The 57,671-nt window shown below is 37.7% G+C and carries 62 protein-coding genes (2 of these 62 only partly in view); 10 read left to right on the forward strand and 52 right to left on the reverse strand.

Going from position 1 to position 57,671, the window contains the following annotated elements:
• The 5 genes from KUV80_RS09420 to KUV80_RS09440 all read right to left on the reverse strand — a co-directional run.
• Window positions 1–413 carry the beginning of an immune inhibitor A domain-containing protein gene (locus KUV80_RS09420; RefSeq protein ID WP_222462465.1) on the reverse strand. 1,999 nt of this gene lie to the left of the window's left edge, so only the first 413 of its 2,412 coding nucleotides appear in the window; it begins with the start codon at window positions 411–413; its stop codon lies beyond the left edge, outside the window.
• 201 nt (window positions 414–614) lie between these two features.
• A complete protein-coding gene (locus tag KUV80_RS09425) occupies window positions 615–983 on the reverse strand; it encodes a phage holin family protein (RefSeq protein WP_222462466.1) in 369 nt (122 codons plus the stop codon).
• Window positions 984–1,175, reverse strand: a complete 192-nt coding sequence (locus tag KUV80_RS09430; protein ID WP_222462467.1) for a PspC domain-containing protein — start codon at window positions 1,173–1,175, stop codon at window positions 984–986.
• 15 nt (window positions 1,176–1,190) lie between these two features.
• Entirely contained in the window at window positions 1,191–2,261 is a 1,071-nt protein-coding gene (locus tag KUV80_RS09435) for a DUF4097 family beta strand repeat-containing protein (protein WP_222462468.1), read from the reverse strand.
• Window positions 2,262–2,351: 90 nt separating this feature from the next.
• Window positions 2,352–2,654: a hypothetical protein gene (locus KUV80_RS09440; RefSeq protein ID WP_222462469.1), complete on the reverse strand. Its 303-nt coding sequence runs from the start codon at window positions 2,652–2,654 to the stop codon at window positions 2,352–2,354.
• A gap of 484 nt (window positions 2,655–3,138) precedes the next feature.
• Here KUV80_RS09440 and KUV80_RS09445 point away from each other — a divergent pair, with 484 nt between their 5' ends.
• Window positions 3,139–3,342 carry a hypothetical protein gene (locus KUV80_RS09445; protein ID WP_222462470.1) on the forward strand — a complete coding sequence of 68 codons (204 nt, stop codon included), beginning with the start codon at window positions 3,139–3,141 and terminating at the stop codon, window positions 3,340–3,342.
• Window positions 3,343–3,454: 112 nt separating this feature from the next.
• On the opposite strand, the gene uvrA is transcribed toward KUV80_RS09445, so the two are convergent.
• Both uvrA and uvrB read right to left on the reverse strand, forming a co-directional pair.
• The gene (gene uvrA / locus KUV80_RS09450; RefSeq protein ID WP_222462471.1) at window positions 3,455–6,328 is read right to left on the reverse strand and encodes an excinuclease ABC subunit UvrA; all 2,874 of its coding nucleotides are present in this window, start codon (window positions 6,326–6,328) and stop codon (window positions 3,455–3,457) included.
• Between the two features lie 6 nt (window positions 6,329–6,334).
• A complete protein-coding gene (gene uvrB, locus KUV80_RS09455) occupies window positions 6,335–8,326 on the reverse strand; it encodes an excinuclease ABC subunit UvrB (protein ID WP_222462472.1) in 1,992 nt (663 codons plus the stop codon).
• A gap of 242 nt (window positions 8,327–8,568) precedes the next feature.
• Between uvrB and KUV80_RS09460 the strand changes: the two genes are divergently transcribed.
• Complete coding sequence (locus KUV80_RS09460; protein WP_222462473.1) at window positions 8,569–9,438, forward strand: sulfite exporter TauE/SafE family protein; 870 nt, start codon at window positions 8,569–8,571, stop codon at window positions 9,436–9,438.
• Window positions 9,439–9,462: 24 nt separating this feature from the next.
• On the opposite strand, the gene KUV80_RS09465 is transcribed toward KUV80_RS09460, so the two are convergent.
• The gene (locus KUV80_RS09465; protein ID WP_222462474.1) at window positions 9,463–9,693 is read right to left on the reverse strand and encodes a DUF2198 family protein; all 231 of its coding nucleotides are present in this window, start codon (window positions 9,691–9,693) and stop codon (window positions 9,463–9,465) included.
• 244 nt (window positions 9,694–9,937) lie between these two features.
• On the opposite strand from KUV80_RS09465, the gene KUV80_RS09470 reads away from it, so the two are divergent.
• The gene (locus tag KUV80_RS09470) at window positions 9,938–10,126 is read left to right on the forward strand and encodes a hypothetical protein (RefSeq protein WP_222462475.1); all 189 of its coding nucleotides are present in this window, start codon (window positions 9,938–9,940) and stop codon (window positions 10,124–10,126) included.
• Window positions 10,127–10,148: 22 nt separating this feature from the next.
• A complete protein-coding gene (locus KUV80_RS09475) occupies window positions 10,149–10,943 on the forward strand; it encodes a serine/threonine protein kinase (protein ID WP_222462476.1) in 795 nt (264 codons plus the stop codon).
• 65 nt (window positions 10,944–11,008) lie between these two features.
• Here the strand turns inward: KUV80_RS09475 and KUV80_RS09480 are convergent, their stop codons facing one another.
• The 3 genes from KUV80_RS09480 to KUV80_RS09490 all read right to left on the reverse strand — a co-directional run bounded on the left by KUV80_RS09480 (window position 11,009) and on the right by KUV80_RS09490 (window position 14,601).
• Window positions 11,009–12,403 (reverse strand): DUF2254 domain-containing protein, encoded by a 1,395-nt coding sequence (locus KUV80_RS09480; RefSeq protein WP_246625144.1) that lies wholly within the window; start codon window positions 12,401–12,403, stop codon window positions 11,009–11,011.
• A 175-nt stretch (window positions 12,404–12,578) separates the two neighbouring features.
• Entirely contained in the window at window positions 12,579–12,905 is a 327-nt protein-coding gene (locus KUV80_RS09485) for an MGMT family protein (protein ID WP_425308567.1), read from the reverse strand.
• A gap of 76 nt (window positions 12,906–12,981) precedes the next feature.
• Window positions 12,982–14,601, reverse strand: coding sequence for an ABC-F family ATP-binding cassette domain-containing protein (locus tag KUV80_RS09490; RefSeq protein ID WP_222462478.1), 1,620 nt, complete (start codon window positions 14,599–14,601; stop codon window positions 12,982–12,984).
• Window positions 14,602–14,888: 287 nt separating this feature from the next.
• Here KUV80_RS09490 and KUV80_RS09495 point away from each other — a divergent pair, with 287 nt between their 5' ends.
• Window positions 14,889–16,001 (forward strand): NADH:flavin oxidoreductase, encoded by a 1,113-nt coding sequence (locus KUV80_RS09495; protein WP_222462479.1) that lies wholly within the window; start codon window positions 14,889–14,891, stop codon window positions 15,999–16,001.
• Window positions 16,002–16,052: 51 nt separating this feature from the next.
• On the opposite strand, the gene KUV80_RS09500 is transcribed toward KUV80_RS09495, so the two are convergent.
• The 5 genes from KUV80_RS09500 to moaA form a co-directional block, all read right to left on the reverse strand.
• Window positions 16,053–16,817 carry a PAS domain S-box protein gene (locus tag KUV80_RS09500; protein ID WP_222462480.1) on the reverse strand — a complete coding sequence of 255 codons (765 nt, stop codon included), beginning with the start codon at window positions 16,815–16,817 and terminating at the stop codon, window positions 16,053–16,055.
• Window positions 16,818–16,961: 144 nt separating this feature from the next.
• The gene (locus KUV80_RS09505) at window positions 16,962–17,396 is read right to left on the reverse strand and encodes a Dps family protein (protein ID WP_222462481.1); all 435 of its coding nucleotides are present in this window, start codon (window positions 17,394–17,396) and stop codon (window positions 16,962–16,964) included.
• 12 nt (window positions 17,397–17,408) lie between these two features.
• Window positions 17,409–17,858: a TlpA family protein disulfide reductase gene (locus tag KUV80_RS09510; protein WP_222462482.1), complete on the reverse strand. Its 450-nt coding sequence runs from the start codon at window positions 17,856–17,858 to the stop codon at window positions 17,409–17,411.
• Window positions 17,859–18,000: 142 nt separating this feature from the next.
• On the reverse strand, window positions 18,001–18,675 hold the full coding sequence (locus KUV80_RS09515) for a TVP38/TMEM64 family protein (RefSeq protein ID WP_222462483.1): 675 nt from the start codon (window positions 18,673–18,675) through the stop codon (window positions 18,001–18,003).
• 320 nt (window positions 18,676–18,995) lie between these two features.
• Entirely contained in the window at window positions 18,996–20,018 is a 1,023-nt protein-coding gene (gene moaA, locus KUV80_RS09520) for a GTP 3',8-cyclase MoaA (RefSeq protein WP_222462484.1), read from the reverse strand.
• 394 nt (window positions 20,019–20,412) lie between these two features.
• Between moaA and KUV80_RS09525 the strand changes: the two genes are divergently transcribed.
• Complete coding sequence (locus tag KUV80_RS09525; RefSeq protein WP_066292711.1) at window positions 20,413–20,613, forward strand: cold-shock protein; 201 nt, start codon at window positions 20,413–20,415, stop codon at window positions 20,611–20,613.
• A gap of 183 nt (window positions 20,614–20,796) precedes the next feature.
• The gene (locus tag KUV80_RS09530) at window positions 20,797–21,684 is read left to right on the forward strand and encodes an STAS domain-containing protein (protein WP_222462485.1); all 888 of its coding nucleotides are present in this window, start codon (window positions 20,797–20,799) and stop codon (window positions 21,682–21,684) included.
• Window positions 21,685–21,704: 20 nt separating this feature from the next.
• Here the strand turns inward: KUV80_RS09530 and KUV80_RS09535 are convergent, their stop codons facing one another.
• The 4 genes from KUV80_RS09535 to KUV80_RS09550 form a co-directional block, all read right to left on the reverse strand.
• A complete protein-coding gene (locus KUV80_RS09535; protein ID WP_222462486.1) occupies window positions 21,705–22,340 on the reverse strand; it encodes a methanogen output domain 1-containing protein in 636 nt (211 codons plus the stop codon).
• A gap of 424 nt (window positions 22,341–22,764) precedes the next feature.
• Entirely contained in the window at window positions 22,765–23,589 is an 825-nt protein-coding gene (locus tag KUV80_RS09540; protein WP_222462487.1) for a DUF2935 domain-containing protein, read from the reverse strand.
• A 137-nt stretch (window positions 23,590–23,726) separates the two neighbouring features.
• A complete protein-coding gene (locus KUV80_RS09545; RefSeq protein WP_222462488.1) occupies window positions 23,727–24,503 on the reverse strand; it encodes an arylamine N-acetyltransferase family protein in 777 nt (258 codons plus the stop codon).
• 161 nt (window positions 24,504–24,664) lie between these two features.
• Entirely contained in the window at window positions 24,665–25,216 is a 552-nt protein-coding gene (locus KUV80_RS09550) for a GNAT family N-acetyltransferase (RefSeq protein ID WP_222462489.1), read from the reverse strand.
• A 318-nt stretch (window positions 25,217–25,534) separates the two neighbouring features.
• Here KUV80_RS09550 and KUV80_RS09555 point away from each other — a divergent pair, with 318 nt between their 5' ends.
• A complete protein-coding gene (locus tag KUV80_RS09555; RefSeq protein ID WP_222462490.1) occupies window positions 25,535–27,382 on the forward strand; it encodes an esterase/lipase family protein in 1,848 nt (615 codons plus the stop codon).
• Between the two features lie 38 nt (window positions 27,383–27,420).
• On the opposite strand, the gene KUV80_RS09560 is transcribed toward KUV80_RS09555, so the two are convergent.
• From KUV80_RS09560 to KUV80_RS09620, 14 genes are all read right to left on the reverse strand, one after another.
• Window positions 27,421–27,897, reverse strand: a complete 477-nt coding sequence (locus KUV80_RS09560) for a GNAT family N-acetyltransferase (protein ID WP_222462491.1) — start codon at window positions 27,895–27,897, stop codon at window positions 27,421–27,423.
• A 75-nt stretch (window positions 27,898–27,972) separates the two neighbouring features.
• Window positions 27,973–28,467, reverse strand: coding sequence for an HIT family protein (locus tag KUV80_RS09565; RefSeq protein WP_222462492.1), 495 nt, complete (start codon window positions 28,465–28,467; stop codon window positions 27,973–27,975).
• 77 nt (window positions 28,468–28,544) lie between these two features.
• Window positions 28,545–29,144, reverse strand: coding sequence for a GNAT family N-acetyltransferase (locus KUV80_RS09570; RefSeq protein ID WP_222462493.1), 600 nt, complete (start codon window positions 29,142–29,144; stop codon window positions 28,545–28,547).
• 284 nt (window positions 29,145–29,428) lie between these two features.
• Window positions 29,429–30,082, reverse strand: a complete 654-nt coding sequence (locus tag KUV80_RS09575; RefSeq protein WP_338083496.1) for a DsbA family oxidoreductase — start codon at window positions 30,080–30,082, stop codon at window positions 29,429–29,431.
• 210 nt (window positions 30,083–30,292) lie between these two features.
• On the reverse strand, window positions 30,293–31,795 hold the full coding sequence (locus tag KUV80_RS09580; protein ID WP_222462495.1) for a malate:quinone oxidoreductase: 1,503 nt from the start codon (window positions 31,793–31,795) through the stop codon (window positions 30,293–30,295).
• A 335-nt stretch (window positions 31,796–32,130) separates the two neighbouring features.
• Window positions 32,131–32,688, reverse strand: coding sequence for an AAA family ATPase (locus KUV80_RS09585; protein ID WP_246625145.1), 558 nt, complete (start codon window positions 32,686–32,688; stop codon window positions 32,131–32,133).
• An 82-nt stretch (window positions 32,689–32,770) separates the two neighbouring features.
• Window positions 32,771–33,793 (reverse strand): serine hydrolase domain-containing protein, encoded by a 1,023-nt coding sequence (locus tag KUV80_RS09590; protein WP_222462496.1) that lies wholly within the window; start codon window positions 33,791–33,793, stop codon window positions 32,771–32,773.
• A 126-nt stretch (window positions 33,794–33,919) separates the two neighbouring features.
• A complete protein-coding gene (locus KUV80_RS09595; protein ID WP_222462497.1) occupies window positions 33,920–34,324 on the reverse strand; it encodes an NUDIX hydrolase in 405 nt (134 codons plus the stop codon).
• A 90-nt stretch (window positions 34,325–34,414) separates the two neighbouring features.
• Complete coding sequence (locus tag KUV80_RS09600; protein WP_222462498.1) at window positions 34,415–34,879, reverse strand: NUDIX hydrolase; 465 nt, start codon at window positions 34,877–34,879, stop codon at window positions 34,415–34,417.
• A 277-nt stretch (window positions 34,880–35,156) separates the two neighbouring features.
• Window positions 35,157–35,945, reverse strand: a complete 789-nt coding sequence (locus KUV80_RS09605) for a GNAT family N-acetyltransferase (protein WP_222462499.1) — start codon at window positions 35,943–35,945, stop codon at window positions 35,157–35,159.
• 269 nt (window positions 35,946–36,214) lie between these two features.
• Window positions 36,215–36,760 carry a GNAT family N-acetyltransferase gene (locus KUV80_RS09610; protein ID WP_222462500.1) on the reverse strand — a complete coding sequence of 182 codons (546 nt, stop codon included), beginning with the start codon at window positions 36,758–36,760 and terminating at the stop codon, window positions 36,215–36,217.
• A gap of 247 nt (window positions 36,761–37,007) precedes the next feature.
• Window positions 37,008–37,142 (reverse strand): hypothetical protein, encoded by a 135-nt coding sequence (locus tag KUV80_RS18755; RefSeq protein WP_276516635.1) that lies wholly within the window; start codon window positions 37,140–37,142, stop codon window positions 37,008–37,010.
• Window positions 37,139–38,221, reverse strand: a complete 1,083-nt coding sequence (locus KUV80_RS09615) for a tetratricopeptide repeat protein (RefSeq protein WP_222462501.1) — start codon at window positions 38,219–38,221, stop codon at window positions 37,139–37,141. Before KUV80_RS09615 ends, KUV80_RS18755 begins: the two co-directional genes overlap by 4 nt.
• Window positions 38,222–38,524: 303 nt before the next feature.
• A complete protein-coding gene (locus KUV80_RS09620) occupies window positions 38,525–38,824 on the reverse strand; it encodes a hypothetical protein (protein ID WP_222462502.1) in 300 nt (99 codons plus the stop codon).
• 424 nt (window positions 38,825–39,248) lie between these two features.
• On the opposite strand from KUV80_RS09620, the gene KUV80_RS18900 reads away from it, so the two are divergent.
• Both KUV80_RS18900 and KUV80_RS09630 read left to right on the forward strand, forming a co-directional pair.
• On the forward strand, window positions 39,249–39,494 hold the full coding sequence (locus KUV80_RS18900; RefSeq protein WP_222462503.1) for a hypothetical protein: 246 nt from the start codon (window positions 39,249–39,251) through the stop codon (window positions 39,492–39,494).
• A gap of 281 nt (window positions 39,495–39,775) precedes the next feature.
• Complete coding sequence (locus tag KUV80_RS09630; protein WP_222462504.1) at window positions 39,776–39,919, forward strand: hypothetical protein; 144 nt, start codon at window positions 39,776–39,778, stop codon at window positions 39,917–39,919.
• A gap of 242 nt (window positions 39,920–40,161) precedes the next feature.
• On the opposite strand, the gene KUV80_RS09635 is transcribed toward KUV80_RS09630, so the two are convergent.
• From KUV80_RS09635 to KUV80_RS09720, 18 genes are all read right to left on the reverse strand, one after another.
• On the reverse strand, window positions 40,162–41,208 hold the full coding sequence (locus tag KUV80_RS09635; RefSeq protein ID WP_222462505.1) for a phosphotransferase: 1,047 nt from the start codon (window positions 41,206–41,208) through the stop codon (window positions 40,162–40,164).
• Between the two features lie 209 nt (window positions 41,209–41,417).
• The gene (locus KUV80_RS09640) at window positions 41,418–42,014 is read right to left on the reverse strand and encodes a hypothetical protein (RefSeq protein WP_222462506.1); all 597 of its coding nucleotides are present in this window, start codon (window positions 42,012–42,014) and stop codon (window positions 41,418–41,420) included.
• Between the two features lie 145 nt (window positions 42,015–42,159).
• Window positions 42,160–43,236 (reverse strand): quinone oxidoreductase family protein, encoded by a 1,077-nt coding sequence (locus KUV80_RS09645; protein WP_338083482.1) that lies wholly within the window; start codon window positions 43,234–43,236, stop codon window positions 42,160–42,162.
• A gap of 104 nt (window positions 43,237–43,340) precedes the next feature.
• Entirely contained in the window at window positions 43,341–43,961 is a 621-nt protein-coding gene (locus KUV80_RS09650; RefSeq protein WP_222462507.1) for a nucleotidyltransferase domain-containing protein, read from the reverse strand.
• 102 nt (window positions 43,962–44,063) lie between these two features.
• A complete protein-coding gene (locus KUV80_RS09655; RefSeq protein ID WP_222462508.1) occupies window positions 44,064–44,348 on the reverse strand; it encodes a hypothetical protein in 285 nt (94 codons plus the stop codon).
• 161 nt (window positions 44,349–44,509) lie between these two features.
• Window positions 44,510–44,656, reverse strand: a complete 147-nt coding sequence (locus tag KUV80_RS09660; protein WP_222462509.1) for a hypothetical protein — start codon at window positions 44,654–44,656, stop codon at window positions 44,510–44,512.
• Window positions 44,657–44,795: 139 nt separating this feature from the next.
• Entirely contained in the window at window positions 44,796–45,071 is a 276-nt protein-coding gene (locus tag KUV80_RS09665) for a hypothetical protein (protein ID WP_222462510.1), read from the reverse strand.
• 544 nt (window positions 45,072–45,615) lie between these two features.
• Complete coding sequence (locus KUV80_RS09670; RefSeq protein WP_222462511.1) at window positions 45,616–45,801, reverse strand: hypothetical protein; 186 nt, start codon at window positions 45,799–45,801, stop codon at window positions 45,616–45,618.
• An 87-nt stretch (window positions 45,802–45,888) separates the two neighbouring features.
• Window positions 45,889–46,770: a 4-hydroxy-tetrahydrodipicolinate synthase gene (dapA, locus tag KUV80_RS09675; protein WP_222462512.1), complete on the reverse strand. Its 882-nt coding sequence runs from the start codon at window positions 46,768–46,770 to the stop codon at window positions 45,889–45,891.
• Between the two features lie 120 nt (window positions 46,771–46,890).
• Window positions 46,891–47,418 (reverse strand): AAA family ATPase, encoded by a 528-nt coding sequence (locus KUV80_RS09680; RefSeq protein WP_222462513.1) that lies wholly within the window; start codon window positions 47,416–47,418, stop codon window positions 46,891–46,893.
• 241 nt (window positions 47,419–47,659) lie between these two features.
• The gene (locus tag KUV80_RS09685; protein ID WP_222463127.1) at window positions 47,660–48,562 is read right to left on the reverse strand and encodes an AEC family transporter; all 903 of its coding nucleotides are present in this window, start codon (window positions 48,560–48,562) and stop codon (window positions 47,660–47,662) included.
• A 67-nt stretch (window positions 48,563–48,629) separates the two neighbouring features.
• On the reverse strand, window positions 48,630–50,063 hold the full coding sequence (locus KUV80_RS09690) for an aldehyde dehydrogenase family protein (RefSeq protein WP_222462514.1): 1,434 nt from the start codon (window positions 50,061–50,063) through the stop codon (window positions 48,630–48,632).
• A gap of 15 nt (window positions 50,064–50,078) precedes the next feature.
• Complete coding sequence (locus tag KUV80_RS09695) at window positions 50,079–50,969, reverse strand: class II fructose-bisphosphate aldolase (protein WP_222462515.1); 891 nt, start codon at window positions 50,967–50,969, stop codon at window positions 50,079–50,081.
• 22 nt (window positions 50,970–50,991) lie between these two features.
• Window positions 50,992–51,708 carry a GntR family transcriptional regulator gene (locus KUV80_RS09700; RefSeq protein WP_222462516.1) on the reverse strand — a complete coding sequence of 239 codons (717 nt, stop codon included), beginning with the start codon at window positions 51,706–51,708 and terminating at the stop codon, window positions 50,992–50,994.
• Window positions 51,671–52,867 (reverse strand): diphosphate--fructose-6-phosphate 1-phosphotransferase, encoded by a 1,197-nt coding sequence (locus KUV80_RS09705; protein WP_222462517.1) that lies wholly within the window; start codon window positions 52,865–52,867, stop codon window positions 51,671–51,673. Before KUV80_RS09705 ends, KUV80_RS09700 begins: the two co-directional genes overlap by 38 nt.
• 18 nt (window positions 52,868–52,885) lie before the next feature.
• Window positions 52,886–54,226 (reverse strand): sulfoquinovose isomerase, encoded by a 1,341-nt coding sequence (sftI, locus tag KUV80_RS09710; RefSeq protein WP_222462518.1) that lies wholly within the window; start codon window positions 54,224–54,226, stop codon window positions 52,886–52,888.
• A gap of 367 nt (window positions 54,227–54,593) precedes the next feature.
• Window positions 54,594–56,627: an alpha-glucosidase gene (locus KUV80_RS09715; protein ID WP_222462519.1), complete on the reverse strand. Its 2,034-nt coding sequence runs from the start codon at window positions 56,625–56,627 to the stop codon at window positions 54,594–54,596.
• Window positions 56,628–56,643: 16 nt separating this feature from the next.
• Window positions 56,644–57,671, reverse strand: partial view of a solute:sodium symporter family transporter gene (locus tag KUV80_RS09720; RefSeq protein WP_222462520.1) — the 3' portion only. The gene runs 751 nt beyond the window's last position; 1,028 of the gene's 1,779 nt are visible here — the last part of the coding sequence; the start codon falls outside the window, past its right edge; the stop codon is at window positions 56,644–56,646.

Genomic DNA, 57,671 nt, shown 5'->3' on the forward strand with positions numbered 1-57,671 from the left:
TAATGCCCCTTCTTTTTTCCGTTCCCGTTTAATAGGCCGTTGTTAAATCCTTTAAACTCACGCTGTTTTTGTGCCTGTGAAGCTTTTACCTTTGGTTCAAGTGGATCATTGCCCTTAGCTTCCGTATCTTTTCCTTTTAGTTCAAGATAGTGATGAAAAGCTTCTTCCTTTTCTTTTGCAGAAGCTTTCTCAGAAATGACACCACGTTTAATCAATGATTCTATTACTCTATCTTCATTCACAATGGCAAGATCTAGTCCAGAATGTGAATGATTGTGCTTTACCTTTCTTACCTCTTCTAATGCTGTTTGTGCCTTAACATCTATTGTCCCTGCAATCAAGGATGATGATGCTAGTCCAATTGACAAACTAGTTGCTAGCAGGGTCTTTCCCCAAGTCTTCCTTTTCCCCAAAACTACCCCTCCTGATTGAATAGTATTAATATTCTGATTTTGTTGCCACTAAAATGTACCATATTGCCCAAAATATGAAATTAGACTTTTGTACTAATAAGTAGTATTCATAATAGTTCTTTGTGTTTATTTTTAATAGCAAAATATTGCTTTTTCCCTAAAAAAAACACCTCTTTTACAAAGAGATGTGTTAAAAATTGATTATCTTTTTTTCCTTTTCTTTAACGGTTCCAAAATAAAAGTAGTAAGGAACATATGGAGTAATGATATGATGACAGCTGCCAGAAGCGCCATTCCAAATCCGTCAATGTTGAATGACTCTCCCATTAGTTCTGCTGTTAACGATAACAACGCAGCATTTATTACGATGAGGAACAGCCCCAATGAGATAATCGTCACCGGCAATGTCAACAACACAAGAATTGGTTTTAAAAAAACATTAAAAAGGGACAATAACACACTCGCTAAAAGGGCAGCACTTATATTCTCGATATGAAATCCTTCAAAGTAACCTGCAACTACCATTAGCGCAATTGTATTAATGATGAAAGAAGCGATCCAGCTTTTCATTTAGACGTCGCTGTCCTCAGGCATGACCGCCAATGCAATAAAATAGACAAGTCCTACCGGGATAACCGCGGTAAAAATAGCAAGCGCCACCGTTCCAAGGCGAACGACAGTTGGATCCACGTTGATATACTCCGCAATCCCTCCACAAACACCTGATATTTTAGGATCATTTGATCGTTTAAGTTTTTTCATGAATGTAAGTCACCCCTATTTTGCTTTTAACACCGTTACAGAACCTGTTTTTGCTTCTGCTTCGAGCTTAAAAGATGGCCAACTCGTGTCTTTATTTGCGATAAAAGAGAGAAATTTACGCGTAACTTCTTTCTTCTCTTCTCTTACTTCAAGAGCCTCAAAATCACAAACAAATCCGCCAACAATGGTTTTCAGCTGGGCATCAAGCTCTAGTGTCTCAGGAAATTCTGTTTCTATTTTCCCCGTTACCGTCTTAAATGATGCATACCCTTCAACAGGTGCTGCAAACCTGCAATAGATCGAACCATTGATCGTTTCAGAACGTACTTGTACTGCATCAACCGTCATGCGTACTGGCCCGTTCATCGTTTCTGCTTCAACGTCTCTATATTGACAGTCTTTTAGCGTCAACGAACCATTGGCGGCAGTGGCTTTTATAGTTTGCCCTGAACAATGATTAACGGCGATCGCACCAACGGTCGTTTTAACCGTTAACGTTTTTGCTTCACAATCACTTAATTTTACCGGTCCATTAAAGGTTGTAACTTTAATCTCTTCAAAAGAATTCTTAGGAATGGATATGACTGCATTTACTTTTTGATGCTTATTTCTCGAGTAGAAACGCATTTTCGTCGCATCACAATCATAGAACGTTTCATTTCTAAACTTCGTTTTCGCAGATGATCCTTCAGGCACTTTATAGACATGGGCATCACATTCGACCTGTACGTCCTTCCGATCCCAAGGCACGATTGTAACAGATCCGTTGTATACTTCAATATCCATCTCTTGAAACATCACATGACTGTCTTGAAAAACATAATGAACAGGTTCAGATGGCCCGAAGTTCAAGTCAAAATCAACCGTCTTAATCCGCTTAACAACACGGTCAAAGAATTTAGCTACTTTATAGCTGGAAGTTGGCAGTTTGACCGCTGTTGCCCCATTGACCGCTTTCTTTTTCAGGCTGAGTGACCCGATCTGCATTTTTTTCTTGTCGTTTAAAGCATATAGCAATTTTTCTGCTTCTTCTGCAGAAATCTTTCCTTCATTCAGCATGTTTAATATCATTTTCCGTTCTTCCATGCAATTGACGCCTCCTTTGGGATTCCGTCACCGGCGCCGGCTGATTCTAAGGTGTCTGAGACTTTCCGGTATTACTTGTACAAAAAAGTTTTATGAAAGAATGACCTTTATTCCTTTAACCATATTCCAGATGGTCACAATTAATGTCAAAGTACCAAAAATGAGTGCACTAAAGATGATCGCTGCTAAATGATATTGCGTTTCAAAAACAATAATAATTCCGAGCGGTATAGCGATAATAGGAAATAAATGCGATAAAAATGATTTTTTTGCATGTTCCATGACTTCTAAATCATCCACGACTAAATACACGATAATCGGGAAAAGGAACGGTGCGAAAAACAAACTAAAATAACACAAGGCAGATATTAATTTTTTGGTGCTATCTTTCATGAAACGAAACCTCCTGCTCTGAGTAAAAAAAGATGAACCACGATTTAGGCAAGCAAAAGGCATGTGCCTTTTTTACTTCGACCCTTTCAAACAAACTTCCTTTCTCTCTAGACCTATTCGACATAACTTCTAAAATTCCGTATGATAGTGACAAAATCAGCAAAAGGAGCGAAATTCGTTGAAAAATATCAAAACCTTAAAAGTTCTCTTTATATTCTTAACCACTCTCATGGTCGCTACCATGATTTTTGGTGTTATCACAAAGAATAGTATGGAACTTAAGGTGATTGACCGAGTCCTTGCAATCGGATTTGCATCGATTATGGTCGTCACTATCAATTATGTAATATACAAACTTCTTTCTAAGATATGGAAATAAATTCACTCATCTATTTTAAACGATTTTTGCGAATTTGAGGAGAAATTGTTTATATCTCATCCAGAAAAGGAAAGGTTACTACAAAAAGAACAGGAGTGATGTCTCATGACCGATAATAAAAAGAAGCAAAAAGGAAAAATGGACAATCCTGAACAATATAAAACCGACAAAGTCAGCTTGTTCGATAAATTCGAAAGTGAACGAAATGTAGACTCTATTCCAATGGAGGATCTTAAACAAGAAAAGCGAGAAGAAAAGGATAAGAAAGGAACAAAGGATTCTTCTTCCAGTGAGGAAAAATATAAATAATAACGAATTCTAAAGTTTTATACAGTGCTCCTGTTTTACGGAGCACTGTTTTTTGTGTTCATTGAAAAAAAAGAGACCAAATCTTTTTACATGATTTGATCTCTCCCCTATATTATTTAGCTAGCGTTTCTTTCTCTCTAACTTTACCAGTCATCCGCTTTTTGTCACGCTTCAAGATGGGTGCCAAATAACGGCCTGTGTGGGATTCCTCAACTTCAGCAAGTTCCTCAGGAGTACCTGCTCCTACGATCGTACCACCTTTGTCCCCGCCTTCTGGTCCAAGGTCGACTAAATAATCACATTGCTTGATAACATCCAGGTTATGCTCGATAACTAGAACAGAATCGCCGTTGTCAACGAGACGCTGCAGCACAACTAGCAATCGTGAAATATCGTCTACATGTAGTCCAGTTGTTGGCTCATCAAGAATATAAATGGTTTTACCCGTAGAGCGCTTATGAAGCTGTGAAGCGAGTTTCACACGCTGCGCTTCCCCGCCTGAAAGGGTTGTAGCGGATTGTCCAAGTTTAATATAACCAAGACCTACGTCTAAAATTGTCTGGAGCTTTCGTTTGATTTTAGGAATGTTGGCGAAGAATTCTACTGAATCCTCTACGGTCATATCTAAAATGTCGGCAATGTTTTTCCCTTTATATTTCACTTCTAACGTTTCACGGTTATAACGTTTTCCGTGACACACTTCACATGGCACGTACACATCCGGTAAAAAGTGCATTTCGATTTTTATTATTCCATCACCGCGGCATGCTTCGCAGCGGCCTCCTTTTACGTTGAAAGAGAAGCGTCCTTTTTTGTAGCCCCGTACTTTCGCTTCATTCGTTGAAGCAAAAACGTCACGAATATCATCAAAAACACCCGTATAGGTTGCAGGATTGGAACGTGGCGTACGTCCAATCGGCGACTGATCAATATCAATGACTTTGTCGATATGTTCAAGTCCATTAATGGATTTGTGTGCACCAGGCTTATCTTTTGCACGGTGCAGTTTTTGCGCGAGTGCTTTATGCAAAATTTCATTAACGAGTGTACTTTTTCCTGATCCAGAAACACCTGTAACTCCCGTAAACAAGCCAAGAGGAATTTTAGCGGAAACATTTTTTAGGTTATTTTCTGTAGCTCCTTTTACCTCAATAAAACGGCCATCAGGCTTTCGTCTCTTTTTTGGAAGCGGGATGAATTTCTTCCCAGACAAATACTGTCCAGTAAGAGATTCAGGGTCTTCCATAATCTCCTGTGGCGTTCCTTGTGATGTAATCACACCACCGTGAGCACCTGCGCCTGGACCGATATCAATGACATAATCAGCTGCCAACATCGTATCCTCATCATGTTCTACGACAATAAGCGTGTTGCCTAAAGAGCGCATCTCTTCAAGGGTGCGAATGAGTCGATCATTATCACGCTGGTGAAGGCCTATTGAAGGCTCATCTAAAATATAGAGAACACCCATCAACCGAGATCCTACTTGTGTCGCCAAGCGGATACGCTGTGCTTCCCCGCCTGACAAAGTGCCAGCTGCACGGCTTAAGGTGAGGTAGTCCAGTCCTACATTGATTAGGAATCCAGATCGATCAACGATTTCACGTAAAATAAGTTTTGCAATGGCACGTTCCTTATTTGAAAGTTCAAGGTTATCAAAGAATTCTTTTGCTTCCGTAATAGACAGAGAAGTCGTTTCTCCGATATGTTTGCCATTGATTAGTACAGACAATGCTTCTTTTTTCAGACGATGTCCTTTACAAGTCGGGCAAGGCTTTTGCGCCATATACCCTTCCATCTGTTCTCGAATATAGTCAGAGCTTGTCTCACGATAACGACGTTGAATATTTCCTAGTACACCTTCGAATTGTATTTCGTTTTTCCGCACTTGGCCAAAATCATTCTTATAAGTGAAAGTAAGAGACTCTTTGCTGCCGTTCAAGATTTTATCCATCTGATCTTTGGGCAGATTCTCAACCGGTACATCCATATCGATGCCAAAGTGATTACAGATGCTTTCTAAAAGCTGAGGGTAATATTGGGAGCTGATCGGTTCCCAAGGAGCTATTGCATTACCACGTAAAGATAAACTCCAATCAGGAATAACCAGCTCTGGATCTACTTCAAGCTTTACACCTAATCCATCACATGACGAACAAGCCCCAAACGGACTGTTAAACGAAAACAGTCGAGGCTCTAGTTCTCCAATAGAAAAGCCGCAATAGGCACACGCATGGTTTTGAGAGAATAAAAGCTCCTCTTCTCCCATTACATCCACGATTACGCTTCCGCCACCTAGATTTAGTGCAGCTTCAAGCGAGTCTGCCAAACGTGTTGCTATTCCCTCTTTTACAACGATCCGGTCGATTACAATTTCGATAGAATGCTTTTTGTTTTTTTCTAGTTTAATTTCTTCAGAGACTTCACGCATTTCACCATCAACACGTACACGGACATAACCTTGCTTCTTAATATCTTCTAGCGCCTTAACATGTTCACCTTTTCGCCCAGAAACAACGGGAGCTAAAATTTGCAGTTTTGAACGCTCTGGATATTCTAAAATTCGATCTACCATCTGTTCGATCGTCTGAGACGTAATCTCAACATGATGAACAGGACATACCGGACGGCCGATGCGCGCAAATAATAGGCGGAGATAGTCATAGATTTCGGTTACTGTTCCGACTGTTGACCTAGGGTTACGGCTCGTTGTTTTCTGATCGATCGAAATAGCAGGTGAAAGACCTTCGATGGAATCAACATCTGGCTTATCCATCTGTCCTAAGAACTGGCGAGCATAAGCAGAAAGGGATTCTACATAACGGCGCTGGCCTTCTGCATAGATCGTATCGAAAGCAAGTGAAGATTTACCCGAGCCAGATAAGCCGGTTAAAACAACGAGCTTATCTCTCGGAATCGTAATGTCTATATTTTTTAAATTATGGGCTCTTGCACCCTTAACAACTATGTTTTGATTGGTTGCCAACTGCAATCATCCTTCCACTTTTAACTCAAGTATGAGGTCACGAAGCTCTGCAGCACGTTCGAACTGAAGGTTCTTTGCAGCATCCTTCATTTCTTTTTCCATACGCTCAATAAAGGCTTCGCGATCCTTTTTGCTCATCTTTTGCTTAGGAGCATTTGTACTTGTATACGATTCTGTGTCTTCCGCTGCTTGTGTGGCACGTATTACATCACGAACTTCTTTCTTAATCGTCATAGGTGTGATGCCATGCTTTTCATTATGTTCCATCTGCCTAATACGTCTTCGCTGCGTTTCATCGATCGCAATCTGCATGGATTTTGTAATCTTGTCTCCATACATGATGACGTGACCGTTCGAGTTACGTGCGGCGCGTCCGATTGTCTGAATAAGTGATCGTTCAGAACGCAGAAAGCCCTCTTTATCTGCATCTAAAATGGCAACAAGTGAAACTTCCGGAATATCAAGACCTTCTCTTAAAAGGTTGATCCCGATAAGGACATCAAACACACCAAGACGAAGGTCACGGATAATCTGAATCCGCTCTAAAGTCTTGATTTCTGAATGAAGATAACGGACTTTTATGCCGAGTTCCACAAAGTAATCGGTTAGATCTTCAGACATCTTTTTCGTCAGTGTTGTAACTAATACTCTTTCATTCTTGGCAATTCTCTCATTAATCTCACCAAGTAAATCATCAATCTGTCCTTTGATCGGACGTACTTCGAGTGTAGGGTCTAATAGCCCTGTCGGACGAATAATCTGCTCAACAGGCTCAGGGGCATGTTCAAGCTCATAAGGTCCTGGTGTTGCAGAAACATAGATATGCTGAAATTTCGTGTATTTTTCAAATTCTTCAAACGTTAGCGGTCGGTTGTCTTTTGCTGATGGCAGACGGAAGCCGTGATCGACTAGGACACTTTTCCTTGCTTGGTCTCCATTAAACATTCCTCGAATTTGAGGAAGTGTAACGTGTGACTCATCTATGACAATGAGCGAATCGTCCGGAAAATAGTCGAGCAGCGTATAAGGCGTGGATCCTGGCGGTCTTAGCGTTAAGTGCACAGAATAGTTTTCAATCCCTGAACAAAAGCCCATCTCCGCCATCATCTCAAGGTCATAACGTGTACGCTGTTCAAGCCTTTGAGCTTCTAATAGCTTCCCAGCTTCGTTAAGTTCTTTCAATCTTTCTTCGAGTTCGGCTTCAATCCGTTTAATGGCAACTTTCATTTTTTCTTCACGGGTTACGAAGTGGGATGCAGGGAAAATGGCAACGTGATTACGTTCGCCTAAAATCTCACCTGTAAGAGCATCCACTTCAGTAATTCTGTCGATCTCATCACCAAAAAACTCCACACGCAAGCAATGTTCGTCACGAGAAGCTGGGAAGATTTCTACAACATCCCCACGAACTCGAAACGTACCTCGCGTAAAATTAATATCATTTCGGTTGTATTGAATATCGACTAAATCTCGTAAAAGCTGATCGCGATCCTTTTCCATTCCTTCACGAAGGGAAATGACCATATCACGATATTCTTCAGGAGAACCTAGACCATAGATGCAGGACACACTAGCCACAATAATGACATCTTTTCGTTCAAAAAGAGAAGATGTGGCAGAGTGGCGCAGTTTATCAATCTCGTCATTGATGCTTGCATCTTTTTCAATATACGTATCCGAATGAGCAATATAGGCTTCCGGCTGATAATAATCATAATAGGAAACAAAGTACTCAACCGCATTGTTAGGAAAAAACTCTTTCAGCTCGCTGTATAGCTGACCGGCTAGCGTCTTGTTATGGGCAATAACAAGAGTAGGTTTGTTCACTTCCTGAATAACATTTGAAACCGTAAACGTCTTCCCTGTACCTGTCGCACCAAGCAATGTCATGCTTCGTTTACCGGCATTTATATTGTTGATAAGATGCTTAATCGCAGCGGGTTGATCCCCTTGCGGCTGGTAACTAGACTGGATCTGAAATGTATGACTTTCACTCACAAAACCGAACCTCCGTTCCTAATTTCTGGTTAATCAAATTATAGCACAGCCCTTTACCAAAATCCTAATAATTACGAACAAATATTCGCAGAAGTTTCTGGAAAGAAAGGAAAGTGTTATACTTGAATTTAGGTGCTTGTTGGGAAATAAATTGTATGGGGTCTGACCCCATTTCCCGCAAGCGGTATCAACGGTTGCGGGAAAATTGTAGCAGGTGTGTCCCCAAAAGGAGTAATTAAATCATGGATTTTTTCTATATATTGCTTGGCTTGTGCATCGGTGTTTTTTCTGGATTTTTTGGCATTGGAGGAGGCTTTATTTTAACGCCGATTCTTATCTTGATCGGTATACCTCCTCTATCAGCGATTGGGACAAGTTTAATGTATTCGATTGGTACAAGTGTATCTGGAGTAGCCGCACACTTAAGGTATAAGAATATCCTTTGGAAAACAGCAGCTGTTCTCGGTATTGTCGGTGTTTTGGCTACTCAGATTGCCCATCCGTTTGTTGTTTGGCTCGAGAAGTTAGGTTATGACGATACCATTATCCCAGTCTTCTATATTTTGCTTCTTGCATACTTTGCAGTTTCCCTGCTTTATAAGCAAACAAAACAAAATAAAGTCAATAAATCATCTGCCTTCGCTTTTTCTTGGCCAAAAGCCATTTTTATTGGCTTTACTGGAGGGTTCATCTCAACCACATTAGGTGTTGGCGGAGGGTTTGTCATGGTTCCTCTACTGATTTCGATGATGAATTTTCCATCAAGAAAAGCGGTTGGGACAAGCTTGGTCAGTGTTTTCTTGATTGTTACAGCAGGTTTTTTAACGTATGCAACGTCCATTCAGCTCGACTACAAGCTAGGCATCCTTCTCATCCTTGGTGCATTGGTAGGTACACAGCTTGGAGCAAAACTGACGACCATCTATTCTAATGGTCAAATTCAAAAGTACTTAGGCGCTCTTTACATCACCATTTTAAGTTCGGTTGTTCTCAAACTTCTCCAGTTTGATAGAGCAGGTCTTGGTGTTATCAGTCTATATGTGGTCACACTGCTCATCCTTTTCTTAAAGGAAACGATTACCCATTCAAAAAGAAAGACGTCTACCTCTTAAAGGTGACGTCTTTTTGTTATCGTTTTATTTTACTTTTCTTCTTTGTTTATTGTGGATTTTCAATCCAAGAAAAAAACCTACAATTGTAAAAAGACCACCAATGATCTGGAGAGGCAACGGTTGATGAAGACCATCAAAACCAAAAACCAAGATTAATATCGTAATCCCTAGCGGTACATACTTTGAAAATAGAACTCTGTTAAATAACAGCAATAAGAACACAGGCAATAGAGCTGCAAAAACATACTCCAACATGAAACAATTGACCCCTCTCAATAGAACATCCCAAAACACATCTTTTGTAAACGTTCATCTATACCTCTCTAAATTTAACAAAACTCCCTATACAAAAACAAGAAAATTGTTATGGGAAATAAATTGTTGGGGGTCAGTCCCCATTTCCCAACGAAACTTTCTGTTTAAGGAAACGTACAGTAGGATATTGAATACAACATGCGAATAACAATAGCAATGAATCTTTTAAAGGAGATGATTTGGAATGTTAATGAAATTGCTTAAATCTTTATTAGGTTTAAAAAGCCATAATAAATACGGCAGTTCCGGTTACAAATACAAGAAAAGCTATAACAAGTACAGCAGCAGTGATTTTGGAAAGAAGAAGCATTATGGCGGTTATGGTCATAAACATTATAAGAAAAAATCTAAAAGCAGCTTTTTTAGCAGCTAATAATCTCCTCCACTAATTACGGATGATTACTGAATTTTGGAAAACTCTTCAAAGAGCGATTTATGACAGACCATTACCGCTTAACTCCCTTATCCATAAACGCTATCGTATCGAATACGTGCTTGGGATGGGGAGTTATGGAATAACCTATTTGGCACAAGATGAGATTACAAAACATACTGTTGTCGTAAAACAGCTTCGGCCCTCGAAAGCGAAAATCGAAGGCGGGCTGGCTTCCTTTGAAAAAGAAGCCCGAATCCTGCAAGAGTTAGAGCATCCTCAGGTCCCAACATTACTTCAGAAGTTCCATGATGATGATGGACATTTTATTGTGATGGAATGGATCCAGGGCGACACGTTCGAAGATCTTATTTTTCGTGACCATCACCAATACAGTGAAAAAGAAACGATTGCTATCTTACTTAAGCTGTTAACGATAATAGATCATTTTCATCAAAACGGTATCCTTCACCGCGATTTGCGCATTCCAAACATCATTGAACGTCATGGAAAGCTGCATGTCGTAGACTTTGGCCTTGCCTGTTACTTAACTGATTCTGAGGATTCGGAACCACCTGATCATCCGGAAAAAGCTCACATGCGAGCGGTCACCGTTAAAAGTGATATTTTCGCCCTTGGTCACTTTGCACTCTTTCTTCTTTATTCTTCGTATGTGCCTCAATCTAAACAAGAGAGAAGCTGGGAAGAAGAACTAGACCTATCAAAATCTCTACAATCAGTCCTTCGAAAAATGCTTCAATTGGATGAACCTTATCATTCTATTGAGGAGGTACGAACAGCATTAAAACAACTGTAAAAACGGAAAACAGCTTGGAGATTTCTCCAAGCCGTTTTTGTATTCAGTCCATTTCAAATCTGTATTCATTCCATTCCAAAGCTATTCCTCTTTTTCCTATTCTCCCTGAACGCTTCATATTCTTTTTCATGGTTTGTCGTAACCGCAAGATTATACAACGCTTTATAAAATTGCTGGTAGTCTAGTTTAAATAAAAACAGATCCTCAAAACCGTTTGCTGTGTACACGCCAAATTCCCAAACCGCCTTATAATCTCGCTTATTCAGAGATTTTGCCATCAAATCTAAAACCTTCAATATTTCAGTAGAGATAATGACATTTTCTTTTGCATAGTGTCTGATATAACCGAGACCGTTATATAAATAATGATTAAAATCTCTTTCCTGTAAGACCACTCTAAGGTTATTCTCCTTATCCATCAAGTAGCTAGAAAAGTTCGCACCTCGTGAAATAGCAGCAAGGACCTCGCCAAGCTGATAAATCGCATTTGTTGCTGTTTTAGGGTCATAATGTCCTAATGACCTTATCGCGACTTCTACCAGTTTATTAATACTGAATTCAATATCTTGAACTTCCGTCTGACGTCTTCGAATGCTAAAAAAGGAAAGGAATTTTTCCTCCTCGATTTCTTTTTCGCTTTTTTTCCAATACGTGATAATCGGTGTTGATGCAAATACATAGCTTCCAATCGTATATTCTAGCCTGATAACAATGTCGTCTTTTTGAGCTTCCTCAATCATACTTGTAAAGTCCACAAGTTGAATATATCCAGACTTTCTAGCTAGAATCATTGTCCCTTGAGTCTCACATATTTTATGGTCGATGCTGTTTAAATCGTCTACTCGATGCATATCTAATTCATCTTTTAATGCATTTTTCACAATGTATAAGGCTTCTTTTTTCATGTCATATGTCATTTGGTTAACTTGGAGCCAAGCAACAGCATGATTAATAAAAAAGATAAACGTTCCAATCGATAGCGCTGCGATGATGGTAGCTAAGACAGGAATTGCAAAATAATAGGCAGCGATTCGTTTATTCAAAAACAAAAAAGATAATAGCATATAAATAAAACTTGATGTAAAGATTCCAAGGACACGCTGAGTAGCTTTACTGGCAATAAAATTTTTCAACATGCGTGGTGAGAACTGGCCAGAAAACGTCGTAAAAACAACAAGAATCAAGTTGAAGGTGAACGTTGTTAATGTGAGAATTGCAGCAGTAAGTGTACCGACCAGTGCAAGAGTCAGTCCATAATCCACAGCAAAAAAAGGCCGCATGTTTGTTCCTAAATCATATTTCAAGTCTGCCGTTAATGCACCACCCACTAACAAAAAGGATAAAAACACATAGAGTACAGGTGTAAACCACAAATTAGATTGCACCGTATGAGACAATTCTCTTTCTGACATTCTCGTATATTTCTTCATCAAATGATCAAACTGATTCACCTTAAACATTTTCAAATCCTCTCAAAAAAGCAAAATGAGTGTAGGGGTTTTCCCAACCATACATCTTAAGACATCTTTCCTATTTTGCCCTAAATCAAAAAAGTAAAACTTATTATCTAACAGGTCCTTATCAAAAAACGATTCTTCCCATGTAAGAATCGTCACCAATTTGTTTGTATAAGACTCACAATTTGTTTATCTCTAAATGCGGATCAAATCGATAGGCATCAAGATTGATCCTGCCTTTTCCTGAAACCTTTACACCTTCACCCTCCAACAAAGCTTTTTGCGTAAAGAATAACTCTTCGTCTTGAACACCAATCTCGCCTTTTACATTAATAACCCGATACCAAGGCAGTTTGTGCTTTTTACTCATCGAATGAAGAATGCGAACCACTTGTCTCGCTCCTCGTGGACTTCCCGCTGCTTTTGCGATCTGCCCATACGACATCACCTTCCCGCTAGGAATGTCTTTAATGATGGCTACTACGTTTTCTGTAAAACGCTCCAATACATTCACCCCCTGCATAATCCTTATAAAAAAGGAGTGCCGCATCTGTTAAGATTCAGCACTCCTTCCTTTTTTATTATTGATACATCATTTGGCGCTGCTTTTTCATTTCGTCATTTGCTAAAAATTCGTCATATGGCATTTGCTTATCAAGAATGCCCTTAGGCGTAATTTCAATAATGCGGTTTGCAATTGTTTGAACGAACTGATGGTCATGTGATGTGAACAGCAATGAACCTTTATATGCGATTAAACCGTTGTTTAACGCGGTGATCGATTCAAGATCCAAGTGGTTCGTCGGATCATCCATCAATAGTACGTTTGATCCACTCAGCATCATCTTCGAAAGCATACAGCGTACTTTTTCTCCACCAGATAATACAGATGGCTTTTTCATTACTTCTTCGCCAGAGAACAGCATTCGTCCAAGGAACCCGCGAAGGAAGCTTTCCGTTTGATCTTCTGGTGAGTATTGGCGCAGCCACTCAACAAGAGTAGGTTCGTTGCCATTAAAATACTTCGAGTTATCACGCGGGAAGTAGGCATGTGAAGTTGTTACGCCCCACTTGTATGTGCCACTGTCCGCTTCCATCTCACCCATCAAAATCTTGAACAACGTCGTGATTGCAATTTCTTCTTTACCAACAAAAGCGATCTTATCGTCTTTATTCACGATAAAGCTCACGTTATCAAGCACTTTTACGCCGTCTATCGTTTTCGTTAATCCATCAACGCGAAGAAGGTCGTTTCCGATCTCACGGTTGATGCCAAATTGAACGTACGGGTATTTACGTGATGAAGGTCTGATGTCATCCAAAGAAATTTTATCTAAAAGCTTTTTACGAGAAGTCGCTTGTTTCGATTTAGAGGCATTTGCACTAAAACGAGCAACGAACGCCTGAAGTTCTTTAATCTTCTCTTCTTTTTTCTTGTTCTGATCTTGCGCCATGCGTTGAGCAAGCTGCGAAGATTCATACCAGAAATCATAGTTCCCAACATAGATCTGAATTTTACCAAAATCAAGATCGGCCATGTGTGTACACACTTTGTTTAGGAAGTGACGGTCATGGGAAACAACAATAACGGTATTTTCAAAGTTGATCAAGAACTCTTCCAGCCATTGAATCGCTTGTAGATCCAAGTGGTTGGTAGGCTCATCAAGCAACAGGACATCTGGCTTGCCAAAAAGAGCTTGCGCAAGCAACACTTTCACTTTATCAGAACCTGTAATGTCTGCGAGTTTTTTCGTATGAAGGTCTTCTTTAATTCCGAGACCTTTTAGAAGGATTGCCGCTTCCGATTCCGCTTCCCAACCGTTAAGCTCAGCGAATTCACCTTCAAGTTCTGCAGCACGGATTCCGTCTTCATCAGAAAAATCAGCTTTCATATAGATCGCATCTTTCTCTTGCATCACTTCGTAAAGACGGGCATGCCCCATAATAACCGTTTGTAAAACTTCTTGATCTTCATATTCAAAGTGGTTCTGCTTTAACACAGCAAGTCGCTCACCTGGAGTCATATGAACATCACCCGTCTGAGCCTCGATCTCACCTGAAAGGATTTTTAAGAATGTAGATTTCCCCGCACCGTTCGCACCAATTAAACCGTAACAGTTTCCTGGCGTGAACTTTATATTAACGTCTTCAAACAGCTTGCGGTCGCCGTAACGAAGACCAACGTTAGTAACAGTAATCATGTAGAATTCTCTCCTTTTATATAAAACTAAAGCTGACTTTATGATTCAGCCTCCATAAATGTATTCAACCTATATGAATGTCGTGCAAAAATGCATACTTACTGATTGTATCATAAATACACCAAGTTTAACTTTACAATCTTGTACACTCTGTAAATAATTCATACTTTAATGTGGAAAATAAAGAAGCAGCAATGGAAGCATTATATTTGAAGGGCTTTGTAATGTGTGATACCTTTTACAAAGAAAAAATTATTTACTTACTTTTGGGAGGTTTGACAAATACCATGACAAAACAAGTTTTCTCTTCATTTTCACTCGGTTCACTTCAATTGAAAAACAGATATATTGTAGCGCCAATGACTCGAATAAGTGCTGATGACGATGGCACTGCAAACGAAACAATGGCTCAATATTATGAACGATTTGCAAAAGGCGGGTTTGCCATGGTGATTTCTGAAGGAATCTATACCGATACCCTTCACAGCCAAGGCTATTTAAACCAACCAGGTCTCGCTACTTCTGAACACGTTGAAGCGTGGAAAACCGTGTTGCGTCCAGTAAAAGAAAACGGTGCAAAAATGATCGCTCAATTGATGCATGCTGGGGGGCAGAATCAAGGAAACTCCTACACAGAAACAACGATCGCACCATCAGACATCGCCCCAAAAGGAGAACAATTAGGTTTTTATCATGGCTCAGGTCCTTTTAAAACACCAAAAGCTATGGATGAAAAAGACATTCAACAAGTGATCAGATCCTTTGCGGCATCAGCTCATAACGCACAACAAGCTGGGTTTGACGGAGTAGAAATACACGGAGCTAACGGCTATTTGCTTGATGAATTTTTAACCGAGTATTTGAACAAACGCGAAGACGAGTTCGGTCCTACCATCGAAAAAGCTCTTACACTTTTTGTGAAGATCATCGAGGCTGTTAGAGAGGCAACGAGTCCTGATTTCACAGTAGGAATTCGTATCTCACAAGGAAAAGTATCTGATCAACTATATAAATGGCCGAATGGAGAAAAAGATGCTGAACTTATCTTCTCTACTTTAGGCAATACAGATTTAGATTATATCCACGTAACGGATAAGGATGGAACGGCTCCTACCTTTGGTGAAGGTACGAAATCGTTAGCGCAAGCGGCAAAAACGTATTCCAAAGGTAAACCAATCATCGCCAACGGCATGCTTCACGACGAGGAAAAGGCAGAAAAGCTCATCAAAGATAATCACGCTGACCTCATCAGCATCGGTACAGGTGCTTTAGCTAATCCCGATCTGCCATTAATGATTGAAAGAGGGGAAACACTAAGACCGTTTCAGCCGCAGGAAATCTTAATGCCGATTGCACATATTAAAGAAGTTGAACTAAATCAACACATCCTCACAAAATAATAGCAAAAGCCCCGAATTGCTTGTCAGCATCGGGGCTTTCTTTTCTTTGATTTACTTTAATATTCGCAGTGCTTCCTTCACGTTTTTCATCGTTTTGATGGAAGAAAAATCCTGACCCATTTCAACGGCTTTATAAGCGAGTTCTGGGCGGATACCAGTGAGGATCGGACGAATTCCTAATAGCTTCATAATAGAATTAATCTTAAATAAAAAATCTACAACCGTTTCATCCAAATTATACGTTCCTGAGAAATCAAGAATAAGATAGTTGAGGTTTTCATTTTGTATTTTTGATGGTATAAAATCTAAGAGCTGTATCGCTTTATCTTCATCTATTGAACCTACAAGAGGAATAACAGAAATGCCATCTGAAACCGGTACGATTGGTGTTGATACCTCATTCATAAGCTTTTTCAGCTTCTTCTCAGCTTCAATGCGAGGTGTAATATCCCTTAAGATTGACTGAACCGCTTTTTGTTGACCAAATTGAACAGGATGACAATACAATTCTACATCAACTAAAGTACCATCAAATCTCATAACCTTTAGTTCAATAAGCTCTCCTATTATATTATGTTCTATATTGAGCCTAATTCTTTCCTCAATTGATGATTTTGCATCCTCTAAAAAAATATCTAATACATTAGCCCCAATGATCGATTCTTTATTACTTCTTAAAAAATCCGCACCACTTTGATTAATATATAATACTTTATGATCGGCATGGATGATCGTTGTTTCAAAAGAATATTCGACGATTTGCCGATACATTTCTCTTGAATCCATCACTAACGTATCCCCGTTAGAAGTACTCATCACTTCACCGCCTCATTTTTTTATTTTTGTGATTACTTTCTATATTAATAGTAAACCTTTTTAAATAATTTGCAAAATTTTTTTACAAATAAACTGATTGTTTCTTGTAAATAAAAAACGAGCGACCGAAGTCACTCGCTTGATCTAGCTTACAAACGCTCTTAGCATCCAATTATGTTTAGCAAGACTTTCACGAACCGAAAGCAGCATGTCATGTGTTACCTCGTCGCCTTCTCGTTCTGTAATTTCCATGCCTTCTTTCATCTCGGCAATCAAATGTTCAAAATCACTTATTACGCTATGAACCATCTCTTCAGCCGTTTCTGCTCCCCGAGCTTCCTCAACAGTTGAAGAATCTAAATACTCTTTCATCGTCGCTACTGGTGTTCCTTTTAGAACGAGCAGTCGCTCTGCTAATTCATCAATGTTTGTTGCCGCCTCATTGTAAAGCTCTTCAAACTTTTCATGAAGAGTAAAGAAATGAGGACCTTTTACGTACCAATGATAATTATGCAGTTTTACAAACAATACGTTCCAGTTCGCTACTTGTCTGTTTAGTACTTCTTGAATGGTATTCATATCATTAGCCTCCTACTTTGTTTCTTCGTTTAGTACACGGTTTAATCGCTTCCGAAGCATGTCCATTCCGCTTCCTCCAGCTTGGAAGTGGCGAAGCTTTCCTTCTTTATCAAACACATAATAGGCAGGGACATACTTATTTTCAAAAAGATCTGTAAGCTTATGTTCACTATCTACGTAGATCGGCTGTGTGATGTCATGACCGATTGCCATTTGTTCAATCACACTCATCTCAAGATCTCCTTCAGAACGAGGCATATGAACGGCAACGACATTCAAGCTATCTTCATATTCATCACGTAGTTCATTAACGTCTGGCATTGCCTCTTTACATAATCCACAGCTTACTGACCAAAAATGAATCAGTGTTGCTTTTTCTCCTACTAGCTCTTCCTTTATCACTTCATCATTCAGCCAAGCCGTAGCTCCATCTAGCTCAGGCATTTGTTCACGTAATTTCAATTAAATCCCTCCGAAAGTTAAACAGTTGTTTATATTTTTATTTACATTCAATACTAGTTTATAATAATTATAATTAAAGAACAAGTATTGTGCTTAACTTAAGAAAAAGATATTTTTGTTTTATAAAAAAACCTAGTATTAACTAAGCGTTATCTTCTTTATGATGATGCAGGGATCGGGGAATGTATCGCATTTGTTTTAGAAGAATAGGAATACATGCTGCTCCTATCACCAATCCAACAGCAAGAGCCATTACTGCTCCATCTCCTTTAATAAAACTGTCGCCTAATAAGTTATAGGCTAACGTTCCTGGCAATACACCTAGCATCGTCGCAAAAATATAAGAACGAAGCTTTAATTTGGAAATGCCCGCTGCATAGCTCACGAGATCAAAGTTCAAAACAGGAATGATCCGGAGCAATAAGATATAAAAAAAACCTTTTTCCTTCATCTGTTTTTGCCACAGTTCCATTCTTAATGAGACTGTCGTTTTCTTTTTCAGCATCCGTGAGCCGAGATGTTTTGCCATATAAAAAGAAAGGATCGCTCCTATCGTAGCACTGAAAACCGTATAGATCGTTCCCCATAATGCCCCAAAAGCCAATCCGCCTGCAAGGGATAATACAGATATCGGAAAAAGAGTCAGAGGGCGGATCACGTTTATGGCGATAAAGATAAAAGGTGCAATCATGCCAAAAGAAAGGACCAAGTCACGTAAAGACATAGGGGAAACCATGAAAACATAGTGGTTGAGCGCTAAAAATATCATCACAACCGCTAGAAGAAACGTTATCTTCATCCAAGCACTCTTTTTCATAAGGGTCCCTTCTTTACTCACAAATTTTTAGAGATTTCGTATAGTAATCATTCCCTTAAATCTGCATGTCGTAAACCATTCTTTGTCCCTGTTTAAAGACCATTCCGTTCCCGGATGGATCGGTTGCTTATAACTTATTCTCTTCCGTAGTAAAAGGCACAAGATTATCTTGAAGCCCTTCAAAAGGAGGTACGGCAATTTTATAAATCTTTATCCCAGTTAGTTACATTGCCTATGTGTGTATCTTTATGAATGAAAATCATCATTAATCCCATCCTTTATTTTGAAAAAATCACAAAACAAAAAAGAGACTGATAGGATCAGCCTCCAATGTATGACATCTCTATTTTTTTTCTCCGATCAGCAGCAGTTTGATCTCTTCTTTCATCTGAATATCGGTCAATCCGATACGCCCATGTGCGTAAAACTCGCTCGTAGATGTCTTCGTCTGTCACACCAGAACGAATGTAGTGTTTGAAATCCGTGCCTTTTGCGGCAAATAAACAGGTGTAGACTTTTCCATCGGCAGACAGCCTTGCCCGTGTGCATGTAGAACAAAACGAATCACTAATAGAAGAAATAATCCCGATTTCTCCCGTACCATCCCTATAACGATACCTTTTTGCGACCTCACCGAAATAATGGCCAGGAACAGGTTCAAGAGGATGCTCTTTTCCGATTAGGTTTACGATTTGATTCTTTGTAAGCACTTCTTCTCTGTTCCAGTCATTTGAGTTCCCAACATCCATGTATTCGATAAAACGAAGCACATGTGATGTATTTTTAAAATAACGGGCCATCGGCAAAATCTCTTGGTCGTTGACACCCTTTTTAACCATCATATTGATTTTGACTTGAAGACCAGCTTCCTGTGCAGCGTCAATTCCCTTTAGAATAGGCTGAACACCTACTCCACGTCCATTTATTTTACCGAAAAGAGCCTCATCTAGCGTATCTAGACTCACTGTCACTCGATCCATGCCCGCTCTTTTCAAATCCTTAGCAAGCTTTGGCAGCAAAACGCCATTTGTCGTTAAAGCAATGTCATGTATTCCATCTATCATACGAAGTCTTTCTAATAACTCAGGCAATCCCCTGCGCAATAGAGGTTCTCCACCGGTAATCCGGATTTTTTCAACACCAGCTTTTGCAAACTGTCGTGCAATCCGTTCAATTTCATCAAATGACAACAACTCCTGTTCAGTTAAAAACGGATAATTGGTATCAAAAATTTCTTTAGGCATACAATACGTACAACGAAAATTGCATTGATCCGTTACAGAAATCCGCAAATCACGAAGCGGACGATGCCACTGATCTACGACACGGTTTTCCTCTTTCATAACATCACGCCATTATCTTAGTATTTTTTTTAATGTACCACGAATAAAAGGAAGTTAAAACCAGAAACGCTTCTTCAACTGCTCTTTACTTCATCGTGAAATGTTATTAGTATTAGTTCTTAATTACTAAAGAAGTATGGCAGTACCGGTTTTATGAATCGTTTTTACCAAATTTTTGTACAATTACAGTTAGCTTTTCCTGTTCTGGCGGGGTTTTGAGCACATTTGAAATAAATAAAGAAGAAGTACTTTTCACTTTCACTTGTGTATTAGAATATAAAGTGTTACGATAAGTAAGAATTATTTTTGTTCGATTGTTCGAGTATTATCTTGATATTATTTGAACAAGGATAGTATTAACTAGTGCGGATTGGCACGACAGGAGGCAACAAACATGGAACAAGGTAAAGTAAAATGGTTTAACGCAGAAAAAGGTTTCGGTTTCATCGAGCGCGAAGGTGGAGACGATGTATTCGTACATTTCTCAGCTATCCAAAGCGAAGGATTCAAATCTTTAGATGAAGGTCAAGACGTAACTTTCGAAGTAGAACAAGGACAACGCGGACCTCAAGCTACTAACGTACGTAAGGCATAATAGCCATAATAGATAAACAGGGCTCTTTCAATAGAGGCCTGTTTTTTTGTTTTAATCTTCCTTATCCCGTCTTCCTCCCTATTTAATTTAATTCATGCTCCAAAAATTTTTCAGTAAATTCAAACATGTATGAACTATTTTTGATACAATAAAATTAACGTCTTAAACTATTAGGAGTACAAAATGGATCTTCAAATCAAGCAAAATTTAGATCAAATCGCAATCGGTACAAAGTTAACAGAAAATGCCGCAAACATTGCACAGAAGATCATGACAAACATACAAAATAGTGAAGCCTATGTTTCCCTTCAACTACCTGAGAACGCTCCTGGGGGTTTAGATGACTCGATAGCTTTCATCCGTTTATTGGGTGATGCCATTTCTGATAAAATCACAGACAAGAAGAAAACGATCTCGGAATGGGCTGAAAAAGTGGGCTTGCTAGCTGTACAATCCGGACAACCACTTGATGAATCATTAGAGGGGACTTCTTATTATCGTACAGGGATTTGGGAATATATTAAAGAGGAAGCATTTCTTCAATCCATCCCAGCAGAGTCTCTATTACACATTTCTGCTACGGTTAATCCGCTGATTGATTATGCTGTACAAGCATACAGCAAATCGTACGTGAAACATCATAGGGAGATGACTGAAAAGTTCCACCTCTCTCTTCAAGAACTATCGGTTCCAGTCGTTCCTTTGTTTCCAGGCGTAGCCGTTTTGCCCGTGGTGGGAGAAATTGATACGAATCGTGCTAAAATTTTACTCGAGTCTACCTTACAGCAATGTATTGAAAACGCAATCACATCACTCGTGATTGATCTGTCGGGAGTCAGTTATATTGATACGATGGTCGCTCAACGAATCTTTCAGCTTGTTTCAACGTTAAAGCTACTCGGCGTTAAAACTACCTTAACAGGTCTAAGTCCTGAGATTGCTCAAACTTCCGTTAGCTTAAACTTAGATTTTAGTAAAATTGTTCTTAAAGGGAACTTACAGCACGCACTAGCCGAATTTGGTTATGGGAAAATCGAAAATGAACAAAACAAAAAGAACAGACTCGTTTAATGGGGTCTGTTCTTTAACGTCTAGGATTTTACACGTTTTAGTTCTGCTTTTAAGTCTTCTAGTTCCTGTAAGAGATTGATTACCATTTCATCGCTTTTTTTTAACTCATAATTAAGCATTGTAATGGTCTCTTCTTCCCAAGCAAAAGGATTCCCATTCTCCGGGGTTACAGGAATGTTCTCATATACGTCGCCTTCTTCTCTGTCATCTGGCTGAAAGTATATCGCTATTTCACAATTCGGATCTCCAACGGCAAGTCTTTTACGCAACGTGACTTTTCCATAACCGAAATTGCGTGCTGCGATGCCTCCAAACACACTTGATGTCATTCTGCATAAGTGCGGGGCATCATGAACAGCCTCCCCAAAAGGACACCTTTTCGCACGAACTACTACATGGTCAGGATTCACACTGACAACCTCAAAATGCCCACCGATCGAGTTTTTCAAATCCACGATAACATGAACATATTGTTCAACTGTCCAATGCGGAGGGTTATCATAAAAACTTTCGATCCATTCACCAGTTCTTATCCCTAATTGCTGGATATACTCCTCTGCAGCAGGACCTATCGTCTTTCTATGAATAAAGGCATACTGAGTAATGAGTTTTGCCAAAAAAGTGTGTCCATTCAATTCACCCTTTGAAAGATGCATAAAACATCTACCCTTTCATTTTATGAATTACGTGCTGTTCTAAGATCGTATGGCAAGATATGGACAACACTCTTTGGATACCCGATATAATGAGTTTGAAACCCCTTAACTTACGTATGAACATATTTAATCGTTTATTTTTTTCCTAATAAAACATTTCATCTCAAAATTCATTATCTGTAATACCTGATAGCTTTAAAACTATAGCAGATGTATTCTCCAAAAATATTATGCCTTCTGTACTTCTGGTCGGTCTAAGTGATAAAATCATGTATCTACCAAGTAAATTCCCCATATTATCTTGAATTCCTTTATTTTTCCATAAATAGACGCTGTTACGTCTCTATAAATGAGAATAACAGTATAGAAAGGCCAAAATAAACCCTTTTGAAACTCAGGTTGTTAAACAACGATTGATTATAAATTAACTTCGGAAGGATGGTTTGGATAGGCTGCATGTAGGATATTCGATATCGGGTGCGTAGTAGGAAAGCTTTTTCAAAAAATAACAGGCCTCTGGAAAATGATGCTCCAAAAACCTCAATGTTGTTTGATTGAACACTTCATCATTTATATACAAGGAAACCACATATTTCACAAGCTGTGTAAATTCTACAACAGCAACAGCAACTTCACGGGCAAAGTGTACTTGTGAAGGAAAATTGGCTGGTGTAAACCGCAGAAAACCTTTAATCGCATCATTTTGGAGCACAAATGAACCAAATAAGGTTTTATAATGTAGAGCCTTTTGAAGAAGTGGAATCTCGATTCCATCTAAGCTGCGGTTTAATAAGGCTGCATGACCTACTTGGTCCTCTAGCCATAGATCAAGCAAATCTACCAATGGAAGAGCAGGCGCAGTTTGACCCTTTACATAAAAGGAGAGCAAACGTAAGTATTCTTGATTTTCATTCAGAGTACCATTTAAGTAGGAAGGAGGTAAATTAAGGTTAATTTTGTTTTCTATTCGAAGCCGTTGTAAGTGACCTTCAAATTGAAAATAATCATAGGCAAGGTTGTACGCTTTTTTGGAAAAATGAATCGCTTCAGTATTGGATTCTTTCATATTCACAGGAAGTTGCTGTAATTGTACTCTCAGTTCTGCGAAAGCGACGATAAACTTTTTCGCCATTTCCACCCAATTGGATTCGCTTGGAGATAAATAATCACGAATAAAGTAGGCGTGGTCCTCTAAGATCTCCAACCAAAAACGATGTTCCTCATAAGGTGTAATTCGCTCAAAAGCCATTATATTGCCTCCCTAAAGATATCAATAATAAAGACTATGAATATCAGGACTCATCTATGTCAAAGGGTGTTGTTCGATTTTCAACCAATAAGAATGCACGATGTATGCAAAAAACGTTTCTTTTTCTACAGTTGACTTCATATTCCAAAATGCTGACTAGACAGCGCTTTGAATCTTTTATTATTAATTTTTTCTTTTGTACTTCTTCCATTAATCCATTGTGTAAATGAAGTATTCGTTAAGATCAAGCTTCCTTCATGCGTAAGTCGTGTAATCAACGGATTTTTATTGAAAGGAGAATCTTCGTGTTCACCGATAATGGTTTGGATTTCATTAAATTCAGATACATTCTTTACAGGCCTGGTAGAATCAAAGGCATAGCCTATTTTCCACTCTTTGTCTTTATGTCTTAATTTCATTTCTAAAACATAGTCACCATGCTCACTCTGTTCTTTTCTGACTCGGAATTCCCCATTATTAGAAGTTACGGCCTCACCTGATAGTGGAACTGGTTTTAATGGCAAATTCATCCCAAATCCTGTATCGATTAAATACGTATGCTCTTCGTGAGTCATTAAGATGGTTACATGCGTCCTTCCTAGCTTTACAAATTCTTGTGCAACATGATTATAGACCACCCCGCGTGATAGAACAGCGTTAAAACCACTTTCAATTAAGAAGAAATAAACAATAGAATTCAATTCATAGCAGAGACCACCTTCTTTTTGTATAAGGAGCTTGTTCACCAAGTTCTCTTTTGTGATCTCTTTTGCTCTATTCTCCATAAGGGATAAATTTTCAAAGGGAATGGTCATAGCTGTTTTCTCGAGAAAACTAGGTAACATTTCAAAGGTAATTGCCTGATTCTCCGGGATGCCTATTCTTTTAAGAAATAAAGCCTTTAGCTCGCTCATTACATTTCTCCTCCAATTCAATCCCATATGCATCTGTCAAACGAAAAGCTTTCATACTGAGAAGCACTTTTCCATAACCTGAACATGTTTTTTTATATATTGCATCACGTTCAAGATATACATTGAACATTCACCTTTTAAAAAATAGGTTTTTTGTATATTTAAACAAAATCAAGATCGCCTTTTATAATTGAATACATGTATAAATCATCAAATTTTCCACAAGTAAATTCATAATGTCTCAGCAATCCTTCCTTTTGAAAGCCTTGTTTTTCTACGAGTTTCTGTGATGCTAGATTATTAGGTTCAATTAAAGCTTCAATTCTTTCTAACTGAAGGTGCTGAAACCCATACGTAACAACAGCTTCCAACGCTTCACTTCCTATACCCTTTCCCCAGAAATCCTTACTTAATTCAAAGCCCACTTCAGCTCGGAAATGTTTCGTACGCCAATTAAGGAACCCACAGCTTCCGATAATCCTACCAGAATTCTTCAGGGTAATTCCCCATCTCATTCCGGTTCCCTCTTGATATATGGATGTATACCATCCGACTTCATCCCATACGTCTTCAACTGTTTGGTAAGGTTCTAACCCCATATGTTTCACAACATCATGATCAGATAAGTATGCAAACATATCTTTGCTATCTTCTGTTGTGACTTCTCTTAAAATTAATCTACTTGTTTCAATGGTAGGAAATCTTTTTTCCATCACATTTTCCTCCTTTCAAGCAACGAACAATACCAATTATTTCAAAAACATGCGCCTAACTCAATCATTTTTAATTCCATTAAGCACTATTTATTAGAAAACAAAGCCTGTAGCCCTCTTTAGTATGAAAACAATTCATTGGAAAATACTATACTCGTACTCCTTGAATGGAACATGACCATAGTCTCCAACTTTCAAACACTATTATATAAGACTATTGATCTATTTTCAGTTAACCTATTGTCTTAGATGCTACTATTGCCTGAGGGTTATTTTGTTGTGGGTTTCATATAATCGGTTTAGAAAGGAGTTGGAAAAATGTTCAATAAAAGTTTAATTATTCTTTTTATGTGTTTTTTTGTAGGATTAACAGGGCCAGTCTATGCACAATCGAATCAAGAGGTGATGATACCAGGTAAAGGTCCGAACGATGGCTTGAAATTTGTTCCAAATGCAGATTATGATGGGGATGGTATTTCAAACAAAGATGAAAATGAAAGTGGAACCTTTATTTTAGAGAAGGATACAGACTTTGATTCCCTTTCCGATTCAGATGAACAGCTGTTGTACATAACAGATCCAGCAAATGCTGATACTGACGAAGACGGCTTATCGGATGGTGTTGAAGTGAATGATTTCTTTAGCGATCCCAAAGATCCGGATGAAAACCGAAATGGAGTGAAAGATGGAGAAGAGACCCGAACAGTACCCATACCTCCTAATCCTTATCATGTATCAGGTACGGTTACAGGAAAAGGCAATATCACTCGAAAATTTACGATAGCAACCAATCCTTTCATCATGCTTCAACATATTGATCAATTGGATAATCTGATGTATATCCACTCCTTTGACAATGATCTATCATTTGAGTTGGATATCCCCGGAGACCATAAACAGAAGAAATGGTTTACGTATAAACCAAACAGCGGAAAGTTGACACCCGTCATAAAGGCCGTTCAAAAAGAAAACAAGTGGCACGTGAAAGTACAAGGCGGAGGTGTAATACTTTCAATCAATGAAGAAACGCAACAGTCCAAAATAGAAGGCTTGCCAAATCTGCTTCTTCCTGAATCGATAAAACATACGAATGGAAAGTACAAAAACAAAAAAACCGTGACATTTAAGGATAAGAAGGATCAAGATAATATGGCTGTTTATGAAATAACCCCAACTAACGAACTGCGCCCATTATCAGTGGAAACAGGAAAAACACCAGTCATTATGTTGCACGGGTTGTTTGGATCTACGGGTTCTTTCGGATATGAGAACCTGTGGGCAAATAGTGATGATTTAGCAAAAGCGAATGCGAATGTCAGTTCAACACAATCCTTCTCAGGAAAATCTTATTCTTCGGGAACTCAGCTTTCTTACGGTAATAAAGATGTTCACTTTATTACTTCAACGAGCGATTACAACGAACTTGGAGCAATGCTTGATTCGGCACAAGGGTATACGCCAAACGTCGATCTTTTCGCATTTGAATATGACGAGGGAGGCCACGTTGGACTTGGAGCACAATATTTAGGGCAGTTTATCCAAGATCTTCGTTCATCAGGAATTATACCCTCCTCATCACCTGTCCAGCTACTCGCTCACAGCAAAGGCGGACTCGTATCGAGGTACTATATCGAAAATCAGAATGGCAGCGTGAATATTGCACGGCTCTTCACTATCGGTACTCCTCATTTCGGGTCAGATCTTTCTCTTTATGGCGACATGGACCGGGATGACAGCGATTTATGGAAGTCAAATGACCATGATCCATATTGTGATACCTTTACAAACAGCCATCCGTATACAAAATACTTCTTACTCGGAGGATTTAATCCATCTGATGTACCATCGTCACTAATCGGATATAAGCAGGCTCCTCATTTAACGGGGATTACTTCACATTATGATGACCATGTTCGGAGCACATTTAAGGCAGCCGGTAAAACATTGAGTTGGTGGAGCTATGCAGATATTGAAGATGGTGCTGTGAATATCGACAGCGCGATGGGATCAGATCAAGACCCTGATTACAATGGGACCCTGCAAAAACTTTCCGTCACAAAACGATTTTATCTTTTTCATTCTACGTATGGAGATCACTCTGCCATGAGGAAACATCCAGAGACCGATAACCGCACCTCACAAATTTTTGCAGGAAGCTGGGATTAAGAAAACACTTAATATCTTAACGAAAAAAAGGACTGGGATCAGTCCTTTTTGATTTCTATACGATAATTCCTTTTTTTCATCCAAACCCATTTGCTATTAAAGGTGGTCCTGAGACTAGGATCTTCTACAAAACCTACTCCTTTATAGCACTGAAGGGCTTGCTCGTTCTTAGGCTCTATTCTTAAAAACACCCATTCATACGGATAATCCTTGCATTTTTCAAGAAGTTTTTGAATGAACCTTTTGCCTATCCCTCTATTACGAGCAGAAGGCTTGACCACTAAATGAGCAATTTCTAAATCTTTCTCTTCCTCATCTACCCATATCTCTCCAAATGCGACACTTTCTGAGTCTTCTTCAAACATATAACCCATTTGATCATGTGCTTTATACCAACTATAAAACATCTCAGAAGAATAAACGCGATTACCTGTAACATTCTCACAATCCTGAGGAGCATTTAACCATTCTTTTATTATCGGTTCATCTTCTAGCATAACGTCTCGAATGTTCATTATGTCAACTCCTGCATATCAGAATTAGAACATGCTCCATGTTAATCCACAAAGTACTAGGAGCATACATAAAATTTAACTCATAGACATATTAGCATCAAGCCACGTTCTAAGTTTTTCTGCGTACTCTGATCGTTCTCTAGGGGTACTGAGATCTCCATTCGTGAAATAAAGATTATCGTTAAAATACCTTGGATAAACATGCAGATGGTAGTGCCAAACATCCTGACTTCCACCGGGCTCGTTATGTTGTCTAGTCGATATGCCGTCACACTCATAACAGGCCTTTAGTGCAAAAGAAATTTGTTGGGATACCTTATGTATTCGAGCAGCGATCTCTATTGGTAAATCAAAGATATTTTCATAGTGTTTATTAGGTATGATAATCACGTGTCCTTTATTATTCGGCCACCATAAGGTCGCGATCAGTGCCGTTACATAGTCGTCCTTATATATAATATCTTGCTGCTTCGATTGAACTAACTTGTTTTCTTCATCTTCTTCACCTTTAACTACTAAGCAAAAAGGGCAAATGTAATCTGCAGGCATATGTTTAAAACGATTATCCATCATCGTCTACACCTCTCCTTAACAAATAAAAAGTAAAGTATATGCTAAACACTTAAACATGGCCGTAATCTATTAATCTAGGTTAAGTTAAGGATAAAGGTTTCCTTATCGACATTGTTTGTAAGATAATCTTCTTGCAGTATCCCATAAACAGCACAGTCTTTATATTGATTTTTGGCATTTCGAATCATATGTCTGATTATCCCTTCTTGTTCCATTCCAACCTTTTTCATTATTCTTCCAGAAGCTGGATTGTCTGTGTTATGTGCTGCAGATATCTTGTGGATATTCATAATGCTGAAGCCAAATTCCACAACCGCACTTAACGCTTCCGTTCCATAGCCCTGGTTCCACCAATTGAATCCAAGAGAATAACTGACCTCACAGTTTTCAGTGAGATTGTCAAAATCATATAGATCGATTTCTCCTATTAGTTCACCGCTCTTTTTCAGTTCAATACCCCAGTAACAGAATCCTGTGCTGTCATAGTCACTTACAATCTTTGCGACCCTCTCCATGGTTTCGGAAACTGACTGATGTGCGGGATTGATTCGATTATCGCTTACCCGTTCGTCGGAAAGCCAGTGGTCAAAAATGCTTTCTGCATCTGTCAGTTCCAACCTTCTAAGGATTAATCGGTTGGTTACAATTTTGGGTGTTCCTAAATAGTGAATCATTCTGTCACCTCTTCAATTAAACGAAATTGCACTATCCTGTCTGAACAATTACTACCAATTATTTCAAAAAAAGCGTTTTAACTCAATACATATTTTCATTTTTAAAAAATCTTTCCTTGCTCAGGAAATGCACCGAAATTCACCTTTATTAGATGGCATACTCCCTAACTGCCCAAAGCAGCTTTCTTACATTGGTTATGGAAAAGAAAAGAACTAGTCTGCAAATCGTTAAGGATTCGAAGACTAGTTCTTTATTAGCTTGTTAGGGCTTATTAAACCATTAATTACTTTTTAGGAATTTCACATCCATCGTCATCACATATCACACCATCTTGGTTGTTTAAAGCAGTGATTTCATCTTCGGCGATGATCTTTTTCAATGCTTGCACAAACACTTCAGTTGGCTGTGCACCAGTAAGGGCGTACTTTTTATTAATCAGGTAGAATGGAACACCTGTAACACCATATTGTTGGGCTGTTTGTTCATCAGTGCGAACGACATCAGCCATCTCATCACTTGCAAGCATTTTTTCTACAGCTTCCCGGTTCAATCCGACTTCTACGGCCAACTCCATTAATGTTTCATGGTCTCCAATATGCTTAGATTCGGTATAATAGGCACGAAGAATTCGTTCGGTCATCTCTTTCATTAAACCCTGTGTTTTAGCAAACATCGCCAAACGGTGAGCATCAAAGGTGTTTGTAAGGATGAGAGTATCCATATGATATTCTAATCCAACTTCCTTCGCCATCTGTACCATGTTTTGAGTGTTTGCTTTTGCAGTAGCTATACTCATCCCATATTTTTGGGCTAGTTTTTCGTATATATCTTCTTTTATATCACGTTCCATTGTTGGATCCAACTCGAAGCATCGATATGTTACTTCAATCGGATGGTCAATCTGCTTGATAGCATCCTCCAGACGCTTTTTGCCAATATAGCAGAATGGTCAAGCAAAATCTGTCCACATTTCAATATGCATATTTAATCCCTCCAATTCTTGTTGCTACTTTATTATAGAAGGTATAAGAGTAATTTACACATAATTTGATTTTAGATCCTCAAAACATTGTATCCCTTGAAGTCTGTTTAAAAAAAGACCAAGATGTGAAATCCTGGTCTCTAATGTTCTATGAAAGTCAAAGATTTAACTCAACACCATATCTTTTTTGCTTAAACCAAGCGACTTCGCAGTTGAAGTATGAATTTCCTGTAAAAGCTCTGGGTTTTCCATTAAGGACACTCCATAAGAAGGAATCATTTCTTTAATCCTCGGTTCCCATTCTTTTATATGTTGTGGAAAACATCTTTCAAATATTTCAAGCATAACGTGAACGGCAGTAGAAGCACCCGGGGAAGCGCCTAGTAAGGCTGCGATCGACCCATCAGCAGCAGTAATCACTTCTGTACCAAATTGAAGCGTTCCTTTGCCTCCAACTTCAGTGTCTTTAATTACTTGCACACGTTGGCCAGCTACAACTAAATCCCAATCCTCAGCTTTTGCGTTCGGAATAAACTCTCGCAACTCTTCCATGCGCTGTTCTTTGGATAGCATCACTTGCTGAATCAAGTATTTTGTCAATGACATCTCTTTTGCTCCTGCGGCCAACATCGTTAAGACATTATTCGGTTTAACGGAAGTGACCAAATCGAACATTGAACCTGTTTTTAAGAATTTTGGAGAGAAGCCAGCAAATGGTCCAAAGAGCAACGATTTTTTATTTTCGATATATCTCGTATCAAGATGTGGCACAGACATTGGCGGCGCACCGACCTTCGCCTTGCCGTATACTTTTGCATGTTGCTGCGCGATAACATCCGGATTATTACATACCATAAAAATTCCGCTGACCGGGAATCCTCCAATATGTTTTCCTTCTGGTATTCCGGATTTTTGCAGCAGATGCAGACTTCCTCCGCCACCTCCGATGAAGACGAATTTTGCTGTGTGGCGTTCGACAGTACCGCTATTCAGATTCTTCACTTTCAATTCCCACGAACCATCTTTTGTACGGCTAATATTTTCAACAGAATGGTTATAGTTAACATGTGCGTTTCTTGCCTCTAGGTGGTTAAATAACATACGCGTTAACGCACCGAAGTTGACATCCGTTCCTGAGTCAATTTTTGTAGCAGCAATCGGTTCATCCAATTTTCGACCTTCCATAATAAGCGGAATCCATTCCATCAGCTTTTCATGATCATCGGAAAATTCCATTCCTTGAAACAAAGGATTACTTGACAGCGCTTCCATACGTTTCTTCAAAAAAGCTACGTTTTCTTCCCCTTGCACCATACTCATATGAGGCAAGGGCATGATAAAGTCCTTTGGATTATCAATCAGTTTATGGTTCACAAGATAAGACCAAAACTGCATGGAAACCTGAAATTGTTCATTAATGCTTATGGCTTTACTAATATCTACAGATCCATCCGGTTTTTCTACCGTGTAGTTAAGCTCACACAGTGCAGCATGTCCCGTCCCTGCATTATTCCATTCATTAGAACTTTCCTCGCCTGCTTTTGCAAGCTTCTCAAACACCGTAATTTCCCATTCTGGAACTATTTCTTTCAAGAGAGTCCCTAAAGTCGCACTCATGATTCCGGCACCAATTAAAATGACGTCTGTTTTAGTTTCTCTATCGCTCAATTTTACCAACCTTTTTCACTTAAATTTTCAGAAAAATGTAGCCGTTACAACAAGCTAAGTCGCAACACTAGTCACTCACTATTTCTGTCTTAAATAAAACCCTATTATAGTAAATTACAATTATTTGCGTAATAAATTTTTCCTATTATATGATAATTATAAATTATTTGATAGCTGATAGAAAGGGATAATTCTGTCAACAAGAATATCCCTTTTTTGCGAGAGGGTATTTAATAGTAGAAAGCTATTAACAAACGTCGCCCTAACAGTTTCGAAACCTTAAACAAAAACACTCATTCTTATTAATGAAGCTTTGTTGTTGCTTCAATCTTCAGCTAATGCACTGAATTATTGAATTCTAAACAAAACTTTGTATCATTTACTATTTTATTGATTATGTAATCATTTTCTTTCAATGTTAATTCACTTGTATTTAAAAAATGCTTATGATCTAATCCCGAGTTAGTAAATTCATCGAATAAGATCATACACCGTTTTCCCATCCTATGCTCTTCTATTCTCCCATTATCCCTTTTAAGTAAAGTGCCTTGATCAACCCATAACACCACATATTTCACAACTGCGTTTAGTTCTTTTATATTTTCACTAAGCCATCTTGCATCGTTTGGAAATGTTACATAATCGATCACAACATCACACCCATGATTAATGAAGTTTCTAGTAAGGTGTAAAATATTATTCCAAATGAGTGAATGTTCGTGCTCACTTTCCCACGGTTTTTCTCTGCCATTTATATGCATATGGCTTATGTAGTCACCAGATAAATAAGCACTATTCGATAGCTTTTTTACAAGTTCTTTTGAAGTGGTTGACTTTCCCACTCCCGCTGGTCCTGATAAAATATATACATTTCTTATATTGTTTTGCCCCAAAAGAGCTCCCCCCTTTAGCTTCGAATACTACCGAATCATTAATAATAATGATATGCCGATCGTTGAAGAAAATAACGCACTATTAAAGCTTTTTTAAAGTTGAAACTACTAAATTGCCAAAGGTTTGAATATCTTTTATATGGTCAAATTTTTCATTATCATAGGTATATAAGCTGTTGTTCATTCTAACAGCAACTGCGTTTAAAGCAGGAATAACCGTACACGAACATCCTGATGCTCCTAGAATTTGAAAAGATCCTTCAGGTAACTCAGAGCCAAGCTCATCAAGTTTAAATGATACTTTATTGTCCTTTATCCACCAGAAAAATCCAAACCTCGGGAGTTGATCATGTAATGTTTCAGGACTTTGAATGGAAGTTGCAAGGTCAAAAACTTCTTTTGGAAGGATTCTTTTCCCATTCGATAAACCTTTATTTAAATGTAAATTTCCCCATAATGCCAGTTCTCTAGCACTTACATATAAATTTCTTTCATCTCCAATATTCGAACCCATTCTTAAAGTCGGATAACTACTTGGGGAATGTATATCACAGACTAAACTACTTTTACCTTCAGTAACCCATTCTGTTTTTGTCCAATTTAGAGGTTTAAATACGCTTTCTGTAAGAATTTCATAAACTGTCTTGCCTGTAGCTCTTTGCAATATTTTTGCTAGTAACTTTGGCATCTTACCTTCAATATATGTACCCGCTTCATAAACACGTTTCACCTTATCATTTTTAAGGGTTAAACCGGAACATCTTGTTACTACATGTCTTATTGTCGTTGCCCCAAGAATTTCAATATCGTATTCATTCAAATACATGCTTATTCTATCTTCAAGTGCTAAATATCCCTCATAAACTGCAATTGAAAGTGCTAAGCCAACATAAGTTACTCGGGTTGAATAAACATTAAACTGAGAAGAATCGTCAATATTTTTAGCTCCCTGCTCAAAATGATGAGTACCAGAATAATACTCGTGTACAATGGTATTATCTTTCATAATGACTAAAGCAGAGCCTGAAGCATACATTTCTTGTTTAATTTTCTCGGTATATTCTGTAATAGGTTTAAATACGGACTTATTTATCGTTAATTTCATTTCTCCTTAACCGCCTTTATGAATTCCTTCTTCACTTTCCCTACGTTTAGTTCAATAAAAAAACATTTCTCCTTCTTGAAGAAATGCACTCTTAATTTATGAAGAATGAGTGTATTACATTTTCACTTAAAAGGCACGACTTACAACGTGTCCTTGAAATTCCAATGCGTCTAAAGCTCGTATTCGCTGGGTCTCACTTATTTCGGATAAATCCATCCATTTATAATCAGAGTGTTCAGAACTAAGATTGATTTCCGCATCCTTTGGAATAGAACAGCGAAACATTGCAGCTTGAGTATTCAATGCACTATGATAATAAATTCCCGTTAATATTGCATCCCGAAACTCTATTCCAAGTTCTTCTCTGCATTCACGATATAACGCTTGATGAACGGTTTCTCCAGGTTCAACACTCCCGCCTGGTAAACTCCATCCCTTGTTTCCATAAGTTCTCTTTAATAGAAGTACACGACCTTCGTAATTAAATATAATAGCATGAGCACCAAACCTAAAAGTATCATTAAAAGCCAATTCTATTCCTCCATTTACTGAGCTTTTCTTATTACAGGAATGCTGTGATTTAAACTCACAAATAATGCTACCCTCTAGTTCAATAAAAACTTAAAGCACTTTGCTTAATACCCTTAAAAATCCTTTAAACAAAAAGATTCTAAAAGGAGAAACTGTTATTGAACCTTTTACAATTTTATCTTTATATTTCAAGTAATTTTTAATTTGTTTTTTTCTATTTGGAATCATAAGCAGAGGTAATTTATTTGGTCTAAACCACTCCACCTTCTCAGTTTCAGGACCATCCTTTATTGATGAACCGCCTATTTTTTCCCCTAAGAATATATGTTGCATATCATCGTATTGAGGTTGATAATATTTTCCTATTTTTTGAGTGATTGAAATAATATATCCTGTTTCCTCTTCCGTTTCTCTAATAGCACAACTTTCTAGTGATTCTTCCTTTTCCAATGTTCCTCCAGGTAAATCCCAGAGAGGATAATCTTTTCTCTTGGCTAACAATATATGACCTTCTTTATTGATGACAATAGTAAAACAGCCCGATGTTTTTGCCATAATAGTTATTTCTCCTCTTTAAAGTGAACTTCCAAAATTAAACATATAACTCAATCCTTTTTCTCATAGTCAAGTAGACTTTGAATGAAAAAAATTCTTATGAGTCTCTCTTAGCTGTGACGCTATTGATGGGGCTCTATAATCTTCTTAATACCACTAGATATTCGCTTATAAGGTCGATTCTCATTCTTCTTTTAGGTCTTCTCTCGGTTCAAATCACGCAGAAAAAGACGCTTTTCCTAATCAGAAATCGCGTCTATTTGATGAAAGGTACACTCTATAAGGTTGAAACACTCCATTTCTCTATATCTTTAAATCCTAAACGTTTATATATCCTTCCTGCTTCTGCATTATCATAAAAAAGACAGAGTGTTTTTCCTTCTATTTGAAGATCGTGAATTAAATTTTCCAAGCATTTTGTAGCGTACCTTTTTTTCTTATAAGACGTTAATGTACATACAGCAGAAATCATCGCGGAGAGACTATTCTCACAAACCGTAGAAGCAGATGATACGTATTCTCCACCGTTTTCTATAACGTAATTTCTCGACCAACCTTTCGTGATGTTTTGGGCAATTACATCTGGATTATGATTGTCTCCTTCAAATTCTGGGACTTTCTTATATAACTCAACTATTTTGTTAACATCTGTTTCAGTTGCAAGAGAAACCTCTGTATTCTTTTTCAAGTTTATTGAATGAGTACTTTTGAGTTCAGCATATAAATAGCTGCGGCTATTTTTTACGGGATTAAACAAGTAGGGTTTAACTTTTTCCGTAATGCTTTCAATACCAACAAGAATATTAGCATTTGTGTCTTTTGAAATAATAGAAACAAACCCCTCAATGTCAAAATCACCTATACCAAAAGGAGCATATTTATCCTTATACTTGTAAAGAATTCCTCTTAATTCATTAGATTCATTATAATCTCCCCATACTGATTGCAAATCACTATTAAACCCAAAAGCTTCGATCCCCCATAATATAAATAGGTTCTCTGAAGGTTTCTGCTTTAGTAAGTTATACAAATTATCTTTATCATCAAAGCTCAGTTTCTTTAACAATCAAGGTTCCCCCTTTAATCTTATAAAGAGTAATTCTCATATAGAGGGAATTAAACCTTTCAATAGTCATAGTGTTCATAGAATTGTAGAAAATAACTTCAATAAAAAAGCATCTCTCTTAGTTGGAGAAATGCACAGAATAATGGAATAAGTAGATTTCGTTTCCTTTAACTGTCTAGATCTTGTTAAGACATTGTTCAATGTTGTTCTGAAGTGATTCTAGCTTAGAGTTTTTGTTTATTTTTATATAAGAAAAGGAACGTTTCTGTTCATCTGGCTTTCATGTAGTCAGAATTTGAAACAGAATAATATAGACATGTAACTTCTCTGCCATCCAAACGATCCAGTTTTACCTTTCTTTCGAATTTGTAAGTGAACCCACACTTTTCATTCACCCTTTTAGAGTTATTATTGAAATCATAATGGCCACACCAGATTACATCTAAATCTAATTCTTCAAAACCATGTCTGAGCAAACTATTTACAGCTTCGGGAATATACCCCTTACCCCAATAACCAGGATTTAGAACATACCCTATTTCTTTTTGTTTCAAATGAGAAAGTGCTTCATCTGGTTTCCTGTCATGAAGTCCTATTCCTCCGATCACCTTTTTTTCCGATTTCAATTCAATTGCATACACATCATTACCATTTATAAACATTTCAATAATTTCTTTACTTTCTTCTTCATTTTTATGGGGTTTCCATCCTGCGTTCGGACCTACCAACTCACTTTTAGCATATTCGTATAGGTCTTCACTGTCCGTTACTTTCCATTCTCTCAATAGCAATCTTTCTGTAGCTATTCTATACATGAACAAAACCCCCTATTTTTATTTTTTCAAGTATAGACTACTCTTTCTTAAAAAGGAACAATTTTCCTAAATACCACAAAAAGTCTGCTTGTTGTATAAAAAAATAACTCAATTTAGTATAAAAGGAGTTATTTCTTGTATATATTCAAATATATTCACTTCATCTATTAAGGCACCACATAACGTAGATTAAGATTTCCTCATTGAACATAAGTTGACTCACTCGCAAAAAGAAAAAGTCGCGGCTTTATAAGCCCACGACTTTACCTGACTTGATTGAAAATGTTTCTCCATGTCCTGCCTGTTCTAACGTTTGATTGTTTGAGTAATAACTGAACATGGCTAACGTAATAATACTGAGAACTAAAAGTTTCTTTTTCATTTTAAAGCTCCTTTATCAACCAATTTTTGTTTTGCTTTAAAAGCCGTTAGGAAGTACGAACTTGCTTTCTCATAATTATTAAAATTTAAAAAGTGTAATGCAGCTTCTTCTGTGTATTCTTGAATGTATCCCCATAATTCTTCTCTTTCAAAGTATAAAATTCCTTCTTCAAGAGTTGATTCACATAAATCATTATGAAACATTTGAAGTATCTTTAAATGGTGTTCATATTCCTTATTGCCTTCTTTCGAACAACTCTCTAAACCTTCTGAAATTAGTTTTTCTGCTAACGATGCATTATTCAACTTATAATGTTCTCGTGCGAGCAAGAAAGCCGTTTTATGTAACCGAAAGTTTTTATTATATGCTTCATCTAAATGGTGAATTGCTACTTGTGATAGGTTTTGTTCAGAGTATAAAAATCCAAGGTTATATCTAAAGAGTAAAACTAGGCTTTCTTCGTTTTGTTTTAAAATCAGGTCTAAACCTGTTAATAAATGTTCTTCGGCCTTTTCAAATTGTTTTAATAAAATGCAGGAAAGACCTAAAATATTTTCACAACCTGCTCTTTTTATTTCGTACCCATTAAGGCTAAAGGATTCTTTAGCTTTATTAGCTATATGTAAGGCCAACAGAGGCTGTTCGATATGGTAATAAAATTCTGCAACTTTGTAATAGTACTCTGCTATTTCCATAGGATCAGAGACCCACTTCAAGAGTTTATCTGAGTTCTCAAAGTAACGACGTGATTCACTGTAATTCTCTTTTAAAGTGCAATGGATAGCTTTGAAAAATTGGTAATAAAACTGCAAAACATAGTCCATTTGTTGAACAGGTTCTATAGTTTCTAACACTTGCTCTGCTTGGCTGAGATCTTCTATTAAAAGTTGATATCTGTATTCTAATAATAAATATTGTATGTACAGCTTTGATGTCCGTTCAAGCTCAATTCCCTGTAACTTACTTGTAATTTCATTTCTTACTTCTTTTGCTCGCAAAAGATTTCTTGCACGAATCTCTGGATACCATTTGTTTAATAACAGACTGATTCCGTCTATTGTAACCGTATCAATACTCATTAGACACCCCTTCCTTTTCTTTCCAAATACCAATTAGTTCCATTTTAGCATAAAGGACCGAAAAGAGAGTTGGGAAAACTATCATAGAATTGGATACTTTATTATATGAAAACAGTACCTATTTTCCCAATACGTTAGGCAAGTACTAAATCCCTAATAGCGATAAAATCCTTGTCACACCTTTTTGTAGCCTTCAATTTTCCTGTAGTGATCTATAGCATCGTAAAAAGTTGCTTCTCCTTTATAGTTATAGCCATATTGGTCCAAACGTTTTTCAATACGTTTCTTTTCTTCTCAATTTCTTCATCCATGTTGATGCCACAATTTTCTCTTTTTACCAGTAATTTTTGTGTTTTCATCAATTGTTACCCACATTTGTTCTTCATCTTCTTGTGCTTTTTTAGTTAATGCTAATAAAACCCTTGTATGATCTTTATTTACTTCTGTAACGACTCCAGATATATCATATTTTTTATTGAAGGCATTATCTGTTGATACTTCATTTACTTTTGTAACATGGTCTGGATCTTCATGACTTTGTTGACAACCAAATATTACAAGTGCTAAAAGTGTACAAGATAAAGTTAAACTACGTTTTTTCAAACCTATCACACTCCTTATAGGCTTTAGACGAATTGGGTTAAATTATTGTTACTTAAGATAGCTGTCGTTAAACTCAAAAAAAGTGCATATCTCCTTCCTGAAGAAGTGCACCAGAACTTAATTGGAGTATGGGATTTTCTTGCGGTTCTAATATATTCTATTTATTTTTTATTAAGCGTTGGATTTCTTCAAATTCTCCTAGTTATACTTCAAGCAGTAACCATATATAAAAAATATACAAAACAACCACTATAACCACTTAGGTGGTATTTATTTTGTATTAATGGACCTCATCTTCATTTTAAAAAAGTAGTTATAAGTACAAGCACGAATGTACTGTCTATCATAATCTTTATAATACAAGTAATAAGGTAGGTTATTAAAATAAGATATTTTAGAAATTATTGTCATTGTTGTAGGTGTTGTGTATGTATTTGCTCTGGACCTCCTGGACCTCCTGGACCTGAAGGACCTATTGGGCCTCAAGGACCAACTGGACCTACTGGACCTGAAGGGCCTACTGGACCTCAAGGACCAACTGGACCTATTGGACCTGAAGGACCTATTGGGCCTCAAGGACCAACTGGACCTGCTGGACCTGAAGGGCCTACTGGACCTGAAGGGCCTACTGGACCTGAAGGGCCTCAAGGACCACCAGGTCCTACTTTAACTCCGGCATACGGATATGCAATTCGTAATGTTATAACTTCACAGGATTATGTAGTTAATACCCCCATTATTTATAACATTAATGGTCCTTTAAATGATGTTGTATTTACTTCAACTGGATTACAAGTCTTACGAACAGGTACTTATCAAGTTCAATTTAGTTCTACGACCTCGTTAACCTCAGCCCAAAATAATACTAATTTAGTTGAATTAGTTATAAGACTTAATGGTTCAACAATCCCTGCAATACAATATCGTTCAAGAGTAAGTTTAAGAGCTCAAGTGTCAACTTCCAACTTAATCCCTCAACATTCTTCTGCAATTCTTGCACTTACTGCTGGGGATTTAGTAGAGGTTGTACCTATTGTTGAGACTGGTGCTGCTGCATACCAAACCGCCTATTTACAAGTACTTCAAATATTATAATTTTCGGATTAAATATAGATCAACTAATCTTAAAAATAATAAATTAAGATTAGTTGATCTATATTTTTTCACTTTAAGAAATTCACTTACTGTTCCATAAAATACTAGATGAAGTTAAAGGCGTCAGTTTGTAAACTAATTCCTTATACCCTGAGAGGCTTAAAAAAGATCTAGCGCATGTAATGAGGGATAGAATTATTAAAAATAATGGGTCTGATTATCCTTTTTTGAGATGAACATCTTTAATTAAGCAAGGGTCTCCTATTGAAGAAATGCACCCTGTAATCATCATTTAACCAGTTCAATAATTTAGGAATTGTATCTGCATAGAGCCTGATCTCATTTATTGTTCCTGTCACTTGCATAGTTCCCATCTGCTGTTCTTCTTCCTCTGTACATTCAATCCATAAAGAGCGTTTTAAATTGTATTCAAGCCACCCTAATTTGCCCAAAAAACCATTTTCTAATACCACTTTCCAGTCTTCTTGTAAATTACCATTTCTCTTTTTATATCCGTTTATAAATGAGAAGAATTTTTGCTTATCAATGTCTCCTTCTTCATTTTTAGACCAATATATTGCCGTTTCAATTAAGTCTTGCATTGGATTTATATAACCAGCTGCTTCCCAATCAATAAGGACTGGATTGTCTAGATTCCACATAACATTCTTAGTATCTAAATCCCTATGGCTAATAACCATATTCGATGAAAGAAATTCAGATGCACGAATTGCCGTTAAATTCCATTCCTTAAGGTTATTAAGATTTTCATGGAGTAACTCAACCCATTCTGAACGATTTTCTTTACCTTTTTCTAAATAGTAATTCCAATTAGTTGATTGACTAAAATCAAATTTATCATTTACAATACTTAACTCTGAACATTCTGCTTTATGTATTTTTGCAAGGATCGCACCTATTTTACCGCAATGAACATTACTTATTTGATTGGGTTTCAGACTTTCACCTTCCATCCAATCAAACACAAGGTAAAACTGATTGTCTACTTTTTTTAAGAAATTTCCATTAATAATTTTAGCTGGAATAGCTGGTATTATATCTGATAAGCAATTGGCTATTTTTTCTGAATTAATATAGTTTCTCATTGCCGTTGGTCTAAGCATAATTTGAGGATTTAGTAGTTTTATGGCATACTTCCCTTTTGTAGTTTCAACAGCATACATTCTATGTAAAAGCCCACCAGAAATGAGATCAGTATTCACCAACTCACCGAGATGAGATCTTTGACACATACCCATAAAATCCATTTTATATTGTAATTTACTCATTTTCCCACCTCCTTGTTCTGCCGCAACAAACCCACCTAGACGTATAAATAAGTCTAACTCTAAAGCTTCTCAGTTCGTATCTTCAGCTGTTCGGAGAAACACAATCTTTTCTCCAGTAGTTGTATTTTTAATTACGTTACCCTTATTAGCCATAAAATCCTCCTAAATTTTAGTTTTATACTTTAGAAAAAGTGGACTATGAACTCTTATTATGAAACTATTCTTACCCCATTTGGGTCCACTTTTATGGGTGATAAGCCTCTAATAACAGCTTCTTTAATAGTAACTTCATCACCAACTTCTGAGCTGATCGTTTTAACAGGCTGGCTAAACAAAATGGAAAGGTCATCTTCTAACCCTTTTATTTTCGTTACCATTTTTAGTTCTTCAATTTCTGTAATATCAGTTGTAGTATCTATGACATCCGAATGTGTTTGGAGTTCGATTCTAAATTTATAAGGTGTTGTTATAAAAGTCCTCCGTTCTGCTACTTTTACTTCCCACTTCATTTTTTTTGCGTTATCACATATTTTGTTATGCTCTTCAATCGAAACCAGTAAACCAATGTGATCAAACATAGGTTTTTTTCCGTAACCAAATGTAATATTGACCTTACCTTTCCGTACCTCAATAATGCGAAAAAGAATATTCTTCTCACGAAAATCATCCCAGGTTAGTGGAGGATTAAACGGTTGAAATTCCCCTTCACATTTCCCTATTCGTAGAGATACACGAAAGCCATGATCCTTATAGAATTTTTCTGTCTCTTCTACATAAGGAGTCCAAAAATGATAATGAAAAAGCAAAAAAGCCACCTCTTTATAAACCAATATTTTAAAAATCTTTTCACTAGATAAAAATTGTTGTTAATTCTATTTAAGTTGATCCATAAAAAACCTTCTTAAAAGAAATGCAAACGATAATGGAAGAAAGAAAGTTCATTGTTCTAATTCAATAAATCTTTATTAAGACCTTCCCTTCATAATTACGGCTTTCAATTAATTTATGAGCTTGTGCTGCCTCACTTAAATCGAAAACTTGTTCGATAGGAAGAGCAACTTGTTTTGAAGCAAATCGTTCTAAAACTTTTTCAGCGATAGGTGCTAGTCGTGCTGGATTGTGCTTTCTTGTTGTTCCTAAGCTAAAACCTTTAATAGTTCTACAGCTACTATGAACGTCACTTGTTTTGAACGTACCAGGTTTGCCACTGCTATTGCCGAATTGAACAAGTGTCCCATATAAAGCTAAACAATGTAAACTTCGACTAGTAACTTCACCAGCAACGGAGTCAAAGATAACATTAGCACCTTGGTTATTTGTCTGTTTTAAAACTTCTTCTGCAAATGTTTCGTAAGTGTACACGATATCAACGCCTAACTTTTTTACATAATTCTCTTTGTCCAGATTTCCAACAGTTCCAATAATTTTTTGAACGCCAGCTAATTTTGCAAATTGTACGAGCATTGAACCTACTCCACCAGCTGCACTGTGTATAACAATGGTGTCTGTTTTTTGAACTTCCCCAATTTCATGTAGAAGAATATAGCTTAAAATAGATACAGTTGGCATTGTAGCAGCCTGTTCAAATGATAGGTTATCTGGCATTTTAAAAACTAATTGTTCATTTGCTGCTACAAATTCTGCATACGAACCACCCCTTGGGAAAGCGATCACACGATCTCCTTCTGAAAAAGGTGAATCCGCGGAAACCTCAATAATTGTTCCGGCAACATCTAATCCTAGCATTAAAGGAAAAGTACCTTCCCCTTTATTTCCTAAGCGTTTTTTTATGTCTGCATAATTAACACTTGTATAGGCTGCTTGAATTAAGACTTCGTTTTCACCTATCCTTGGTATTTCAACATCTGTATATGTAAGCACATTAGGATCACCAAATTTATTTTGTATGACTGCTTTCAATATTCTATCTCCTTGCATCATTTTTTGATTGCTATGCAATATTTCATAATCTGCTTGAGTGAAAAAAAGCTGAAGACCTGTATTTTGATCTTCAACTCTTGTTCTCAATTGTCGAAAATCCGTATTAAGCCTCTACATTATTTTTATAATAATTGGCCCAGTGGGGTTGTGTACCGTCAATATCCTTGACACCAGATATTGAATAAGGATGATTAAATTTCGTTTATGTAATCAAATAATTGCTCAATGCTATTCTGATTTGCATCTCTTGCTAATGCATTATTGAAAAGTGCGTAAGCCATTTCGTCATTGGCTCTTAGCCAAACAAATGAGCTCTTTGGCCCAAAATACCATAAACCCTTCAACTCAAAATAGATTTCTAAGCTGTCTTTAAGCATCCAATGAAACCGATAATTACCCTCGATGTCATTTTTGGTGGACCGTATATACATTTTTTTAAGCCAACTCTTCAAAAAAACTCTTTCTTCATTAGATAATTGTTTGGGACCTTTTTTATATGTATCCTGGATTTCTAATAAAAACTTTTCAGCAAGACTCCTTTCATTTAACAAAGTTCTTCCTTCATGAACACGTAAAAATTCTTCGGGGTTATTCATCTTTTTCGTGTTGTATATCCAAACGTCTAATTGTATATCTTCAAAAGCTTCCACATCGTTCTTATCATCTGTTGTATCGGAAAAACAGACGATATCCAAGTCACTTTCATCAGTAAAATCACCTCTACTGTATGATCCATATAAGATTATTGTGTGACATCTATATTTCTGCATTAAATATTTTTTTACTTTATCAAATAAGTTACTTTCATTCATTAAGCTCCATCCCTTTATCAAGATATATCGTAATTAAATAATACAATGTAATCCTTCACAAATACTTCCCGTACAAGAGATACGACGTGGTACTAATCGTACTTATGCTTCGCCCAGAAATTCTGCAAAATGTAGAAAACCGATTTTTCTAACAAGGTAATTTCTTAATACACCTGAAGTAGCTTTTTCAATTGGAGGTTTTGTTAAAGTATACGCTTTAGCATTTAGCTCAGAGAATTTCTCTCTATCTACCTTATTATGAAAATCATCTTCAATAATCCCTGATGTGATGGCGGCTTTTGGATAACCCATAAAAAACACATGAGTTCTTAGTGCCATACTTGGAGTGGAGTGTAAAAGTATGAGTACAAATACAAAGGCTATCAATATGAACGATTTCCTCCTTTTTTTCAAACAAATCCTCCTAATAGTAAATTTTTTTTAACCATTAACCTAATTGTTACAAGACACTCATGTACATTTGGCCAATTGTCTCAAAAAAAAGTGCATTCGCTTATTACGAAATGCACGTTAGCTTAATTGATTCTCTATTGATTTCGATCTAATTTTTCAGCTATTCTTTTTAAAGATGTATTCATTTGATATAACATTACAGCAACAAAAATGAAAAAACCTAATGGTAAAAGAAAAGTAAAAAGTCCCATAAAAGAAAGCCAGATAGATCCTATTCCCATAAAAAATCCCCCAGTATATAAATATAATTGCTATGAATTCTTCTTTATTACATAAAATCGAGTCGCTATTTCCTTACCCTGCTACTTTTCTATAGTAGAACCTTATTTAGACACCGTACCCCGTTCATTGAAACTCATCCTATAAAAATTTAGCTATCCAATAGATGAATGGCAACGATACAAGAAGAAAGCCTAGCATTTTAGTTTTATTGTAAAATTGAAATATAAATCCGACTACAAAAATTAAAAAAGGAATAAACTTAGAGTAATCACTAGTACGATTCTCCTCCGCAATAAATCCTGTTGCAGCTAAGTAACAATTAATAAATACGAAAATTCCTGTAATAAGAATATATGAGTACCTCATAAAGCTTATTGCGATCCTTTTTGACTCCATTGCCTTCGACGTTTCCATCAAGTCACCTTCTGCATTATTTTATTTTCCATATTATAACATTATATATTAGGGCTTGGGAATTACATGAGCAATACTCCCAACCTACTAAATAAAAAATGCATTCCTCCTTTTTGAAGAAATGCACCCTTATGTTAATGATAACTTGTTTATTTTGAGTAAAACCAAGGGATAGCTGGAGGCATTCCTGTTTCAGGTAAGAGATAAACAATCACGAAATACAAACAAATTAATGAAGCAAAAAAAGTAACGCATACAGAAAGTAAAAGATTCACCTTTCTGAAAATACCGTACATCCCACAAGCAAAGCTGATTAAGCCAAGAAATAATTCAAAAAATGCTACTGGATATAATGAGTAATTTTCAATAATATAAATTCTAATCGTGTTAAAGACAGAAACAAATAAAACAAACAAGACTTGTATAATGAATCCTCGTACAGGGATACTCAATAAAAACCCACCATCCTACGCCTCTTACACAATGTATAATAATTAATCACTCATATATTTCTTTTCTATAAATGTCCATACTGCATAACCTACTATGGACTCATAATAACAGTCCCTGTATAAGAAATTGTAACCCAATCCCACTCTGAAACAGTCTTATCTGCACCGTAATAATTCTTAATTTCATAACTTTGATCTTGATAATCAAATAAGAAAATTAATAGTAATCCTCCGAAAACGATACCGATTATTAATGAATAAAGCATTTTTTTCAGCAATCTCACTCCCCTCACCCAATATCGAATTTCTTTTTTATTTCTCCGGTTCGATAAGAGGCAATCTTCTCATTCTTGATAAAATGCCAGTTAGTCAATGCATTTATGAGAAGGGAGTAATGTATCTAGTTTGGTTTTTAATTCTTTCGATATCCCTGTAACGGGAAGTCTTGTTTCTGGTGAATGAATGAGGCCTTTTTTATAAAGATAGTACTTCAATGGTGCTGGATTTGTCTCTTGGAATAGCATATTCGTAATCGGATAGGTCTTTCTCCATATTTGTAAGGCAGTATTGTGATTATTTTCTTTTACATTCTGGAAAATATCAAGAAAGTCATTCGTTACCAAATGTGCAGATGCTAAAATTCCACCTGAACCTCCTAACGTTAGGTGATGATAAAAAGAAGCATCTTCTCCTGTTAAATTAGAAAAATTGGGGGCTGGATTTAGAAGTAATTCCAACGATTGTTTCAAGTTACCACTAGAATCTTTAATCCCCACAATATTTTCACATTCTGCTATTCTATAAATGGTTTCATTATCAATATTTCTCCCTGTCCGATAAGGAATGTTATAAATCATGATTTGTAAACTTGTTGATTCTGAAATTTGTAAGAAATGCTCGTATATTCCTTCTTGGCTTGGTAGATTGTAATAAGGTGAAACGGATAAGATTCCATCAACTTTATATCTTTCAATCACTTTTAATTGTTTAATAGCCTTTTTAGTATAATTTCCGCCATGTCCAACAAAAATAGGGATGCGTCCATTAACAACTTCTACCGTTTTATCAAGAACCGTTTCGAATTCATCTTCCTCAATCGTTGGACTTTCACCTGTTGTTGCTAATGGTATCAGCCCTGAAATGCCCTGGTCTATATAATAATCAATTAATCTTACATATGATTGAATATCGACCTTACCATTTATAAAAGGGGTTATGATCGGAAGCCAAACTCCTTCAATTTTCATTTTTAAAAAACCTCTCTTTTTCTCATTTTTTATATACAAAGATATTCACTTCATTTATTTATGTTCCTTCTTTGAATTTAAGTGTTTAAAGTTCAAGTAAGTATCAATACTTTTTAGGTTTTAATTTTCAATTACAATTTCTCCTTCACCTATAGGAGTTTCAAAACCATTAAGGTAGGAAGTCAAAAGTTCTTCTGAAATAGGAAAGGCATTCGCATCAAAACGTTTGCTTCTTATCTTTAGGCGTTCACGTAAATCATTAGGATGAACTTTCAAATAAATAAGCATCCATTTGCCGCCAGCTTCTTCAATAATTTTTTTATATAGCTCCCTTCTTGCACGATCCCAAAAACTAAAGTCTATCACCACCTGTTGTTTATCGTAAATTAACTTTATTAATGAATTGCGCAACTTTCTTTCTGCATATTTCTTAAATTCCTCAATCTTTTCGAGTGGAAAATCAATCCCATAACGGCCATTCGTTGCCCATATTTCTTCATCGATAGAAAGACGTACAAAACCTTCTTTTTCTAATTGTTGGGCGAATGTAGTTTTCCCAGAACCAGCTATTCCACACATCATTACCACTAGAGGGGTGAAGTCGTCACGTTCCTGATAAATGAGATCAAAATTAAACTTATTAAACATTAAATACCCCCCACTTTCTGAGATGAATTTCATCGTAGTCATAAATAGGTTCTCAATCTGCTTTTAAACTAAACTATTCTTTACTTCCATGAAAAAGAGCATTTCTCCTTTGTGAAGAAATGCTCTTTACTAATTCATAAGTTTATTTATTTCTACTTTTGAACATTCAATAATGATTTATGATTTCCTTCTCCTACTGAAGTTTGAAACCATTAAAGTGCAGGAGACATTAATTCTTTATTCATAATAGAATACCGAGCAGCACCGGCAGCGTAACCAAAGAGAGAAGTGTACTGACTAATGTTGCACTGGAAACGAAGTCTGGCTCTGTACCAAATTGAAGTGCATACATAGTTGTGTTTGCCGCAGAAGGCATGGCTGCCATTAAAATCATAATTGCTTTGAGCATTGGGTCGATTGGCAAGTAGAGGGTGATGAAATACGCAATCACCGGGGAAACGAACAACTTTAGTAAAAGTGAATAGGTCAGTTTTTCAATCTGAACATTTCGTAAAGAAATTTTTGCAAGCTGCATTCCCAGAATAATCATGATGGTTGGTATGGCAGAATCCGCGACTAAATCGAGAGCTTCTGCCATTGATCCTCTTATTTTAATATCCAGTTGTTGAAACATAACACCTGCTATCGCGCCGTATAGGATCGGCATTCTCACTACTGCTCTTAACGTGGATGTGACTCCATCGTTTTCAGGACTTCCCTTGGCTGCGTAATATATGCCGACCGTGCACATCACTAGCTGCTGAATGACCATTAATACAACAGCATAATCAAGTCCAGCAGCACCAAAAGCAAAAAGTGCGACTGGTGTACCGTAGTTTCCGTTATTCATAAAGGCTGACGCCAAGATAACTCCACACGTTTCACGGATGTTATATTTTTTAAAATAACTGATCACATACACAAGACCAATTAGTACAAAACATAGGACTAGTGTGTAGACGAGCATATACACATACGTTTTTGTAAAAGCAGTCTCGTAAAACGTACGAAACACCAGAAAAGGTGACATGAGATAAAGTGCCATCTTGGAGAGGGTTTGCGTTTCAAATCCTATATATTTTTGCCCTATAAAACCAATCGCAAAAATGGCAAACACAGGTAGTATAATACTAAGCAGCTCTATCATGTCTTACCCCTTCTTTCTTTTCTTCAAAAGGAAAAAGGCTGACCACAGTGATCAGCACTCTCTTCTATACATTCATTACAATAATCCGCTCTTCTGTCATTTCTTCAATTGCATAACGAGGACCTTCTTTTCCGGTTCCACTTTTCTTTACACCGCCATATGGCATGTTGTCTACACGATATGCTGAAGCATCGTTTACAATCAGACCACCAACTTCAACTTCCCTAGCTGCCTTCATCGCGAATGCAAGGTCATTTGTAAATAGACCTGCTTGGAGTCCATAATCTGAATCATTTACTTTTTCAATTACTTCATCTATGGTAGCATACGTGTCCACTCCTACAACAGGTCCAAACACTTCTTGCTTACAGACCTTCATCTCACGTTTTACAGAGGTAAGAATTGTAGGTTCATAGAATGCACCATTACGTTTGCCGCCGGTTACTAAGGTCGCTCCTTCTGCAACTGCTTCGTTTACCCAGTTCTCCACACGTTCTGCCTCTGCCTCACGAATCATTGGTCCGATATCTGTTGAGTCTTCCATCGGATCTCCGAATTTAAGCTCTTCTGTTTTTTCTTTTAACAATTGAACAAATGGAGATTTAACGTCTTCGTGCACATATACACGCTGAACAGATATACAAACTTGACCCGCATTATTAAAACTTTTGTTCGCAATAAGTGCTGCAGCTTGATCCAAATCTGCATCTTTGTGAACAATGGTAGCTGAGTTATTGCCTAACTCTAATGCTACTTTTCGGAGTCCTGCTCTTTGTCTGATCAACTCACCGACTCTTGGACTTCCCGTAAACGTAAACATCCTTACATCTTGATTTTCTAATAGCCATCCGCCTACTTCTGCACCATCACCTGTAATGACTTGAAGCCTTCCATCTGGCAAGCCTGCTTCTTTGAAAACTTCAGCCAGCATAAGTGCACAAAGAGGTGTTACTTCAGCCGGTTTTAAAACAACCGAATTTCCTGCCGCTAGAGCTGGACCGACCTTATGACATACTAGATTTAGGGGAACATTAAACGGTGTGATTGCTGCAATTACACCAACAGGAATACGCAATGTAAAGGCCATTCGATTTTCAGAACCTGGTGCTGACTCGACGGGTACACCTTCCCCATGTATACGCTTCGCTTCCTCTGCTGATATTTCCAGCGTCTGGGCAGCCCGTTCCACTTCTACACGGGAATCACGGATCGGCTTACCTACTTCTGCGACTAACACTCTAGCAAACTCTTCCTTCTTCTCTAGTAAAAGTTGAGCCGCTTTTGATAGGACAAGAAATCTGTTATAAGCAGAAAAAGAATCCTTACATGCTTTTTTTGCTCCTTCTACCGCTTCATCTACATCATTTTTATCTGCCATAGCAATAGAAGCTTCAGCCTGCTGGGTATACTTATTGATTACATTCATGGTTTCCTTTTTTTCTTTCCAAGTACCGTTTATCCATAGTCCGTATGTTTGTTCTGTTTTAACCGTCACCATTCATCACTCCCTATGTTATAACGTTACGACCTTTTTGCGCGTTGAAAATTCTTTTGCTTTTCCAGCACTTCCAAATAAGCGGATTTTCTCTTGCACTTTCTCCTTCATCACTTCACGGCCTCTCCCGAGTGAAACAGCAAGGTGATACTCTTCCGGGTTCTCCTGAAGGACTTGCTGCATTCCTTTTGTGAAAGATTGTCTAAGTTCTGTGTCCACATTTATTTTGGCGATACCAAGGGAGACAGCTTTAATAATTTGTTCGTCCGGAACATCTGATCCACCATGAAGGACGATGGGACGATTAACGGCTTGTGAAATTTCACTTAATCTTTCAAAAGCCAGCTTCGGTGGATTTTTATAAATGCCATGTGCTGTTCCGATTGAAACGGCAAGATAATCTACATTAGTAGCATCTACAAATGCTACAGCTTCATCTGTTGTTGTAATCATTGCGTCTTCTTCAGCAACGGTAATGTCATCTTCTGTACCGCCTATTTTTCCGATTTCCCCTTCTGATCCAATACTTAGAGCACGTGCAGCATCAGCGACTTTTCGTGTGATAGCTGTATTCTCTTCAAAGGAAAGAGCTGATCCATCAAACATGACGGATTGAAAACCGAGCTGGATGGCTTTCATTGTTTGTTCATACTCTCTGCTATGGTCTAGGTGGATACAAACGGGAACACTTATATTTTTCATGAAAACATCGATCATAGCCTTCATTGGCTCAAGACCAATCGTATTGATGACTTTTTGTCCTACTTGTATCATAACGGGTGCCTGTTCATGTTCCGCTGCTTCTAATATAGCAAGGATGGTTTCAGCATTATGGGCACTAAATGCACCCACTGCATATTTGTTCTCATAGGCATGTGTTAAAAGTTCTTTCCCTGAAATATAACCCATTATTGACCTCCAAATGTTTATATTATCGTCTTAACTCAATGTCATAGTGGTACTGGTCACTTCTATATCTTGTTTTTGTATATTCTATCGGCTTATCATTTAATCCGAAACTTAATCTTGTCATTTCGAGAAGAGCTTCTCCTGCACGGATGCCTAACACATCCGCTTCAGCCATTGTGGCATTGATGGCTGAAATTTTTTCTTCTGCACGTTTTAATAAAATATTGTCTTCCTCAAGAATGGAATAGAACTTTGCGGTATCAAGATTATGCTTCATTAAAAGTTGCCCGATAGATTCTGGCCAGCAAGATCGTTCAACGGCGATCGGTACATCATCGGCAAATCGAATCCTCTCAATAACCAGCACCTTCTCATTCTCATCAAGCCCGAGCTTCTTTTTTTCAAGATATAATGAATCGCAAAATTCAGCTCGCAAAACTTTTGAGTGAGGGACTTGACCCTTCTCCATTACTTCTTCAGCAAATCCTTTTAATCTTCGTAACGAACCGACAAGCTGCTGAGCTTTAACAACCGTACCTTTTCCCTGTCTTTTTTCTAAGAGGCCGTCAGCGACAAGCATATTGATCGCTTGACGAATGGTTGTGCGGCTTACCCCAAATAGCTTCATGAGCTCTTGTTCTGTCGGAATCAAATGGTTAGGACGCCATACCTGCTGCTGTATTTTTTCTATTAAATGGTCTTTAACTTGAAGGTATAGAGCTGTGTTTGTGCTTTTCATTTCGTATTCTCCTCTTTCTCACAATAGGATATGGCTGTAGATCTTTCCCTGCGAGAGGCCGGAGCCAGTTGTAAAAGGCTTCTGGGTCATCAATAAAGGCATCTGGTAGGAATCGTTCCCCTCCCTGCGCTACTACATGCAGAGGACAGCTATTCATACTAAAATTATAATCTAAATCAGTGGTCCGTTGTATGGTAACCATCCTCTCCGTTTCATCGCAGCAAACAAGTCTTGCCGCTTCCCTGCCAGCTTCATATGCTTCTATCCTGTCTTGGGTAGACGCCGTGGTTGAGGAGCTGCGCTGATTCATCCCAAGGATTTCAGCTCTAGCCATCACACCCAGTTCAGTTTTAACTATATCTTCAAGTACCTTAGAAATTCCGCCAAGCACGGCTCGGCCATTAACTGTTGCTTTTTCAACCTGATCTGTATAGGCGTTTATTGTGCATCCTTCCGCGACAACAACAGTTGCATACCCATAAGAGCGAACGGCTTCATGAACATGATCTATAAAAAGGGCATGGTTAATCGGACGTTCAGGAACATAAATGTAATGAGGTCCATCCTTTTCCCCGTTTTTCAAAAGACCACTTGCTGCTGCAAGCCATCCCGTGTTGCGACCCATCGTTTCAAGTATTCTTACTTGTTCGAAGTTTTGCATAGCACATAAATCTCTGCTTATATCGCGCACGGAAGTTGCTATATATCGGGCTGCACTGCCAAAGCCTGGTGCATGATCCGTTTCAGCCAGATCATTATCTACTGTTTTCGGAATCCCTATGACTTGAAGATCATATTTCATTTGGCGTGCTTCTTCAGAAAGCTTTTGCAGAGCAGCCATCGTTCCATTACCACCAATAAAAACAAGTGTATCTATACCACGTGATTTTAAATGAGATATTGACCTCTGCATTTTTTCTTTTGTAAATTCGTAACGTCCCGAACCAAGACAAGCACCATTTACGAGTTTGTGTAATTTTATCCATCCCAAAAGTTCAGAATCAAGTTTTTCCATATCATTTTCAAATAATCCTTGATAGCCATTATAAACCCCAAATAATTCTGCTTCTTGATGGAGCGCTTCTACAAAGCCCACTAAACTGGCATTGATAACTGCTGTTGGACCACCAGCCTGCCCAATCGCTACTCTCTTTGCCATCACATTCCGCTCCCTTCCCTATGCATACACCTCTGTCGGAATATTAAGCTGTTTTCCTAATTGTTTCAGGTCATCAGCCACATCGGCATATACAACAGCATAGTGAGGTTCATAGCCGCTTTCCATTAAATCACTAACTGTTTCTGAAACATTTCCATTTAATTTCACTTCAACAGAAGTTCCTGAAAAAGGCTGTGGAACATCCAAGGCTTCCCCTCTCATAATGAGGAGTCTATATCCGTCAGGTGTATAACCCAGTCTGAAAATCGTAACTTCTCCCGCTTTTAATCCAAAGTCCATCGTAAAACCCATTTTGCGATTAGGGTGAACGCCTGACTGCGCACCGGTGGACGGACTTGCGAGTGAATAAGCTCCTGCCCCGCAATGCCAGAACACAACGGAATTATTTAATTCATTCACATGAACGAGGTCCCCAAGGTAGGGTGCACGGCCATCGCTAAGCTCCTGAAGGATGAACATTGAAACAGCACCATGAATATCTGATTCACAGGAAGATACAACGCCATCTTCTGTAAATTGTGAAAGAGTAGAACATGCTGCTGCTCCCAATTCATTAAAAAATTCAGGCCAGCATCTGACAGCTAAAGCAGTGATATCTTCTTTTTCGATATACTTTTTCACATACGTAGAGAACTGGGCAAACTTTCTTACCGTTTCATCTGACCGGTTTAATCCAATGACTTGTTTTTCTGCACGATCAATAGCTTCAGCCCATTCTTCCTCAGGCAGCTCCACACTTTTTTTAAAGGCTTCTAACAAGTCCATCTTTTGGACGGAAACACCAAGTTTTTTATATAGAAGTTCTTCATCTGTATCTGAGAAAAAGAACCCTGGAGGATGTTCACCGATTACACCGATTTTTAACTGCTTTAGTTTCTGAACAAGTGTGTTTACACGAATTTGACGGGAAAGCTGTTTATGAAGCTGCTTTTCATCAGGATTTCCTAACACAAACATAAAAGGATGACGATGATGCATGAGAACATTGCTCGTACTATTTCCACCAGTTAACGAATTCAGACGGAGCCTCCCGCCAACGCTTGGTTCTCTTACAGACCAGACAACTACAGGTTCTTTTCGATATTGAATCACTTTAGCAATAAATTCACCATCAGCAAATGTAACGCTTTGATAGATAACCGAGTCAATATGTTTATCAGTTAGGGTTTTTAGAAATTTTTCCAGGTCTTCCACAGATGTAAGAATCTCTTCAGGTTCATATACGACCTGGTAATTATTTCTTAACCAATTAGAGCTTTGCTTGCGGTATAACTCACCCGCTTCTAAATCAAAGGTTTTTCTGCCAATTGGAATATACGCGACTGTTGGAGATTGCATAGGTGTCCACATCCTTCATTTTGTTAATCTAATTTAAGTATACCAAAAGGTAGTTACCTTTCAAAATATATTACTACCTTTATAGTTAAATTTTCTATAAAAGGCTGTTTTCGCATTCACTAGTGTTTTTGAAAGTAGTTGATCTCAGTTTCAGGATGCCCGCTTTCCGCTTGGTGTGCGGTGAGCCTCCTTGACGCTTTGCGTCATTAGGAGTCTCACTTGTCCCGCAGAAGTCTCGCACTTTACACTCCATCCAACCTATCAATGAAGACCATGTTAAAAAAATTCTCAGAATCATCAATCATTTAGAAAAAGACTAATAGACGATAGCATGACGGGGACCTCCGAAAAACGTCCCCACACAATTTTACTTCGTTAATGTTTCAAACAATTCCTTGTCGCGGGAATTTTTTCTATAGAACACGGGCGGCTCCCCAACCGGTGCATGAACCTCCACATATCCACCTTGATATTCTTCTCCAGTCCATAGATGCACCCACTCATCTTCTGGTAAATAGACTTTCCAGTGAGTCGCTCCCTCTTCATAAACTGGGGCAACAAGCATGTCTCGCCCATATAAATATTGATATTGTATGTCATAGGCGATTGCATCATCTTCATAATGCATGAACAACGGACGCTGTACAGGTGTCCCTTTTTCAGCATTTTCTTTTACTATTTTTTTTGTGTAAGGGGCAAGGTTTACATAGATATCTGTCATACGGGCAAAATGGTGCAGTGTTTCTTCATCTCCGTCAAATTGAAAACAATCGTTAGGGCGATTTCCCTCATGAGTACGCATTACTGGGGTAAAAGCTGCCATATCCGTCCATCGTAGAAGCAGCTCTTTAGTTCGTTTGTTTCCATGTAAACTTGTATAACCTCCTATATCACTGTGATGAAGACCACAACCAGTCATTCCAGCAGAAAGTGCTGCTGGGATAACGGAAGCGAGTCCATCATCTAAAGACCAGTTCACACTTTGATCACCGCCCCATAAAAGGGGGCAATATTTCTGTGTTCCAGTAAACCCGGCTCTCATGAAATATGTGATATCTTCTAATTTTCCTGCTTCACTTACTGCTTCATAGTTGACCTTAGCCCATAAGGCAGGCCATGCATTGTGCATGATTTTTGCAGATTCTCCGCTATACAACTGGACATCTGTTGGCAAATATTCACCAAAGTCTGCCATCCATCCATCAAGACCAAAATCTATCATGTTCTCTTTAATAACTGATTTATACCAGGAAAAAGCTTCCGGATTAGTAAAGTCCACAACACCACAGTTAAATTCCCCAAAATCAACAAGGTAAATCTCTCTTTTTTCATTTAAAGCAAGATAACCATTTTCAGCAGCTGTTTGATACAGATCCCCTTCAACTGCAACATAAGGGTTGATATATCCAAGAAACCTAATCCCTTTTGATTTCCATTCCCCAATCTTTTCATCAAGTTTCGGGTACTCCTCACTGTTCCAGCGCCAGTTCCACATTAACCTTTTTCCAAATGAGGTTATGCGCTTCCCTTGCCAATCTTGGCACCAGATGCCACCTACTTTTATTCCCTTTTCAAGTGCTGTGTCAAGTTTCTGTTGAACGGTTTCTGTACCGCCTTGGATGGCGAGCCAAACTCCATTATACGTCCAATCTGGCAGTTCAGGCTGACGTCCAAACACTTCAGTCATTTTTTCAACTAACTGTACATAGTTATCTGCCGTTTCAAACAGTACAAACTTTGGAATGTCCCATATCTGCAATTCATGGTAGCTATCATGTCGGAAATCAAAGTCCGCGTAGGCTGTAGTTTCGACATGGCAATAATACTTTTTAGTTGAAATAAAAGTGGGCTGCGGATAATTCGTATTGTAATAATCACCGCCAGCTTTGTCTTTTACATCTGCTTGCCAAGTTGTGTAGGTGTTTTTATTTCTTCCCACACCAGGTTCTGAGGTCCACAATGGAAAGTTTTTTCCTCGCAAATTAAAATGCGAAAGTTGCTCACCACATCCGTAGATCTTCTCATCTCCATCTGCTTGCACGCGTATCCATAAACGGTTTATTTCAGAAGAGCTTTTAGTAAATAGCAGTTTAACTTTTCCACTCTCTTCCTTTAGAAAAACTTCAAGATCTGGTTGGCTGTTTGCAAATTTTGAAAAAGAAATTTGGTAGCCTTGTTCAGTTTGTTCAACAGCTGCAAACGCAAGTCCGATTCGTTCGACTACGTAATCCTTTATATCAAAATTCCCTCGATACATGTTGATTGTCTCTTCCCCATAACCCGCATAAAGCATAGGCTGTTGAGGGGAGTGCTGAAATAATAGCCTTCCATCAGCTTTTATTTCAAAGCCAAGTTCATTTTCCTGAAAACTTAAAACAGTCTTATTTACTTGCAGAGTCATAATAACCTCCTATTATTTATGCTAGTTTTCTTGCTTCTTTTATGTCTTTCTTATGTTGGTTGCTTAAGAAATCAGCATACTTTTGGTTCCAAGATTTTAAAGAAAAATAGATTAACAGTCCCGTAATTGCTGCTAGAACCGCTATCGCTGGCCAGAAATATCCAGAAACAATCCCATTCTCGTAAGCAAGACCAATTGGTGAAAAAATGATATACATACTTGTCAGCATGCCTAACAAGATAAAAGTTACAGGCAGAGAAAACTTCCACGGTACCATGTCGACTTGCGCATTTGTTTTATACATATATGGAGTATTCAATGGTCTTACTTTTCCGATCGCCAGCATAATCCCTACTTCAATAAAGAATAAGATTGCGTAGATATGGATAAAGTTGATGGTTGTTTGAATACCAAACATTTGATTAAGTCCCCAAACGAGCATGTAATACGTAATCACGTGAAAAATGATAACCACTTTTGCAGCGAGTGCTGGAATTCGTTTAGAAAATAATCCCACAAGTACAATCGTGATGATTGGGATGTTAAAGAAACCAGTAAATTTACGGATCAAATCCCATAAGCCATCAGGTGCATTCATTAAAAGTGGTGAAATGAAGAACGAAATGAGTGCAATGATGGTACCAAACCACTTACTCATACGAATCAACTGTTCGTCTGAAGCTTTTGGATTAAACTGCGGCTTGTAAATATCGAGCGCAAACATAGTAGCTGCTGAATTAAGCAATGAATTAAAGGAGCTAAAAACAGCACCTAACAAGACAGCAAGGAAAAATCCTGAAAGATATTTTGGCAATACATCCGCTACTAGCGATGGATAAGCCAGATCAACCGGATCCATTCCGCCACCGTATAAATGAAAGGCAATAATTCCTGGTATCATCATGAATAGTGGAATCGCAAGCTTGTAGAAACCTGAATACAAAACACCTTTTTGACCTTCTTTTAAGTTTTTAGCTCCTAACGTACGTTGTATCACGTATTGATTGGTTCCCCAATAAAACAAGTTTGCAAAGATCATCCCTG

It is taken from the genome of Fictibacillus nanhaiensis, assembly GCF_019801215.1.
In the GTDB taxonomy this organism is placed as follows: Bacteria; Bacillota; Bacilli; order Bacillales; family Fictibacillaceae; genus Fictibacillus; species Fictibacillus nanhaiensis_C.

Coding starts and splice junctions, on each gene's coding strand:
- KUV80_RS09435 (WP_222462468.1), bottom strand. CDS start 2,261: ATGGAAGAACGGAAAATGATATTAAACATGCTGAATGAAGGAAAGATT.
- KUV80_RS09555 (WP_222462490.1), top strand. CDS start 25,535: ATGTTCAATAAAAGTTTAATTATTCTTTTTATGTGTTTTTTTGTAGGA.
- KUV80_RS09425 (WP_222462466.1), bottom strand. CDS start 983: ATGAAAAGCTGGATCGCTTCTTTCATCATTAATACAATTGCGCTAATG.
- KUV80_RS09650 (WP_222462507.1), bottom strand. CDS start 43,961: ATGAATGAAAGTAACTTATTTGATAAAGTAAAAAAATATTTAATGCAG.
- KUV80_RS09495 (WP_222462479.1), top strand. CDS start 14,889: ATGACAAAACAAGTTTTCTCTTCATTTTCACTCGGTTCACTTCAATTG.
- KUV80_RS09430 (WP_222462467.1), bottom strand. CDS start 1,175: ATGAAAAAACTTAAACGATCAAATGATCCTAAAATATCAGGTGTTTGT.
- KUV80_RS09530 (WP_222462485.1), top strand. CDS start 20,797: ATGGATCTTCAAATCAAGCAAAATTTAGATCAAATCGCAATCGGTACA.
- KUV80_RS09570 (WP_222462493.1), bottom strand. CDS start 29,144: ATGATTCACTATTTAGGAACACCCAAAATTGTAACCAACCGATTAATC.
- KUV80_RS09490 (WP_222462478.1), bottom strand. CDS start 14,601: ATGATTACTGTTACTAACGTTGGTCTTCGTTACGGCGACCGCAAGCTG.
- KUV80_RS09590 (WP_222462496.1), bottom strand. CDS start 33,793: ATGAAATTAACGATAAATAAGTCCGTATTTAAACCTATTACAGAATAT.
- KUV80_RS09560 (WP_222462491.1), bottom strand. CDS start 27,897: ATGAACATTCGAGACGTTATGCTAGAAGATGAACCGATAATAAAAGAA.
- KUV80_RS09500 (WP_222462480.1), bottom strand. CDS start 16,817: ATGAGTACTTCTAACGGGGATACGTTAGTGATGGATTCAAGAGAAATG.
- KUV80_RS09715 (WP_222462519.1), bottom strand. CDS start 56,627: ATGACTCTGCAAGTAAATAAGACTGTTTTAAGTTTTCAGGAAAATGAA.
- sftI (WP_222462518.1), bottom strand. CDS start 54,226: ATGCAATCTCCAACAGTCGCGTATATTCCAATTGGCAGAAAAACCTTT.
- KUV80_RS09440 (WP_222462469.1), bottom strand. CDS start 2,654: ATGAAAGATAGCACCAAAAAATTAATATCTGCCTTGTGTTATTTTAGT.
- KUV80_RS09515 (WP_222462483.1), bottom strand. CDS start 18,675: ATGAAAAAGAGTGCTTGGATGAAGATAACGTTTCTTCTAGCGGTTGTG.
- dapA (WP_222462512.1), bottom strand. CDS start 46,770: ATGAAAATTGAAGGAGTTTGGCTTCCGATCATAACCCCTTTTATAAAT.
- KUV80_RS09690 (WP_222462514.1), bottom strand. CDS start 50,063: ATGGTGACGGTTAAAACAGAACAAACATACGGACTATGGATAAACGGT.
- KUV80_RS09680 (WP_222462513.1), bottom strand. CDS start 47,418: ATGTTTAATAAGTTTAATTTTGATCTCATTTATCAGGAACGTGACGAC.
- KUV80_RS09550 (WP_222462489.1), bottom strand. CDS start 25,216: ATGGAAAAAAGATTTCCTACCATTGAAACAAGTAGATTAATTTTAAGA.
- KUV80_RS18755 (WP_276516635.1), bottom strand. CDS start 37,142: ATGAAAAAGAAACTTTTAGTTCTCAGTATTATTACGTTAGCCATGTTC.
- KUV80_RS09695 (WP_222462515.1), bottom strand. CDS start 50,969: ATGGGTTATATTTCAGGGAAAGAACTTTTAACACATGCCTATGAGAAC.
- KUV80_RS09610 (WP_222462500.1), bottom strand. CDS start 36,760: ATGTATAGAATAGCTACAGAAAGATTGCTATTGAGAGAATGGAAAGTA.
- moaA (WP_222462484.1), bottom strand. CDS start 20,018: ATGAAAGAGGAAAACCGTGTCGTAGATCAGTGGCATCGTCCGCTTCGT.
- KUV80_RS09600 (WP_222462498.1), bottom strand. CDS start 34,879: ATGGCAAAAACATCGGGCTGTTTTACTATTGTCATCAATAAAGAAGGT.
- KUV80_RS09505 (WP_222462481.1), bottom strand. CDS start 17,396: ATGAATACCATTCAAGAAGTACTAAACAGACAAGTAGCGAACTGGAAC.
- KUV80_RS09525 (WP_066292711.1), top strand. CDS start 20,413: ATGGAACAAGGTAAAGTAAAATGGTTTAACGCAGAAAAAGGTTTCGGT.
- KUV80_RS09635 (WP_222462505.1), bottom strand. CDS start 41,208: ATGAGTAAATTACAATATAAAATGGATTTTATGGGTATGTGTCAAAGA.
- KUV80_RS09540 (WP_222462487.1), bottom strand. CDS start 23,589: ATGGCTTTTGAGCGAATTACACCTTATGAGGAACATCGTTTTTGGTTG.
- KUV80_RS09465 (WP_222462474.1), bottom strand. CDS start 9,693: ATGTTGGAGTATGTTTTTGCAGCTCTATTGCCTGTGTTCTTATTGCTG.
- KUV80_RS09460 (WP_222462473.1), top strand. CDS start 8,569: ATGGATTTTTTCTATATATTGCTTGGCTTGTGCATCGGTGTTTTTTCT.
- KUV80_RS09660 (WP_222462509.1), bottom strand. CDS start 44,656: ATGGGAATAGGATCTATCTGGCTTTCTTTTATGGGACTTTTTACTTTT.
- KUV80_RS09480 (WP_246625144.1), bottom strand. CDS start 12,403: ATGTTTAAGGTGAATCAGTTTGATCATTTGATGAAGAAATATACGAGA.
- KUV80_RS09700 (WP_222462516.1), bottom strand. CDS start 51,708: ATGAAAAGCACAAACACAGCTCTATACCTTCAAGTTAAAGACCATTTA.
- KUV80_RS09445 (WP_222462470.1), top strand. CDS start 3,139: ATGACCGATAATAAAAAGAAGCAAAAAGGAAAAATGGACAATCCTGAA.
- KUV80_RS09615 (WP_222462501.1), bottom strand. CDS start 38,221: ATGAGTATTGATACGGTTACAATAGACGGAATCAGTCTGTTATTAAAC.
- KUV80_RS09535 (WP_222462486.1), bottom strand. CDS start 22,340: ATGCATCTTTCAAAGGGTGAATTGAATGGACACACTTTTTTGGCAAAA.
- KUV80_RS09470 (WP_222462475.1), top strand. CDS start 9,938: ATGTTAATGAAATTGCTTAAATCTTTATTAGGTTTAAAAAGCCATAAT.
- KUV80_RS09705 (WP_222462517.1), bottom strand. CDS start 52,867: ATGGCAAAGAGAGTAGCGATTGGGCAGGCTGGTGGTCCAACAGCAGTT.
- KUV80_RS09475 (WP_222462476.1), top strand. CDS start 10,149: ATGATTACTGAATTTTGGAAAACTCTTCAAAGAGCGATTTATGACAGA.
- KUV80_RS09565 (WP_222462492.1), bottom strand. CDS start 28,467: ATGGATAATCGTTTTAAACATATGCCTGCAGATTACATTTGCCCTTTT.
- KUV80_RS09545 (WP_222462488.1), bottom strand. CDS start 24,503: ATGAGCGAGCTAAAGGCTTTATTTCTTAAAAGAATAGGCATCCCGGAG.
- KUV80_RS09665 (WP_222462510.1), bottom strand. CDS start 45,071: ATGGAAACGTCGAAGGCAATGGAGTCAAAAAGGATCGCAATAAGCTTT.